This is a genomic window from Intestinimonas sp. HCP28S3_D6, from assembly GCF_052065695.1.
Classification (GTDB): domain Bacteria; phylum Bacillota; class Clostridia; order Oscillospirales; family Oscillospiraceae; genus Intestinimonas.
In genome coordinates this window covers 1-54,140 of the sequence record NZ_JBQHTM010000002.1, presented here as the reverse complement: position 1 = coordinate 54,140, position 54,140 = coordinate 1, and the positions used below count along the sequence as shown (strand labels likewise).

Annotated in this window: 67 protein-coding genes; 15 read left to right on the top strand and 52 right to left on the bottom strand. The window is 58.9% G+C overall.

From position 1 onward, the window contains the following. Positions 1-221 precede the first annotated feature (221 nt). On the bottom strand, positions 222-1,286 hold the full coding sequence (locus ACTNBK_RS01245) for a sensor histidine kinase (protein WP_441142914.1): 1,065 nt from the start codon (positions 1,284-1,286) through the stop codon (positions 222-224). A 301-nt stretch (positions 1,287-1,587) separates the two neighbouring features. Here ACTNBK_RS01245 and gap point away from each other — a divergent pair, with 301 nt between their 5' ends. The 4 genes from gap (at position 1,588) to ACTNBK_RS01225 (ending at position 4,609) form a co-directional block, all read left to right on the top strand. Further along, positions 1,588-2,601 carry a type I glyceraldehyde-3-phosphate dehydrogenase gene (gap, locus tag ACTNBK_RS01240; protein WP_441142912.1) on the top strand — a complete coding sequence of 338 codons (1,014 nt, stop codon included), beginning with the start codon at positions 1,588-1,590 and terminating at the stop codon, positions 2,599-2,601. A gap of 142 nt (positions 2,602-2,743) precedes the next feature. Continuing rightward, the gene (locus ACTNBK_RS01235) at positions 2,744-3,118 is read left to right on the top strand and encodes a GntR family transcriptional regulator (protein ID WP_294515782.1); all 375 of its coding nucleotides are present in this window, start codon (positions 2,744-2,746) and stop codon (positions 3,116-3,118) included. 1 nt (position 3,119) lies between these two features. Next, positions 3,120-3,977, top strand: coding sequence for an ABC transporter ATP-binding protein (locus ACTNBK_RS01230; RefSeq protein WP_441142910.1), 858 nt, complete (start codon positions 3,120-3,122; stop codon positions 3,975-3,977). After that, entirely contained in the window at positions 3,974-4,609 is a 636-nt protein-coding gene (locus ACTNBK_RS01225; protein ID WP_441142908.1) for an ABC-2 transporter permease, read from the top strand. Before ACTNBK_RS01230 ends, ACTNBK_RS01225 begins: the two co-directional genes overlap by 4 nt. A 45-nt stretch (positions 4,610-4,654) precedes the next feature. On the opposite strand, the gene ACTNBK_RS01220 is transcribed toward ACTNBK_RS01225, so the two are convergent. From ACTNBK_RS01220 to rpsJ, 33 genes are all read right to left on the bottom strand, one after another. Next, positions 4,655-4,924 (bottom strand): DUF3343 domain-containing protein, encoded by a 270-nt coding sequence (locus ACTNBK_RS01220; RefSeq protein WP_441142907.1) that lies wholly within the window; start codon positions 4,922-4,924, stop codon positions 4,655-4,657. An 82-nt stretch (positions 4,925-5,006) separates the two neighbouring features. Next, positions 5,007-5,348 carry a 50S ribosomal protein L17 gene (gene rplQ, locus ACTNBK_RS01215; protein ID WP_130848316.1) on the bottom strand — a complete coding sequence of 114 codons (342 nt, stop codon included), beginning with the start codon at positions 5,346-5,348 and terminating at the stop codon, positions 5,007-5,009. 156 nt (positions 5,349-5,504) lie between these two features. Beyond that, positions 5,505-6,458 carry a DNA-directed RNA polymerase subunit alpha gene (locus ACTNBK_RS01210; RefSeq protein WP_130848317.1) on the bottom strand — a complete coding sequence of 318 codons (954 nt, stop codon included), beginning with the start codon at positions 6,456-6,458 and terminating at the stop codon, positions 5,505-5,507. Between the two features lie 120 nt (positions 6,459-6,578). Further along, complete coding sequence (gene rpsD / locus ACTNBK_RS01205; protein ID WP_130848318.1) at positions 6,579-7,208, bottom strand: 30S ribosomal protein S4; 630 nt, start codon at positions 7,206-7,208, stop codon at positions 6,579-6,581. 21 nt (positions 7,209-7,229) lie between these two features. Then, positions 7,230-7,634, bottom strand: coding sequence for a 30S ribosomal protein S11 (gene rpsK / locus ACTNBK_RS01200; protein ID WP_130848319.1), 405 nt, complete (start codon positions 7,632-7,634; stop codon positions 7,230-7,232). A 15-nt stretch (positions 7,635-7,649) separates the two neighbouring features. Further along, complete coding sequence (rpsM, locus tag ACTNBK_RS01195; protein WP_130848320.1) at positions 7,650-8,018, bottom strand: 30S ribosomal protein S13; 369 nt, start codon at positions 8,016-8,018, stop codon at positions 7,650-7,652. Positions 8,019-8,036: 18 nt separating this feature from the next. After that, complete coding sequence (gene rpmJ, locus ACTNBK_RS01190; RefSeq protein WP_006573428.1) at positions 8,037-8,150, bottom strand: 50S ribosomal protein L36; 114 nt, start codon at positions 8,148-8,150, stop codon at positions 8,037-8,039. Positions 8,151-8,344: 194 nt separating this feature from the next. Beyond that, positions 8,345-8,563: a translation initiation factor IF-1 gene (infA, locus tag ACTNBK_RS01185; RefSeq protein ID WP_033116889.1), complete on the bottom strand. Its 219-nt coding sequence runs from the start codon at positions 8,561-8,563 to the stop codon at positions 8,345-8,347. Positions 8,564-8,565: 2 nt separating this feature from the next. Next, complete coding sequence (locus ACTNBK_RS01180; RefSeq protein WP_441142902.1) at positions 8,566-8,844, bottom strand: KOW domain-containing RNA-binding protein; 279 nt, start codon at positions 8,842-8,844, stop codon at positions 8,566-8,568. Next, positions 8,844-9,602, bottom strand: coding sequence for a type I methionyl aminopeptidase (map, locus tag ACTNBK_RS01175; RefSeq protein ID WP_441142900.1), 759 nt, complete (start codon positions 9,600-9,602; stop codon positions 8,844-8,846). The genes ACTNBK_RS01180 and map overlap by 1 nt, the downstream gene beginning before the upstream one ends. A 2-nt stretch (positions 9,603-9,604) precedes the next feature. After that, complete coding sequence (locus tag ACTNBK_RS01170) at positions 9,605-10,246, bottom strand: adenylate kinase (protein ID WP_441142898.1); 642 nt, start codon at positions 10,244-10,246, stop codon at positions 9,605-9,607. A 14-nt stretch (positions 10,247-10,260) separates the two neighbouring features. Continuing rightward, positions 10,261-11,586: a preprotein translocase subunit SecY gene (gene secY, locus ACTNBK_RS01165; RefSeq protein ID WP_441142896.1), complete on the bottom strand. Its 1,326-nt coding sequence runs from the start codon at positions 11,584-11,586 to the stop codon at positions 10,261-10,263. 1 nt (position 11,587) lies between these two features. Continuing rightward, positions 11,588-12,028 carry a 50S ribosomal protein L15 gene (gene rplO / locus ACTNBK_RS01160; protein ID WP_130848324.1) on the bottom strand — a complete coding sequence of 147 codons (441 nt, stop codon included), beginning with the start codon at positions 12,026-12,028 and terminating at the stop codon, positions 11,588-11,590. A gap of 13 nt (positions 12,029-12,041) precedes the next feature. Then, entirely contained in the window at positions 12,042-12,224 is a 183-nt protein-coding gene (rpmD, locus tag ACTNBK_RS01155) for a 50S ribosomal protein L30 (protein WP_033116895.1), read from the bottom strand. A gap of 12 nt (positions 12,225-12,236) precedes the next feature. Then, a complete protein-coding gene (rpsE, locus tag ACTNBK_RS01150; RefSeq protein WP_130848325.1) occupies positions 12,237-12,737 on the bottom strand; it encodes a 30S ribosomal protein S5 in 501 nt (166 codons plus the stop codon). Between the two features lie 18 nt (positions 12,738-12,755). Continuing rightward, the gene (gene rplR / locus ACTNBK_RS01145) at positions 12,756-13,115 is read right to left on the bottom strand and encodes a 50S ribosomal protein L18 (RefSeq protein WP_130848326.1); all 360 of its coding nucleotides are present in this window, start codon (positions 13,113-13,115) and stop codon (positions 12,756-12,758) included. A 14-nt stretch (positions 13,116-13,129) separates the two neighbouring features. Next, positions 13,130-13,678, bottom strand: coding sequence for a 50S ribosomal protein L6 (gene rplF, locus ACTNBK_RS01140; protein WP_441142893.1), 549 nt, complete (start codon positions 13,676-13,678; stop codon positions 13,130-13,132). A gap of 16 nt (positions 13,679-13,694) precedes the next feature. After that, positions 13,695-14,093 carry a 30S ribosomal protein S8 gene (gene rpsH / locus ACTNBK_RS01135; RefSeq protein WP_130848328.1) on the bottom strand — a complete coding sequence of 133 codons (399 nt, stop codon included), beginning with the start codon at positions 14,091-14,093 and terminating at the stop codon, positions 13,695-13,697. 323 nt (positions 14,094-14,416) lie between these two features. Beyond that, positions 14,417-14,602: a type Z 30S ribosomal protein S14 gene (locus tag ACTNBK_RS01130; protein WP_033116900.1), complete on the bottom strand. Its 186-nt coding sequence runs from the start codon at positions 14,600-14,602 to the stop codon at positions 14,417-14,419. Between the two features lie 15 nt (positions 14,603-14,617). Then, complete coding sequence (rplE, locus tag ACTNBK_RS01125) at positions 14,618-15,175, bottom strand: 50S ribosomal protein L5 (protein WP_294512049.1); 558 nt, start codon at positions 15,173-15,175, stop codon at positions 14,618-14,620. A gap of 19 nt (positions 15,176-15,194) precedes the next feature. Then, positions 15,195-15,509, bottom strand: coding sequence for a 50S ribosomal protein L24 (rplX, locus tag ACTNBK_RS01120; protein ID WP_243425237.1), 315 nt, complete (start codon positions 15,507-15,509; stop codon positions 15,195-15,197). Between the two features lie 16 nt (positions 15,510-15,525). Next, complete coding sequence (gene rplN, locus ACTNBK_RS01115) at positions 15,526-15,894, bottom strand: 50S ribosomal protein L14 (RefSeq protein WP_130848331.1); 369 nt, start codon at positions 15,892-15,894, stop codon at positions 15,526-15,528. A gap of 12 nt (positions 15,895-15,906) precedes the next feature. Beyond that, complete coding sequence (gene rpsQ, locus ACTNBK_RS01110) at positions 15,907-16,167, bottom strand: 30S ribosomal protein S17 (protein ID WP_130848332.1); 261 nt, start codon at positions 16,165-16,167, stop codon at positions 15,907-15,909. A gap of 17 nt (positions 16,168-16,184) precedes the next feature. Next, positions 16,185-16,382: a 50S ribosomal protein L29 gene (rpmC, locus tag ACTNBK_RS01105; RefSeq protein WP_294512041.1), complete on the bottom strand. Its 198-nt coding sequence runs from the start codon at positions 16,380-16,382 to the stop codon at positions 16,185-16,187. A gap of 2 nt (positions 16,383-16,384) precedes the next feature. Then, positions 16,385-16,819, bottom strand: coding sequence for a 50S ribosomal protein L16 (gene rplP, locus ACTNBK_RS01100; RefSeq protein ID WP_294512038.1), 435 nt, complete (start codon positions 16,817-16,819; stop codon positions 16,385-16,387). Then, a complete protein-coding gene (gene rpsC, locus ACTNBK_RS01095) occupies positions 16,819-17,688 on the bottom strand; it encodes a 30S ribosomal protein S3 (RefSeq protein WP_294512036.1) in 870 nt (289 codons plus the stop codon). The genes rplP and rpsC overlap by 1 nt, the downstream gene beginning before the upstream one ends. An 18-nt stretch (positions 17,689-17,706) precedes the next feature. Continuing rightward, complete coding sequence (rplV, locus tag ACTNBK_RS01090; RefSeq protein WP_130848335.1) at positions 17,707-18,039, bottom strand: 50S ribosomal protein L22; 333 nt, start codon at positions 18,037-18,039, stop codon at positions 17,707-17,709. A 16-nt stretch (positions 18,040-18,055) separates the two neighbouring features. Further along, positions 18,056-18,328, bottom strand: a complete 273-nt coding sequence (gene rpsS, locus ACTNBK_RS01085; protein ID WP_130848336.1) for a 30S ribosomal protein S19 — start codon at positions 18,326-18,328, stop codon at positions 18,056-18,058. A 14-nt stretch (positions 18,329-18,342) separates the two neighbouring features. Next, positions 18,343-19,179: a 50S ribosomal protein L2 gene (rplB, locus tag ACTNBK_RS01080; protein WP_294512029.1), complete on the bottom strand. Its 837-nt coding sequence runs from the start codon at positions 19,177-19,179 to the stop codon at positions 18,343-18,345. A gap of 14 nt (positions 19,180-19,193) precedes the next feature. Beyond that, entirely contained in the window at positions 19,194-19,484 is a 291-nt protein-coding gene (gene rplW, locus ACTNBK_RS01075) for a 50S ribosomal protein L23 (protein ID WP_204739344.1), read from the bottom strand. After that, a complete protein-coding gene (gene rplD, locus ACTNBK_RS01070) occupies positions 19,484-20,104 on the bottom strand; it encodes a 50S ribosomal protein L4 (protein ID WP_130848339.1) in 621 nt (206 codons plus the stop codon). Before rplD ends, rplW begins: the two co-directional genes overlap by 1 nt. Before the next feature lie 17 nt (positions 20,105-20,121). Then, a complete protein-coding gene (gene rplC, locus ACTNBK_RS01065; protein ID WP_441142887.1) occupies positions 20,122-20,847 on the bottom strand; it encodes a 50S ribosomal protein L3 in 726 nt (241 codons plus the stop codon). A 137-nt stretch (positions 20,848-20,984) separates the two neighbouring features. Next, positions 20,985-21,299: a 30S ribosomal protein S10 gene (gene rpsJ, locus ACTNBK_RS01060; protein ID WP_033116914.1), complete on the bottom strand. Its 315-nt coding sequence runs from the start codon at positions 21,297-21,299 to the stop codon at positions 20,985-20,987. Positions 21,300-21,868: 569 nt separating this feature from the next. On the opposite strand from rpsJ, the gene ACTNBK_RS01055 reads away from it, so the two are divergent. From ACTNBK_RS01055 to ACTNBK_RS01005, 11 genes are all read left to right on the top strand, one after another. After that, a complete protein-coding gene (locus tag ACTNBK_RS01055; RefSeq protein WP_441142884.1) occupies positions 21,869-22,330 on the top strand; it encodes a MarR family winged helix-turn-helix transcriptional regulator in 462 nt (153 codons plus the stop codon). Between the two features lies 1 nt (position 22,331). Continuing rightward, entirely contained in the window at positions 22,332-23,405 is a 1,074-nt protein-coding gene (locus ACTNBK_RS01050) for a putative glycoside hydrolase (protein WP_441142882.1), read from the top strand. 320 nt (positions 23,406-23,725) lie between these two features. Then, positions 23,726-24,049, top strand: a complete 324-nt coding sequence (locus tag ACTNBK_RS01045) for a hypothetical protein (RefSeq protein ID WP_441142880.1) — start codon at positions 23,726-23,728, stop codon at positions 24,047-24,049. Further along, the gene (locus ACTNBK_RS01040) at positions 24,040-25,995 is read left to right on the top strand and encodes a V-type ATP synthase subunit I (protein ID WP_441142878.1); all 1,956 of its coding nucleotides are present in this window, start codon (positions 24,040-24,042) and stop codon (positions 25,993-25,995) included. Before ACTNBK_RS01045 ends, ACTNBK_RS01040 begins: the two co-directional genes overlap by 10 nt. Position 25,996: 1 nt before the next feature. Beyond that, on the top strand, positions 25,997-26,485 hold the full coding sequence (locus ACTNBK_RS01035; protein ID WP_441142877.1) for a V-type ATP synthase subunit K: 489 nt from the start codon (positions 25,997-25,999) through the stop codon (positions 26,483-26,485). A 43-nt stretch (positions 26,486-26,528) separates the two neighbouring features. Further along, a complete protein-coding gene (locus tag ACTNBK_RS01030; protein WP_441142875.1) occupies positions 26,529-27,146 on the top strand; it encodes a V-type ATP synthase subunit E in 618 nt (205 codons plus the stop codon). Between the two features lie 33 nt (positions 27,147-27,179). Continuing rightward, a complete protein-coding gene (locus tag ACTNBK_RS01025) occupies positions 27,180-28,181 on the top strand; it encodes a V-type ATPase subunit (RefSeq protein ID WP_441142874.1) in 1,002 nt (333 codons plus the stop codon). After that, positions 28,174-28,500, top strand: coding sequence for a V-type ATP synthase subunit F (locus ACTNBK_RS01020; RefSeq protein ID WP_441142872.1), 327 nt, complete (start codon positions 28,174-28,176; stop codon positions 28,498-28,500). The genes ACTNBK_RS01025 and ACTNBK_RS01020 overlap by 8 nt, the downstream gene beginning before the upstream one ends. A gap of 38 nt (positions 28,501-28,538) precedes the next feature. Continuing rightward, the gene (locus tag ACTNBK_RS01015) at positions 28,539-30,314 is read left to right on the top strand and encodes a V-type ATP synthase subunit A (RefSeq protein WP_441142870.1); all 1,776 of its coding nucleotides are present in this window, start codon (positions 28,539-28,541) and stop codon (positions 30,312-30,314) included. Next, complete coding sequence (locus ACTNBK_RS01010; RefSeq protein WP_441142868.1) at positions 30,311-31,693, top strand: V-type ATP synthase subunit B; 1,383 nt, start codon at positions 30,311-30,313, stop codon at positions 31,691-31,693. Before ACTNBK_RS01015 ends, ACTNBK_RS01010 begins: the two co-directional genes overlap by 4 nt. Positions 31,694-31,696: 3 nt before the next feature. Next, entirely contained in the window at positions 31,697-32,398 is a 702-nt protein-coding gene (locus ACTNBK_RS01005) for a V-type ATP synthase subunit D (protein ID WP_441142866.1), read from the top strand. Between the two features lie 68 nt (positions 32,399-32,466). Here the strand turns inward: ACTNBK_RS01005 and ACTNBK_RS01000 are convergent, their stop codons facing one another. The 18 genes from ACTNBK_RS01000 to ACTNBK_RS00915 form a co-directional block, all read right to left on the bottom strand. Then, positions 32,467-32,943: a DUF4358 domain-containing protein gene (locus tag ACTNBK_RS01000; protein WP_441142864.1), complete on the bottom strand. Its 477-nt coding sequence runs from the start codon at positions 32,941-32,943 to the stop codon at positions 32,467-32,469. Beyond that, positions 32,940-33,929 (bottom strand): GDSL-type esterase/lipase family protein, encoded by a 990-nt coding sequence (locus tag ACTNBK_RS00995; protein WP_441142862.1) that lies wholly within the window; start codon positions 33,927-33,929, stop codon positions 32,940-32,942. The genes ACTNBK_RS01000 and ACTNBK_RS00995 overlap by 4 nt, the downstream gene beginning before the upstream one ends. 16 nt (positions 33,930-33,945) lie before the next feature. Then, a complete protein-coding gene (locus ACTNBK_RS00990; protein ID WP_441142860.1) occupies positions 33,946-34,653 on the bottom strand; it encodes a YjjG family noncanonical pyrimidine nucleotidase in 708 nt (235 codons plus the stop codon). Next, on the bottom strand, positions 34,650-35,114 hold the full coding sequence (locus tag ACTNBK_RS00985) for a threonine/serine exporter family protein (protein WP_441142858.1): 465 nt from the start codon (positions 35,112-35,114) through the stop codon (positions 34,650-34,652). Before ACTNBK_RS00985 ends, ACTNBK_RS00990 begins: the two co-directional genes overlap by 4 nt. Continuing rightward, entirely contained in the window at positions 35,114-35,884 is a 771-nt protein-coding gene (locus tag ACTNBK_RS00980) for a threonine/serine exporter family protein (RefSeq protein ID WP_441142856.1), read from the bottom strand. Before ACTNBK_RS00980 ends, ACTNBK_RS00985 begins: the two co-directional genes overlap by 1 nt. Positions 35,885-35,944: 60 nt before the next feature. After that, positions 35,945-36,310, bottom strand: a complete 366-nt coding sequence (locus ACTNBK_RS00975; RefSeq protein ID WP_294511977.1) for a DUF3783 domain-containing protein — start codon at positions 36,308-36,310, stop codon at positions 35,945-35,947. Between the two features lie 173 nt (positions 36,311-36,483). After that, positions 36,484-36,924, bottom strand: a complete 441-nt coding sequence (gene nifU / locus ACTNBK_RS00970; protein ID WP_441142854.1) for a Fe-S cluster assembly scaffold protein NifU — start codon at positions 36,922-36,924, stop codon at positions 36,484-36,486. A gap of 14 nt (positions 36,925-36,938) precedes the next feature. After that, positions 36,939-38,132 carry a cysteine desulfurase family protein gene (locus ACTNBK_RS00965; RefSeq protein WP_441142852.1) on the bottom strand — a complete coding sequence of 398 codons (1,194 nt, stop codon included), beginning with the start codon at positions 38,130-38,132 and terminating at the stop codon, positions 36,939-36,941. Positions 38,133-38,271: 139 nt separating this feature from the next. Next, positions 38,272-39,597, bottom strand: a complete 1,326-nt coding sequence (locus tag ACTNBK_RS00960) for an MATE family efflux transporter (RefSeq protein WP_441142850.1) — start codon at positions 39,595-39,597, stop codon at positions 38,272-38,274. A gap of 206 nt (positions 39,598-39,803) precedes the next feature. Further along, a complete protein-coding gene (locus ACTNBK_RS00955) occupies positions 39,804-41,036 on the bottom strand; it encodes an MFS transporter (protein WP_441142848.1) in 1,233 nt (410 codons plus the stop codon). A gap of 96 nt (positions 41,037-41,132) precedes the next feature. Next, a complete protein-coding gene (locus ACTNBK_RS00950) occupies positions 41,133-42,023 on the bottom strand; it encodes an AraC family transcriptional regulator (RefSeq protein ID WP_441142846.1) in 891 nt (296 codons plus the stop codon). Between the two features lie 401 nt (positions 42,024-42,424). After that, positions 42,425-43,777: an SEC-C metal-binding domain-containing protein gene (locus tag ACTNBK_RS00945; protein ID WP_031476611.1), complete on the bottom strand. Its 1,353-nt coding sequence runs from the start codon at positions 43,775-43,777 to the stop codon at positions 42,425-42,427. 86 nt (positions 43,778-43,863) lie between these two features. Then, positions 43,864-44,322 (bottom strand): hypothetical protein, encoded by a 459-nt coding sequence (locus ACTNBK_RS00940; RefSeq protein ID WP_015519168.1) that lies wholly within the window; start codon positions 44,320-44,322, stop codon positions 43,864-43,866. A 23-nt stretch (positions 44,323-44,345) separates the two neighbouring features. After that, positions 44,346-47,378 (bottom strand): DUF4268 domain-containing protein, encoded by a 3,033-nt coding sequence (locus tag ACTNBK_RS00935; protein WP_257271436.1) that lies wholly within the window; start codon positions 47,376-47,378, stop codon positions 44,346-44,348. Between the two features lie 39 nt (positions 47,379-47,417). Beyond that, positions 47,418-48,335 carry a winged helix-turn-helix domain-containing protein gene (locus ACTNBK_RS00930; protein ID WP_441142843.1) on the bottom strand — a complete coding sequence of 306 codons (918 nt, stop codon included), beginning with the start codon at positions 48,333-48,335 and terminating at the stop codon, positions 47,418-47,420. Between the two features lie 20 nt (positions 48,336-48,355). Further along, complete coding sequence (locus ACTNBK_RS00925; protein ID WP_441142841.1) at positions 48,356-50,272, bottom strand: hypothetical protein; 1,917 nt, start codon at positions 50,270-50,272, stop codon at positions 48,356-48,358. A 131-nt stretch (positions 50,273-50,403) separates the two neighbouring features. Further along, positions 50,404-51,645, bottom strand: coding sequence for a restriction endonuclease subunit S (locus ACTNBK_RS00920; RefSeq protein ID WP_441142839.1), 1,242 nt, complete (start codon positions 51,643-51,645; stop codon positions 50,404-50,406). Beyond that, positions 51,639-53,936: an N-6 DNA methylase gene (locus tag ACTNBK_RS00915; protein ID WP_441142837.1), complete on the bottom strand. Its 2,298-nt coding sequence runs from the start codon at positions 53,934-53,936 to the stop codon at positions 51,639-51,641. Before ACTNBK_RS00915 ends, ACTNBK_RS00920 begins: the two co-directional genes overlap by 7 nt. Positions 53,937-54,140 lie beyond the last annotated feature (204 nt).

Below are 54,140 nucleotides of genomic sequence, written 5' to 3'. Positions count from 1 at the left end.
CCCCTCTCTGGACTCTCCCCCTTGAAACGGCCAACACAGGGGGGCTGCGGCCCCCCTATTGGATGTACCCCCCGGGGCTGTTCTATCGCCGCGCTGCTTGCACCGGCGGCTTATTCCGTAACGCCGCCGGTGCCCGGGGGCTGGGGACCACCGGCCGTCTGCCGCAGCGCCGCCGCAAAAGCAAACGGGCGGGGATTGGCCCCGCCCGTTTAGACGCTGTGCTATTGCAGATCCTCAAAATTGTAGAGCTCCGGCGGCAGCACGTCGGAGAGCTCCACCAACACCGGCAGGAAGCCGCCGCTGTAATCCACCTTTGGGGTGCGAAGCCTCTCTCCCTGCTCCGGTTTGCGGATGGGCAGGGAGACCACGCACCGGGTGACGCCCTCCCGGCTCTCAGCCAGCACGGTACCCCCGTGGAGGACCGCCGTCCGGCGGACCACCTCCAGACCCAGACCGAGCCCCTGCCTGGGGTCCGTGGGGACGACCGCCAGATCCCCGCCGAACATCCGGGCCACGTCCTGCTCCCCCAGGGCCCGGCCGGTATTCCACACCGTCACCACCGCCCGGTGGCCCCGGACGGACAGCTTCAGCCCCAGCTTTCCCTTCCGGCCCGCCGCCTTCATGGCGTTGGACACCAGACACAGCAGCATCCGCCGCAGCAGCCTGTCGTCGCCCACGGTGATCAGACCGGAGGTCTCCAGGGACCAGGTGAAGTCATACCCGCCCATGCGGCAGACACTCTTCACCTCCTCCGCCGTCTCCCGGCACAGTCCGGCCAGATCCATCCCTCCAGGCTGCCAATGTTCCGCCTCTCCACCGGCGAGCGACAGGTGATCGGCCAGCCGGATGATGCGGTAGAGGCCCTGATTGGCCGCCGCCAGATACCGTTTTACCTTTTCCTCATCCGGGACCTCTTCGGTGGGGTCCAGCCGCTGGAGGGCGGCGGACAGGGTGGCGGTCTCCCGCCGGAGCTGGAGGGAAAGCCGCTCCAGTCCGGGCTGACTGGCACTCCCCTCTCTGGACCGCAGCACCACCAGCGTGCCCCCGCCCACCGCCTGCAGGGAGGCGGTACAGGGCCAGCCGTCCACCTCACCGGCCGCCGCCGCCGGCGGACAGGCCTCTTCCAGAAGGGATTTCAGTCCCCCGGGGACCTCATCTCCCGGCCGTAGCCCGGGAAACCGCCCCGCCGCCGCCCGGTTGCAATAGGCCACCTTGCCCTCCCGCAGCAGCAGCACCGGCTCCGGAAAGCCGTCAAAGAGCGTTTGGTTCCAATCCTCGCCGCTCAAATCGCCCCATACCTCCTCGCCGGACACCACGGTCCGCCCTTATTTCCGCCCGCCCGGCACGCTTCATTTGCTTAGTCTGCGCCGGTCATGGGAAAGGTACGTTTTTTTCAGTGTACCAAATTCTGGGCCTCCCTACAAGGCGAAATGTCGAATTTTGTCGAAAAAAATTTGCCGTTTTTTCTTACAAACGAAAGTGAATGAAATTTCTTTAAAAATACCTCTTGATAAAATTCGTCAGCTGCATTATAATGGACCCGCAAAGAAGGGACCCGTCAATATTTTATAAGGAGAGAATGCAGCTATGAGCATCAAAATCGGCATCAATGGCTTCGGCAGAATCGGCCGCCTGGTGTTCCGCGCCGGCCTGACCCGCCCCGACGTGGAGTTCGTGGGTATCAACGACCCCGGCATGACCCCCGACTATATGGCCTATATGCTCCGCTACGACACCATCCACGGCCGCTTCAACGGCACCATCGAGTACGATGAGAACTCCATCACCGTCAACGGCCACAAGGTCATGGTGTACGCCAAGATGAACCCCTCCGAGATTCCCTGGGGCGAGATCGGCGCTGAGTACGTGGTGGAGTCCACCGGCCTGTTCCTGACCAAGGAGAAGGCTCAGGGCCACATCGACGCCGGCGCCAAGAAGGTCGTCATGTCCGCCCCCTCCAAGGACGACACCCCCATGTTCGTCTGCGGCGTGAACCTGGACAAGTACACCTCCGACATGACCTTCGTGTCCAACGCCTCCTGCACCACCAACTGCCTGGCCCCCATCGCCAAGGTCCTCAACGACAAGTTCGGCATCACCGACGGCCTGATGACCACTGTCCACTCCGTCACCGCCACCCAGAAGACCGTTGACGGCCCCTCCAAGAAGGACTGGCGCGGCGGCCGTGCGGCTACCTACAACATCATCCCCTCCTCCACCGGCGCCGCCAAGGCCGTGGGCAAGGTCATCCCCGAGCTCAACGGCAAGCTGACCGGCATGTCCATGCGTGTCCCCACTCTGGACGTCTCCGTGGTCGACCTGACCGTCAACCTGGCCAAGCCCGCCAAGTACGACGAGATCTGCGCCGCCATGAAGGAGGCCTCCGAGGGTGAGCTGGCCGGCGTGCTGGGCTACACCGACGAGGACGTGGTCTCCTCCGACTTCATCAGCGATCCCCACACCTCCATCTTCGACGCCAAGGCCGGCATCGCCCTCACCGATACCTTCGTGAAGGTCGTGTCCTGGTACGACAACGAGTGGGGTTACTCCAACAAGGTGGTCGACCTCATCACCTATATGTACGGCGTGGACCACAAGTAATTTCCCTTTCTCCTATTACGTTGCCCAAAGACCGGACCCATCTGGGTCCGGTCTTTTTTTCTTTTTCCCCTTGACAAATTGGCGCCACTGTGTCTATACTGTATATGCTGAATATATACAGTATACCATCTCGAGGTGAACCATGGACATCATCATCAGCAACAGTGCCGGCGTGCCCATCTACGAGCAGATCACCCAGCAGATGAAGGGCCTCATTCTGCGGGGAGAGCTGAAGGAGGGGGAGGCCCTCCCCTCCATGCGGCTGCTGGCCAAGGAACTGCGTATCTCGGTCATCACCACCAAGCGGGCCTACGAGGAGCTGGAGCGTGAGGGCTTCCTCACCACGGTGCCCGGCAAGGGCTGCTTCGTGGCCCCCAGGGATCTGGAACTGGTCCGTGAGGACTGCCTCCGCCGGGTGGAGGAGCACCTCTCCCAGGCTGTGGACATCGCCAAGGGCGGCGGTATCTCCCTGGAGGAACTCACCGGGGCGCTGAACATTCTATATGGAGACGAGTGATATGGCCAATCTCATCGAAGTACAGGGCCTGTGCAAAAACTACGGCGACTTTTGCCTGGACCACGTAGATCTGACCCTGCCCGGCGGCACCATTCTCGGCCTCATCGGCGAAAACGGCGCCGGCAAGACCACCACCATCAAGGCCATTCTGGGGCTCATTCACCGGGACAGCGGGTCGGTGCAGGTGCTGGGCCGGGAGGTGACTGAGGGCAGCGACTTCCGGGAGGACATCGGCATCGTCCTGGACGAGAGCGCCTTCCACGACCCGCTGAAGGCGCCCCAGGTAGGAAAGATCCTGGCCGGGACCTACCGGAACTGGGACGCCCCCCTCTTTGACGCCTACCTGGACCGGTTCCAGCTGCCCCGGAACAAGAAGATCAAGGAATTCTCCAAAGGCATGAAGATGAAGCTCGCCATCGCCTCCGCCCTGGCCCACCACCCCCGGCTCCTCATCCTGGATGAGGCCACCGCCGGGCTGGACCCGGTGGTCCGCAACGAGCTTCTGGACGAGTTCCTCGCCTTCATCCAGGACGAGGACCACGCCATTCTCCTCTCCAGCCACATCACCAGCGACCTGGAGAAGGCGGCGGACTATGTGACCTACCTCCATAGGGGCCGGGCGGTCCTCCAGGGGGCCAAGGATGAGCTGCTGGACCGCTACGGGCGGCTGGTATGTTCCCGCGCCGACCTGGCGGCGGTGGACCCCGCCCTGCTGGAGGGCACCCGGGTGAGCCAGTTCGGCTGCGAAGCCCTGGTGAAGGACCGGCAGGCCTTCCGGCGGCGGTATCCGGAGCTGACGGTGGACCCGGTGACCCTGGAGGACATCATGGTATTTACGGTAAGGGGGGACGAGGCATGACAGGCCTTGTGAAAAAAGACCTCTATCTCTCACTCAGCATGTTTAAAAGCTATGTGGCGGTGGCGGCCGTCTTTGCCGCCCTCACCGCCTTCGGCATCTACGACATCTCCTTCTTCGTCACCTATGTATCGATCATGTGCATCATGATCCCGGTAAACCTCTTCGCCTACGACGAGCAGGCCCGGTGGGACAAATACGCTGCCGCTCTCCCCTCCGGCCGGGCAGGAGTGGTGAAGGCCCGCTATCTCTTCACCGTTCTGGTCTGTGCCGGCTCCCTGGTATTTTCCCTCCTCCTCCAACTGATCGTAGCTCTGGTCTCCGGCGCACAGGGCCAGGAACGGGTGGACCTCCTCCTCAGCGGCCTCCTCCCCACCGCCTACGGCTGCTTCATGAACGCCATCCTCCTCCCCCTCCTCTTCAAGTTTGGCTCCCAGAAGGCGCGGCTCTACCTGATCCTGGTCCTGGGGGTTGGGGTGGGCGTCATCTTCGGCGGACTCACCGGCCTCAAGGAGATGGGCCTCTCCCTCTCTGCGCTGCGCCTCCCCCTCTTTGTGCTGCCGGTGGTGGGCCTGCTGGCGCTAATCCCCTCCTATCTTCTCTCCAAACGGATCTTTTTCCACAAAGACCTCTGAGTATGTGTAAAATGGGCGCCGCGACTTTCGTCGCGGCGCCCATTTCTATCGAAGCAGCTGCCATTCTGTCCCCACCTGGCGGTAGAGTCGGTCGGCCCGGTCCACCGACGGCGGCTCTCCGTCCCAGTCGAACTGCACACAGGTTCCACAGGCTGTGGAAAGTTCCCGGGGCACCGGCATGAGACGGGTGGAACGGGCACCGGCGCTGTGGAGCACACGGCTGGCCAAAATACTGTCAAATTGTGAGGAAAAGGTGGCCAGATAGGTCATGACGAGCCCTTCTTTCCCCTCCCCCAGGGAGGTGTGTGGAAGCATGGAAGAAAGCCCCTTACGTATCTCCGGTGCACCAGAGATACGTAAGGGGCTTTTCTGGTTCAGCGTGGGGTGATCTTACCGATTACACCAGCTGCACGATGGCCATCTCGGCGGCATCGCCCCGACGGGGGCCGATCTTCACAACGCGGGTGTAACCGCCGTTGCGGGAGGCGTACTTGGGGCCGATCTCGTCAAAGAGCTTCTTGGCCACATCCTCCTTGGTGATGAAGGCCAGAGCCTGACGATAGGTGGCCAGGTTGTTGTGCTTGGCCAGGGTAATCATCTTCTCGGCCACAGGAGCCACTTCCTTGGCGCGGGCGTAGGTGGTCTTGATCTGGCCGTTCTCCAGCAGATAGGTCACCATGGCGCGGAGCATAGCCTTACGCTGGTCAGAACGCTTACCAAGCTTACGATATCCGGACATTGTGATACACTCCTCAATCGGCGTTTCGCACAGCGAACGCCCTTCTCTGTAAATTCGTCCTGAGGGCGCGTGCCCTCGGGAGGACGTGGGACCGGGGATAACCCCGGGTCCGGGAGGGGACGTTACATGCCCCCCGGACCGCCCTCCGGTACAGCCTTAATTGTTGCTGTCGTCGCTGGCCAGGGACAGACCCATCATGGCCAGCTTGTTGATGACCTCTTCCAGGCTCTTGCGGCCCAGGTTGCGCACCTTCATCATCTCGTCCTCGGTCTTGGAGATGAGGTCCTCCACCGTGTTGATGTTGGCGCGCTTGAGGCAGTTGAAGGACCGGACCGACAGGTCCAGCTCCTCGATGGTCAGCTCCAGGACCTTGTCCCGCTGGGCCTCCGCCTTCTCCACCACCGTGGACTTGTTGCCCATGGTCTCAGAGAGATCGGTGAAGAGCATGAAGTGGTCCACCAGGATCCGGGCGCCCAGACTCACCGCGTCCCGGGCGGTGATGGTGCCGTTGGTCCACACCTCCAGGGTCAGCTTGTCGAAGTCGGTGAGGTCGCCCACACGGGTGTTCTCCACCGTGTAGTTCACCTTCTTCACAGGCGTGTAGATCGAGTCCACCGGGATGAGTCCGATGACCGTCTGGGCCGGCTTGTTCCGGTCGGCGGGGACGTAGCCACGGCCGTGGGACAGCGTCAGCTCCATGTTGAGGGAGGCGTCGGGGCCCAGGGTGGCAATGTGGTGGTCGGGATTGAGGACCTCCACCTCGCCGTCAGCCTTGATGTCACCGGCGGTGACCTCGCCTTCGCCGTTGGCCTCGATATAGACGGTCTTCACGCCCTCGGAGTGCAGCTTGGCAATGATGCCCTTCACGTTGAGGACGATCTCAGTCACATCTTCCTTGACGCCGGGGATGGTGCAGAACTCGTGCTGGACACCGGCGATCTTGATGGAGGTCACCGCGGTGCCAGGCAGAGAGGACAGCAGGATCCGGCGCAGGGAGTTACCCAGAGTGGTGCCATAGCCGCGCTCCAGCGGCTCCACCACATACTTGCCATAGGAGCCGTCGCCAGGGTTTTCCACGCATTCGATGCGCGGCTTTTCGATTTCTACCATGAAACAGTTACCCTCCTTGTTGCGGCGGCAGAGCGGGCAGGCTCTGCCGTATCGTCGTTAGGTTCATTGGGACGCGGGGGCGATGCCCCCGCTCTCCCACAGTCGAGGGTATCAAATCGATTACTTAGAATACAGCTCGACGATCAGGTGCTCCTCGATGGGCAGGTCGATGTCCTCCCGGGCGGGAGTGCCGACGACCTTGGCCACCAGGGTGTTCTGGTCGAAATCAAGCCACTTGGGGGCGGGGCGGGAGCCGTTGGCCTCCAGGGAAGCCTTGAACTTATCCAGGCTGCGGCTGGAATCCTTCAGAGCGATGACCTCGCCGGGCTTCACCAGGTAAGAGGGGATATCGACCTTCTTGCCATTGATGGTGAAGTGGCCGTGACGGACCAGCTGACGGGCCTCGGGACGGCTCATGGCGAAGCCCAGACGATAGATGACGTTGTCCAGGCGGGACTCCAGGATGGCCAGCAGGTTCTCACCGGTGACACCCTTCTTGGAGGAAGCCATCTCGTAGTACTTGGCGAACTGGCTCTCCAGCACGCCGTAGTAGCGGCGGGCCTTCTGCTTCTCGCGCAGCTGCATGCCGTACTCGCTCATCTTCTTGTTCCGCGCGTTGCCGTGCTGGCCGGGCGCGAAGGGGCGGCGCTCCATGGCGCACTTGTCGGTGTAGCAGCGGTCACCCTTCAGGAAGAGCTTCTGGCCCTCCCGGCGGCACATGCGGCAGACCGCTCCGGTATATCTTGCCATATTGTAATTCCCTCCTCTAAATCAGACGCGGCGGCGCTTGGGCGGCCGGCAGCCGTTGTGGGGAACGGGGGTCACGTCCTTGATGAGGGTGACTTCCAGGCCCACGGCCTGCAGGGCGCGGATGGCGGCCTCACGGCCGGCGCCGGGGCCCTTCACGTACACCTCCACGGTCTTCAGGCCGTGCTCCATGGCCGCCTTGGCAGCGGTCTCAGCGGCGGTCTGAGCGGCGAAGGGGGTGGACTTACGGGAGCCGCGGAAGCCAAGGCCGCCGGAGGAGGCCCAGCTCAGGGCGTTGCCGCCCATGTCGGTCACGGTGACCATGGTGTTGTTGAAGGAGGAGCGGATGTGCACCTGGCCCTTCTCGATATTCTTACGCTCGCGGCGCTTACGCACCACTTTCTTGCCGTTCTTAGCAGCAGTAGCCATGTGTATCTTCCCTCCTTACTTCTTCTTATTGGCGACGGTACGCTTGGGACCCTTGCGGGTACGGGCGTTGGTCTTGCTGCGCTGGCCGCGGACGGGCAGGCCCTTGCGGTGCCGCATGCCGCGGTAGCAGCCGATCTCGGTCAGGCGCTTGATGTCCATGGCGACATCGCGGCGGAGGTCGCCCTCCACGGTGTAGCCGTTGGCGATCACTTCACGCAGCTTGGCCTCGTCGTCCTCGGTGAGATCCTTCACGCGGGTGTCGGGGTTGATCCCGGCCTCCTTCAGGATCTTGTTGGCGCTGGTGCGCCCAATGCCGAAGATGTAAGTGAGACCGATCTCCACTCTCTTGTCCTTCGGCAGGTCAATGCCGGCAATACGTGCCATATTTCTTCAGCGCCTCCTTTAACCTTGTCTCTGCTTGTGCTTGGGGTTTTCGCAAATAACCATGACTTTGCCCTTGCGCTTAATGATCTTGCACTTCTCGCACATGGGCTTCACGGACGGTCTGACTTTCATTGTTGAAACCTCCTATGAATGCCTGATGGCCCCGGCGGGGGCGGGGGCAAGGCCCCTCGGCCGCCGGTCGTTTACGTCGTGGCAGGGCGGAGCCGCCTGAGGCGGGCCCACCCGTCCTGCTCCTCCGGTCTGGGAAGCGTGCGCTTCCGGGGGCGGAGGCCACCCATTCAGCCGCGGCACAGGCCGCGGACGGATTACTTGCTTCTCCAGGTGATCCGGCCCCGGGTCAGGTCGTACGGAGACATCTGCACCGTGACCTTGTCGCCGGGAAGGATCCGGATGAAGTTCATGCGGAGCTTTCCGGAAATATGGGCCAGGATGATGTGCCCATTTCCGATGTCCACATGGAAGGTCGTGTTGGGCAGGGATTCGGTGACGATCCCCTCCAGCTCGATCATATCGCTTTTTGCCAAGCTTAGTTCCCTCCTTGGTGGCGGAAGGCCCCAAGGGCCCTCCTGAGCTCACTGTCGGACACCGTGAGTCCGTCCTCCAGCTTCCGGATGGCCGGATGCCGGAACGTACCCCGGCACACCATGTCCACATGTCCTGTCTTCTTCCGCTTGGGAGAGGACGCCTTCCGGCGTTTCCCGTCGGCCAGGAGGAAGTAGTCCCCCTCCTGTCCCAGGACGCACAACAGTGTATCCTTATCCCGGCCCGCTGTGGAACGGACGATCCAGCCTCTGCATGCCTGCATCAGAGATCTCCGCCCAAGGGGGTCAGGAGCTCGGGCTCCCCCTCGGTGATGAGGATGGTGTTTTCATAGTGGGCGGCCAGAGAGCCATCCACCGTTACGGTGGTCCAGCCGTCCTTCAGGACCCGGACCTCCCAGCTTCCGGCGTTGACCATGGGCTCCACAGCCAGCACCATGCCCGGCAGCAGCCGGGCGCCGTGTCCGGCGGGGCCGAAGTTGGGCACCTCCGGAGGCTCGTGGAGCTTGGCGCCCACGCCATGGCCCACAAAGCTGCGGACCACGGAGTAACCGTTTTTCTCCACATACTGCTGTACCGCGTGGGAGATGTCGCTCACCCGGTGGCCCGGGGTGGCCATCTTGATGCCCTCAAAGAAGCTCTGGCGGGTCACGTCGATGAGCCGCCGGGCCTCCGGGGAGATCTTGCCGCAGGCGAACGTGCCGCAGCAGTCCCCGTGGAAGCCGTCCAGATAGGCACCCACATCCACACTGACGATATCGCCCTCCACCAGCTTCCGGTGGTCCGGAATGCCGTGGATGACCACTTCGTTGATGGAGATACAGGCGGAGCCGGGGTAGCCGCTGTAATTGAGGAAGGAGGGCTCAGCGCCATGGGAGCGGATGAAGTCCCGCACCGCATGGTCGATCTCCAGTGTGGAGACCCCCGGCTTGACCATGGAACCGGCCAGCGCACGGGCCTGGGACGTCAGGGCCCCGGCCCGGTGCATGAGCTCGATCTCACGATCGGATTTGATGGAGATCATGTTCAATGGGACGCCTCCAGGACCTGCTTGATGGCCCGGGTGGTATCCTCGATGGTGCCCAGGTTGCCGGGCACCACATTGAGCTTGCCGCGCTCCTGATAGAAGTGCTTCAGGGGCTCGGTCTCGTCGTGGTAGACCACCAGGCGGGCCCGGACGGTCTCGGGCTTGTCGTCGTCCCGCTCCACCAGCTCGCCGCCGCACAGGTCACAGACGCCGGCAGTCTTGGGGGGCTTGGACTCCACATGGAAGGGGGTGCCGCACTTGGCGCAGACACGACGGCCGTCCATGCGCTTGACAATGGCCTCATCGGAGATCTCCAGGGAAATGACGTGGTCAAACTGGATGCCGTGGGCTTCCAGGGCCTCAGCCTGGGCGATGGTGCGGGGCACGCCGTCCAGAATGAAACCATTGGCGCAGTCGGCCTCAGCCAGGCGCTCCTGGATGATGCCGATGATGACCTCATCGGGCACCAGCTTACCGGCATCCATATAGCTCTTGGCCTTCAGGCCGATGGGGGTGCCGGCCTTGACGGCGGCACGGAGGATGTTGCCGGTAGAGATGGTGGGGATGTTCAGGTCGCGGGAAAGGATCTCGGCCTGGGTGCCCTTACCGGCGCCCGGAGGCCCTAACAGGATCAGCTTCATACCCACTTACCCCCTTACTCCAGGAAGCCCTTATAGTGACGCATGAGCATCTGGGCCTCCAGAGACTTCATGGTCTCCAGCGCCACGCTGACCACGATGATGATAGAGGTACCGCCGATGGCCAGGTTCCGCACACCGATCAGGTTCTGGGTCACGATGGGGGCGATGGCGATGATGGACAGGTAGATGGCGCCGAACAGGGTGATCTTGCCCAGCACCTTGCTGATGAAGTCGGCGGTGGGCTTGCCGGGACGGAAGCCGGGGATGAAGCCGCCGTTCTTCTTCAGGTTGTTGGCCACCTCAATGGGGTTGAACTGCATGGTGGAGTAGAAATAGCTGAAGCCCAGGATCAGCAGGAAGTAGATGACGGAGTAGAGGACACCGGTGGTGTCAAAGACCCGCATCAGACCGCCGCCGAAACCTTCGCTCTCGGTGGTCCAGCCGGCGAACATGCCGATGGTGGCAGGCAGGGAGGCAATGGACTGAGCGAAGATGATGGGCATGACGCCGGACATGTTCACCTTCATGGGGATGTGGCTGGACTGGCCGCCATACATCTTCCGGCCCACCATCCGCTTGGCGTACTGCACAGGCAGACGGCGCTCAGCGTTGGAGATGAAGACGATGAGGATCACGATGGCCAGCATACCGATGAGGATGAGGATGGCGCCCCACCAGGGGAGCACGAAGGTGCCCTCGGCGGGAGACTCGGCAAAGGAGGCCTGCACGCCGTACCACATGGTCATGACCATGCGGGGCACGCGGGACACGATGCCGGCGAAGAGGATGATGGAGATGCCGTTGCCGATGCCGAACTCGGTGATCTGCTCACCCAGCCACATGACAAAGGCGGAACCGGCGGTAAAGCTGAAGACGATCACGATGCCGGCCCAGATCCCGTTCATGCCGCCCAGCGCCAGCAGGTTGTTGGTGCGGATGAGGGTGTAGTAGCCAAAGCCCTGCAGCAGGGCGATGCCCACGGTGGTATACCGGGTGATGGCCGCAATCTTCTTCCGGCCCTCCTCGCCGCCCTCCTTCTGGAGACGCTCCAGAGCGGGGATGGCGACGGTGAGCAGCTGGATGATAATGGAGCTGTTGATATAGGGCTGCACACCTAGGGCAAACACCGTGGCGGTGGCGAAGGCGCCGCCGCTCATGGCGTTAATCATGCCGAAGATGGTGCCGCTCATGCTGTTGAGGTAGTTGCCCAGCAGTTCCTTATCCACAAAGGGAACAGGGACCGCAGTGCCCAGCCGGAAGATGAGCAGGGCGAAGATGGTGAACATGATCTTCTTCCGCAGCTCAGGAATCTTCCAGGCGTTACGGATGGTCTGGATCACTTCAGACCACCTCGTACTTTCCACCTGCCGCCACGATCTTCTCCTTGGCGGAGGCGGAGAAAGCGTTGGCCCGGACGGTCAGCTTCTTCTCGAGGCTGCCGTTGCCCAGGATCTTCACGCCGTACTCACACTTGGAGAGGATACCCATCTCCAGAAGATCGCAGACGTTGACGGTGGCCCCATCTTCAAATTTGTTCAGGCTGGAGACGTTGACGATCTCCAGGGGCTTGGCGAAGATGTTGTTGAAGCCCCGCTTGGGGATGCGGCGGACCAGAGGCATCTGGCCGCCCTCGAAGCCGGCGCGGACACCGCCGCCGGAACGGGCCCACTGGCCCTTGTGGCCGCGGCCGGCGGTCTTGCCGTTGCCGGAGCCATGACCGCGGCCCTTACGGAAGGCGCTCTTGACAGAGCCGGGCGCGGGGGAGAGTTCATGCAGATTCATTTCGCGCACCTCCTCACTGTTCCTCGGTGACCTGGAGCAGGTAACCGATATGGGCGATCTTGCCGCGGGTAGCCTCGTTGTCGGGCTGCACGGTGGTGTCGCCGATCTTGCGCAGGCCCAGAGCCTCGGCAGTCGCCTTGTGCTTGGCGATGCGGCCGTTCAGGCTCTTGACCAGCTTGATGTTCAGCTTAGCCATTTCTAGCCCTCCTTAACCTACGATCTCGTCCACGCTCTTGCCGCGGACACGGGCGACCTCCTCGGGACCACGGAGAGCCTTCAGGCCCTCGAAGGTGGCGGAGACCACGTTCTGCTGATTGTTGGAGCGCAGGCACTTGGCACGGATGTCCTTGATGCCGGCGGCTTCCATGACGGCACGGACAGGGCCGCCAGCGATGATGCCGGTACCGGGGCCAGCGGGCTTCAGAAGCACGCGGCCGGCGCCGAACTCACCAATGACCTCGTGGGGAATGGTGGTGCCGGACAGGCTCACATTGATCATGTTCTTCTTGGCGTCCTCGATGCCCTTGCGGATGGCCTCGGGCACCTCAGCGGCCTTGCCCAGGCCGAAGCCCACGCGGCCCTTCTCGTCGCCCACGACCATGAGAGCGGCGAACTTGAAGATACGGCCGCCCTTAACGGTCTTGCTGACGCGGTTCAGAGAAACGAGCTTCTCGGTGAACTCGCTGGGTTCTCTTTCAAATCTAGCCATGTTCGTTCTCTCCTCCCCTTAAAATTCCAGGCCGCCCTCACGGGCGCCCTCGGCCAGGGCCTGGACCCGGCCGTGGTAGACGTAACCGCCACGGTCGAAGACCACGGTGGTGATACCGGCGGCCTTGGCGCGCTCGGCCACCAGCTGACCCACCATCTTGGCGGCGTCGGTCTTGGTGCCGTCGCAGTTGAAGCTCTTCTCCAGGGAGGAAGCGGAGACCAGGGTCTTACCGGCCACATCATCGATGATCTGGGCGTAGATGTTGGTCTCGCTGCGGAACACGTTCAGGCGGGGTCTCTCGGGCGTGCCGGAGATTTTTCCGCGCACTCTCTTGTGGCGCTTAAGCCGCTGAGCGTTGGTATTGGGTCTGTTGATCATTTAGGCACACCTCCTTATTTCTTCTTGACGCCGGTCTTGCCTTCCTTGCGGCGGATGACCTCGTCAGTGTATTTGATACCCTTGCCCTTATAAGGCTCGGGGGGTCTTTTCTCTCTGACCTCGGCGGCAAACTGGCCCACCTTCTGCTTGTCGGCACCAGAGATGACAATCTTGTTGGGGTTGGGCACGTCGATGGAGATACCCTCGGGCTCCTCCATGGTGACCTGATGGGAGAAGCCCAGGTTCATGACCAGCTTCTTCCCCTCCTTGGCCACACGGTAACCAACACCGTTGACGTCCAGCTCCTTCTTGAAGCCGTCGGTCACACCCACCACCATGTTGTGGAGCAGGCTGCGGGTCAGGCCGTGCAGGGCACGGTTCTCCTTGGCGTCGTTGGGACGGGTCACGTGGAGCTCGCTGCCCTCCTGGCTGATGGTCATGGCGGGGCTGAGCTGCTGGGTGAGGGAGCCCTTGGGGCCCTTCACAGTGACCAGATTGTCGCTGCCGATGGTGATTTCCACGCCGGCGGGAACAGAGATAGGCGCTCTTCCGATTCTAGACATTTCTCTCTCTCCCTCCTTACCACACGAAGGCCAGGACTTCACCGCCGACATGCTGCGCGCGGGCAGCCTTGTCGGTCATGACGCCCTTGGACGTGGACACGATGGCGATACCCAGTCCGCGGAGGACACGGGGGAGCTCGTCGGCTCCGGCGTACACCCGCAGGCCGGGCTTGGAAACACGGCGAAGGCCGGTGATGACCTTTTCCTTGTTAGCGTTGTACTTCAGGGTGATGCGGATCACGCCCTGAGTGCCGTCGTCGATCAGCTGGAAGTTCTTGATATAGCCTTCATCCAGCAGGATCTGGGCGATGGACTTCTTCATGTTGGACGCGGGCACGTCCACGGTGTCATGCTTGGCGTTGTTCGCGTTGCGGATGCGGGTGAGCATATCCGCAATGGGGTCCGTGATATGCATGAGACTTTACCTCCTTATAGAGTTACAGGCCGCAGCCTGTTTCGGCGGAAGGTATCGGAGCTAGGTGGGCTCCGACCTGTTGACCACCGGCTGGGGATTTATTCAAAAGCCGTGGTGGGGGCGGCACAAGGCCGCCCCTCTGACAGCTTTTGGACCTTTGGAACGCTCCGTCGGGAGCAGCTTGGTGAAGCTCGTTTCGTCAGGCAGGCGGAACGAGATTTACCAAGAGGCCAGCCTCGCAGGGAAGCGGCTTCCAGGCAAGCAGCGGGACCGAAGGCGTACTTTGTGTACGTCGAGGGAGCGCTGCGCGGCATGGGAGTCGATTACCAAGAGGCCTTCTTCACGCCGGGAATCTGGCCCTTGTAAGCCAGCTCGCGGAAGCAGATACGGCAGATGCCGTAGTCACGCAGGTAAGCGTGGGGACGGCCGCAGATCTTGCACCGGTTGTAGCGCCGGGTGGAGAACTTGGGCTCACGCTGCTGCTTGAGGATCATAGATTTCTTAGCCATTTGTCATTCTCCTCCTTACGCCTGGGCGAAGGGAGCGCCGATCTGGGTCAGCAGCTCCTTAGCCTCTTCGTCGGTCTGAGCGGTGGTGCAGAACACGATGTCCAGGCCGCGGATCTTGTCGATCTTGTCATACTCGATCTCGGGGAAAATGAGCTGCTCCTTCAGGCCCAGGGCGTAGTTGCCGCGGCCGTCGAAGGCGTTGGGGTTGATGCCCCGGAAGTCACGCACACGGGGCAGAGCCACGTTGAAGAGACGATCCAGGAACTCCCACATACGGTCGCCGCGGAGGGTAACCTTGGCGCCGATGGGCATGCCCTCACGGAGCTTGAAGTTGGCCACGGACTTCTTGGCCTTGGTGATGATGGCCTTCTGGCCGGTGATCTTGGTCAGGTCGCCCACGACGGCCTCCAGGACCTTGGAGTTGTCCCGGGCCTCGCCGCAGCCACAGTTGACCACGATCTTGTCCAGCTTGGGGATCTGCATGGTGGACTTGTAGCCGAACTTCTGCATGAGAGCAGGAGCGACCTCGGCCAGGTACTTCGCCTTCAGGTTAGGCACTTTCTTATCAGCCATTGTCTATTCTCCTCCTCTCTCAGATCTCGGCGCCGCACTTCTTGCAGATGCGGACCTTCTTGCCGCCCTCGACCTTGTGGCCGATGCGGGTGGGCTTGTTGCACTTGGGGCAGACCTTCTGCACCTTGCAGGCATAGATGGGGGCTTCCTTCTTCAGGATGCCGCCCTCCTCGCCCTGCTTGCGGGGCTTGGTGTGACGGGAGACCACGTTGACCTTCTCCACGATCACCTTGCTCTCCTTGGGCATGACGGCCAGGACCTTGCCCTGCTTGCCCTTGTCCTTGCCGGAGAGCACGACCACCAGGTCGTCCTTCTTGATGCTCATCTTGTTCATGTTCTCTCCTACCCCCTTACAGCACTTCGGGAGCCAGGGACAGGATCTTCATGTAATCCTTGTCGCGCAGCTCGCGGGCCACGGGCCCAAAGATACGGGTACCGCGGGGATTCTTGTCGTCCTTGATGAGAACGGCGGCGTTGTCGTCGAAACGGACATAGCTGCCGTCGGCGCGGCGGACGCCCCGGGAGGAGCGGACGATAACGGCCTTGACAACCTCGCCCTTCTTCACGGTGCCGCCGGGCTGAGCCTTGCGGACGGAGGCCACGATCACATCGCCGATGTTGCCGAACTTGCGCTTGGAGCCGCCCAGCACACGGATGGTCTTGATCTCCTTGGCGCCGGTATTATCGGCGACCTTCAGATAGCTTTCCTGCTGAATCATAACGGCACCTCCTTACTTCGCTTTCTCGATGATCTCGACCACGCGCCAGCGCTTGTCCTTGGACAGGGGGCGGGTCTCCATCACCTTGACGCGGTCACCCACGCCACAGGAATTCATCTCGTCATGGGCCTTGAGCTTGTAGGTCCGCTTGACGATCTTCTTATACAGAGGGTGGGCCACACGGTCGGCGATGGCCACAACCACGGTCTTATCCATCTTATCAGAGACAACCAGGCCGACTCTGGTCTTGCGGGAAGAAGTTCTGTTTTCCATCTTCTATTTCCTCCTTCTTATCGGCCTGCGAGCTGCTGCTCACGGATCACGGTCTTGATTCGGGCAATGTCTTTCTTGACCTCCGCGATGCGGATGGGGTTGTCGAGCTGATTGGTGGCGTGCTGCAGCCGGAGCTGGAACAGGTCCTTCTTCAGGTCCAGCAGCTTGGCGTCCAGCTCAGCAGCGGACATCTTGCGTACCTCAGTTGCCTTCATCATTATTCACCACCATTCTCGGTCTCGGCGGTCTGCTTCGCCACGATCTTGCACTTGACAGGCAGCTTGTGGGAGGCCAGACGCAGGGCCTCGCGGGCGACCTCCTCGGAGACGCCGGCGATCTCAAACATGACACGGCCGGGCTTGACCACGGCCACCCAGTACTCGGGGGAGCCCTTACCGGAACCCATGCGGGTCTCAGCGGGCTTCTCGGTGATGGGCTTATCGGGGAAGATCTTGATCCAGACCTTACCGCCACGCTTGGTGTAACGGGTCATGGCGATACGGGCGGCCTCGATCTGGTTGGAGGTGATCCAGGCGGGCTCGGTGGCCTGGAGGCCAAACTCACCGTAAGTGACGGTGTTGCCACGGGTGGCCTTGCCCTTCATGCGGCCGCGGTGGACGCGGCGGTATTTCACTCTCTTAGGCAGCAGCATTAGTTGGCGCCTCCTTCCTTAGGTGCAGCGGGAGCGGCGGGACGGGCGCCGCCCTGAGGACGGGCCCCACCCTGGGGACGGTTGAAGCCGCCCTGACGGGGGCCGCGGTCGCCGTTTCTCCGGTCACCGCCAAAGCCGGGCTTGCGATCGCCGAACTTGCGGTCGTCGCGGCGGCGGGGACGGTCGGGGCGCTCCTTAAAGTTCTTGGTGTCCAGGGTGCGGGGGGTGGTCCGCAGGGCCTGGGAGAGGACCTCGCCCTTGTAGATCCAGCACTTCACACCGATGCGGCCGTAAGTGGTAGCGGCCTCGGCAAAGCCGTAATCGATGTCAGCGCGGAGGGTCTGCAGGGGAATGGTGCCATCGTGATAGTGCTCGGTGCGGGCAATCTCGGCGCCGTTCAGACGGCCGGAGCACTGCACCTTGATGCCCAGGGCGCCCATACGCATGGCGCGGCCCATGGCGTTCTTCATGGCGCGGCGGAAAGCGATACGCTTCTCCAGCTGCTGGGCGATGTTCTCAGCCACCAGCTGGGCATCCATATCGGGGTTCTTGACCTCAACGATGTTGAGGGCCACGCTCTTGCCGATCATCTTCTCGACCTCGAGGCGGATGCGCTCGATCTCAGTGCCGCCCTTGCCGATGACCACGCCGGGGCGGGCGCAGTGCAGGTAGATGCGCACCTTGGCGTTGTCCCGCTCGATCTCGATCTTGGGGATGCCGGCGGAATACAGGGTCTTCTTCAGGTAGTTGCGGATCTTGTTGTCCTCGACCAGCAGGTCGCCCACCTTCTCATTGCGGGCATACCAGCGGGAGTCCCAATCCTTGATAACACCCACGCGCAGGCCGTGGGGATTCACTTTCTGTCCCATAGATTCTGCCTCCTCCCTTTAGCGCTCTTCCACAGCGATGGTGACGTGAGAAGTGCGCTTGTTGATCCGGTAGCCGCGGCCCTGAGCCCGGGGCATCATGCGCTTGATGATGGGGCCGGGGGTGGCGAAGGTCTCGGAGACATACAGCTTCTCGGGGTCCATCCCGTGGTTGTTCTCGGCGTTGGCCGCGGCGCTCTTGAGGAGCTTGAGCATGGGCTCAGAGGCGGCCTTGGGGGTATTCATCAGGATCGCGGTGGCCTGGGCCACGCTCTTCCCACGGATCAGGTCGCAGACGATCTGCACCTTGCGGGGAGAGATCCGGACATATCTCAGATGTGCTTTGGCTTCCATACTATCTCTCTCCTCCTTACTTGCCGGACTTGGCGCCCGCGTGACCCTTAAAGGTGCGGGTGGGGGCGAACTCGCCCAGCTTGTGGCCGACCATATCCTCGGTCACATAGACGGGCACGTGCTTGCGGCCGTCGTGGACGGCGAAAGTGTGACCGACGAAGGCGGGGAAGATGGTGGAGGCACGGCTCCAGGTCTTCAGGACCTTCTTGTCCCCGGTCTTGTTCATCTCATCGACCCGCTTGAGCAGCTCGGGGGCGCAAAACGGGCCTTTCTTAATGCTTCTGGACATGTTTCACAGCCTCCTTACTTCGCGTTGCGGTGCTTGACGATGAACTTCTCAGTACGGTTCTTCGTCTTGCGGGTCTTGTAGCCCATGGCCGGCTTGCCCCAGGGGGTAACAGGGCCGGGACGACCGACGGGGCTCTTGCCCTCGCCGCCGCCGTGGGGGTGGTCATTGGGGTTCATGACGGAGCCGCGGACGGTGGGCCGCCAGCCCATGTGGCGCTTACGGCCGGCCTTACCGATCTGGATGTTGGCGTGGTCGGTGTTGCCCACCTGACCGATGCAGGCCTTGCACTCCTCACGGATATAGCGGACCTCGCCGGAGGGCAGACGGACCTGAGCCATGCCGTTCTCCTTGGCCATCAGCTGGGCGGCCACACCGGCGGAGCGCACCAGCTGGGCACCCTTGCCGGGGTAGAGCTCGATGTTGTGGATGAGCTCGCCCACGGGGATGTTGGCAATGGGCAGGCAGTTGCCGGGCAGGATGTCGGCCTCGGGGCCGGACACGATCTTGTGGCCGGGCTTCAGGCCCACGGGAGCCAGGATATAGGCCTTCTCGCCGTCGGTGTACTGGATGAGGGCGATGTTGGCGGAGCGGTTGGGGTCGTACTCCAGGCGGATCACGGTGGCCTCGACGCCGTCCTTCTGGCGCTTGAAGTCGATGATGCGGTACTTGCGCTTGTTACCGCCGCCGCGGTGGCGGACAGTGATGCGGCCGTAGCTGTTGCGGCCGGCGTTCTTCTTCAGGTTCTCAATCAGGCTGCGCTCGGGCTTGGCCTTCTTGTCGATGCCCTCGAAGGCCGACACGGTCATGTGGCGGCGGGAGGGCGTCGTGGGCTTATAAGTCTTGATTGCCATTCCTCTTCTCCTCCTTACGCCTCAAAGAACTCGATGGCCTTGGAGTCGGCGGTCAGAGTGACCATGGCCTTCTTCCAGGAGGCGCGGCGGCCAGCAGGGTAACGGCCCAGGCGCTTCTCCTTGCCATACATGTTGATGGTGTTGACCTTGGCCACCTTCACGCCGAAAATCTCCTCCACCGCCTTGGCGATCTCGATCTTGTTGGCGTCCTTGGCGACCTCAAAGGTGTAGCGCTTGTCCTCGGTCATCGACATGGACTTCTCGGTGATGATGGGGCGCTTGATGATGTCATAAGCCTTAGTCATTACGCGAACACCTCCTCGATGACGGCCAGCGCAGCCTTGTCCACGATGAGCTGCTTGGCATTCAGGATGTCATAGACGTTGATGAGCTTGGCGGTGGTGGCGGACACGCCGGGGATGTTCCGGGCGGACTTGACCACGTTCATGTCCACCTCAGGGGTGACCAGCACGGCCTTGCCGGCGTTCACGGCGTTGAGGAAGCTCTGGACGGTCTTGGTCTTGATCTCGGGGACGGTCAGGCTGTCCACCACGATCACGTTGCCCTCGGCGGCCTTGGCGGAGAGGACGCTCTTCAGAGCCAGGCGGCGCACCTTCTTGTTGAGGGTGTAGCGGTAGGACCGGGGCTTGGGGGCGAACACGATGCCGCCGTGGGTCCACTGGGGAGCCCGGGTGGAACCCTGACGGGCGCGGCCGGTGCCCTTCTGACGGTAGGGCTTGATGCCGCCGCCGGAGACCTCGGCGCGGGTGAGGGCGGACTGGGTACCCTGGCGGCAGTTGGCCAGGTGATTCTTCACAACGGCGTGGACGACGGTCTCGTTGGGCTCGATCCCGAACACAGCTTCGGAGAGCTCCACTTCGCCGATCTGAGCGCCGGTCATGTTAACAACGATTGCCTTAGGCATTTGGTCTCTCTCCTTTCTTACTTGTTACGGGCGGAAGCCTTCTGGGGATTGACGCGGGCGGAGGCCTTCTGCGGGTTGATGCTGGCGTTGGCAGCGGCGCCCTTCTCCTTGACGTTGATCACGGAGTTGCGCACGTACACGATGCCGCCCTTGGGGCCGGGGATGGCGCCGCGGACAGCGATGATGCCCAGCTCATTGTCCACCTTGACCACGTCCAGGTTCAGGACAGTGACCTGCTCGTCGCCCATGTGGCCGGCGCCGATCTTGCCCTTGAAGATCCGGGAGGGATCGGTGGCGGGGCCCATGGAACCGGCGTGACGGTGCACAGGACCGCCGCCGTGGGTGGTGGGGGTGCGGCCGGCGCCATAGCGCTTCACAACGCCGGCGTAGCCCTTACCTTTGCTGACGCCGGTGACGTCCACGCGGTCGCCCTCAGCGAAGGTGTCCACCTTGATCTCGTCGCCCACGTTGAGGGCGGCGGTGTTGGAGAGCTTGAACTCCTTGAGGTACTTCTTCCGGGCGTCGCCAGCCTTCTTCAGGTGGCCCAGCTCGGGCTTGGTGAGCTTCTTCTCGGCAACGTCCTCGTAGCCCAGCTGCACGGCCTCGTAGCCGTCCTTCTCAGCGGTCTTCTTCTGCACCACGGTGCAGGGGCCCGCCTCGATGACGGTAACGGGGATGACGCGGCCGGCTTCATCGAAGATCTGGGTCATGCCCACTTTCTTGCCGATGATCGCCTTTTCCATAGTGTGACTTCCTCCTTGTTAAGGTTATTGGTCGGGAGAGGTGTGCATTGGGCTCACATTGCTCTGCCGACTTGACCCGTCCGCCTCAAAACGCGGCGGACTGCGGTGCAAACAGTGGGATGCGCGGCATGCGTGGATCAGAGTTTGATCTCGATCTCGACGCCGGCGGGGAGCTCCAGAGCCATCAGAGCCTCCACGGTCTTGGGGGAGGGCTTGATGACGTCGATGAGGCGCTTGTGGGTGCGCCGCTCGAACTGCTCACGGGAGTCCTTGTACTTGTGGACGGCGCGCAGGATGGTCACGACCTCCTTCTTGGTGGGAAGGGGCACGGGACCGGACACGGTGGCGCCGGTGCGCTTGGCGGTCTCCACGATCTTCTCAGCGCTCTGGTCGATGAGCTGGTGATCGTAAGCCTTGAGGCGGATGCGGATCATTTCCTTCTGAGCTGCCATGGTTTGTTCCTCCTTGAAAAACATACGAAGTGGTTCTGCTTGCCTTGCCGCTCCGTACGGTGAGAAATCTTTTATACACTCTCTCGTGCGTATCACTCCGAGGCATAAACAAGACCGGCATGCTAAAAGCCGGCCGGTCCCATCCAAGCGCGGCGATATACGCCAAGCGCATGAGATCTCTCAGCCGCCCGATCAACGGACATACTCCGTAGAAGTTACCTCATTTCTGAGCAATCTCCTACATCATCGCAGACTGCGCCCTTAAAGGCGCTTGATTATGATATAACAGATACCCGTCAATGTCAAGCACAAATCACACAAAAATCGCTGTGTTGCCAAGGTTTTTCTGTGCCTCTCCCCAAGGCCAACCGCCGTCCGTCATCTTTCCTCCTTTTTCGCCCGTTCTACTATTATATATATTTAAGGTAGGGGCCTTGTTTTTTACGGGTAAAGAAAGTATAAACATTTCGTTAACCTTTCTCTGGAAGAATTGACGCAGGCGGCGGAAAGAGCTATGCTTTGATGTCGTAAGTATTGATCTGCCCCCCTGTGGAAAGGAGTATCCAGCGATGAACGGTTCCATTGATATCCTGATGACCTATCTGCGGGTGTCGCAGCACATGTCCCGGCTGTTCCGCAGTCATTTTGGCCGTCTTCAGCTGACCTTTCCCCAGGCCTTGGTTCTCAACGTGCTGGGCGAAGAAGGCCCCCTACCTATCAGCGCCCTGGCCGAGCGGACGGGGAGCGCCAACTCCACCGTCTCCGGTATCGTGGACCGGCTGGAGAAGCTGGAGCTGGCCCGGCGGGTCCGCTCCGGGGAGGACCGCCGGGTCATCTATGTGGCGGTCACCGACAAATATCAGTCCCTGCGGGAGCGGGCCGAGGCCAACGTGGGCGGCTATTTTGACTCGGTGCTCTCCACCATGACAGCCGAGGATCGTGACATGGTGGCCCGGGCCCTACTCCGGCTGGACGAGGCCCTGCTGGCAAAGGAGCGCGACGGGGAGCAGTTTGAGGAGGAAGAACTCTGAGATGAGACGGAATCGCTCTTATGGCCGGGGCTGCTATTCTAGCTACCGGGGCCGCTCCGCCCTCAGCACCCCTTTGAAGGTCATCGCCATCCTCCTGGCGGTGGTGCTAGTTCTCTCGGTGGCCGCTCTCTTCTTCCTGGAGCCCTATTGGGTCTACTCCGCCGACGGCGGCCGGCTCCTCCTCCCCTGGGTTCAGGAAAATGAGGAGGATTCCGCTCCCCTGCCTTCCGTCTCTCAGCCCCTGGTGGTCCTCACCCCCGAACCTAAGCCGGAGGAGCTTCTCCACGCCTTGCTGTTGCCCCAGTCGGCCCTCACTGATGGCTCTGTTCAGACCCAGCTGGAGCAGTCTAACGCCACCGCCGCCCTCTTCGACATGAAGGCCGATGACGGCACCCTGGCCTTCGTCTCAGCCTCCCCCCTCGCCATCAGCGCCGGGGTCAACGCCGCCGCCGGCACCAACGAGGCCATCGCCACCCTCAACGCCCAGGAGGACCTCTACACCGTAGCCCGCCTTTCCTGCTTCCGGGACAATACCATGCCCCGCTACCGCAACGACCTGGCCCTCCGCTCCTCCGGCGGAAACTGGCTGGACAGCGACGGCATCCGCTGGCTCTCCCCCGCCTACCAGGAGAACCAGCAGTACATCACCGATCTGTGTCTGGAGCTGGCTGGGCTGGGCTTTGACGAGATTCTGCTGGACTACGCCGCCTTCCCCCTCGCCGGAAACCTGAACGGCATCCGCACCGGCGCCGCCTATGAGCCCGACACCCTGGCCCAGACGATCCAGGCCTTTTATACCCAGGTAGCCGCTGCTCTTGAGGCCGCCTACCCCCAGGTCCGGCTCTCGGTTGTGGCCGACCCCGCCGCCCTCACTGCCGGCGGTGCCAGTCAGAGCGGTCAGGCCCTGACCATGGCCTCCGCAGTAGACCGAGTGTGGGTATGGGGCCTGGGTGAGGACCGGGACGCCTGCGAGGAGCTGCTGGGCCAGGCCGGTCTGGAGGCACCCAAGTCGGATTTGGTGTCCATCGCGGCTCAGGCCGGCCCCGAGGACCGGAGCTGGGCCTTGTGGACCTGAAGTCTGGCAAAAGCCATGCCAATTCCGTTCTGTTGCCTTGTCTGGACCCGAATTTTCTCTTAGCAAAAAAATTTTTTATACCATATTTTTGCTTTTTCAACATAGTTTGTAAATAGTTCCAGTATATTTGTCTATTTGGAGAGCTCGACAGAATTTTATCTTGTGCGAGCTCTCCAAAATTTTTTCTTATGGTACTACCAATTTGAAAAGTGGTCCGTGTTTTTGAGTTGATTTTGCCGGTAAAAGCGTGTATGATGATAAGTATTCTGGGGCAGTATTCCAGCAGATGGGATCAACTGCATCTGAAAGGCGGTGATGGAATGTCTTTGGAAGCAGTCCAAAGGGTGACCGAGGCCGAGGAGAAGGCCCGTGCCCGTAGGGCGGAGGCAGCCGAGGCGTGTAAGAAGCTAGTATCCGACGCGGAAGAGGCTGGGAAGGCCAAGCTGGACCAGGCCCGGCGCGCGGCGGAAGCCCAGGCGGCAGAGGTGTTAGCCAAGGCGGAAGCAGCTGCGGCAAAGGACGCGCAGGCCGTGGAGCAGGAGACTAAAAAGTCCTGTGACGCTTTGCGCAAGGCGGCGGCTGGCCGGCTGGACAACGCTGCGGCACTCATTATCAGAAGGGTAGTGGGAGACTCATGTCCATAGTCAAAATGAAACACCTGCGGCTCTTCGCTATGGCCGCAGACCGGGAGGAACTGCTCCGGCAGCTCCAGCACCTGGGCTGCGTGGAGATCCGGGAGCCCGACCAGGAGCTCTCTGATCCGGAGTGGGCCTCCTTTACCCGGGTGGATGACACGGCTCTGGCCGACACCAAGGCCAAGGCCGACCGGCTGAGGGCCGCCCTGGACCTTCTCAACCACTATGCCCCCTCCAAGGGCGGCATGTTCCAGGCCCGCCCCATGGTCACTGAGGCCCAACTCTTCGACGAGTCGGTGCGGCAGGAGGCCATGGAGGCCGCCCAGCGCATCTCCGACCGGGACACCCGTATCGCAGCCATCTACAACGAGCAGAGCAAGCTCACCGCCCAAAAGGCCGCACTGGCCCCCTGGCTGGAGCTGGACACCCCTCTGGACACCCCCTCCACCCGGGAGGTGTCGGTGACCTTCGGCGCCGTCTCCGGCAACGCCGACCGGCACGCCGTGGAGACCGCCCTGGCGGCGGTCACCGAGCTGGCACAGCTCAACTGGGCCGGCCGGGACCGGGAGTTCCAGTATGTGCTGGTGCTGTGCCACCGCTCCGCCGAGGAGGAGGCCATGGGCGTCCTCAAGACCTTCGGCTTTACCCCCGCCTCCCTCCGGGGCTGGACGGGCACCGCCCGGGCCAACACCGACGCTATCGACGCCCAGCTCTCCGCCCTCTCCCAGGAGCTGGAGGAGTGCAAGGCGGCCATCGGCCAGGAGGCCGGTCACAAGGAGGCCCTGAAGCTGACCATCGACCGGCTCACCCAGGACGTGCAGCGGGAGGAGGTCAAGAGCCGTCTCCTCTCCACCGGAGCCACCCTCTTCCTGGAGGGCTGGGTGCCAGCGGATAAGCTGAGCAAGGTGGAGGCCGTGCTCACCCAGCACGCGGCGGCCTGGGAGGCCACCGACCCGGAGCCGGAGGAGTACCCTCAGGTACCCATCCAGCTCAAGAACAACATCCTGACCAAACCCCTCAACATGGTCACCAACATGTACGTCCTCCCCGCCTATGACGGGGTGGACCCCAATCCCCTTATGGCCCCCTTCTTCATCTTCTTCTTCGGCCTCATGATGGCCGATATGGCCTACGGCATCCTGATGATCGCCGGCGGTCTCTTCATGCTCAAGAAGATGCGTCCCAAGGGCACCATGGCGGATATGGCCGGTCTGCTGGTCCTCTGCGGCATCAGTACCTTTATTATGGGCGCCCTGACCGGCGGCTTTTTGGGTGACTTCATCCCCCAGATTGCCAAGATCATCAATCCCGACACCACCTTTACCTCTCTGCCCTATCTCTTCACCCCCCTCACCGACACCCTGGCCATCCTGGTGGGCTCTCTGGCCCTGGGCCTTTTGCAGGTCATCACCGGCATGGTCATCAGCGTGGTGCGGAAGGTGCAGGCCGGCAACTGGGCCGACGCCCTGTGGGACGAGGTGACCTGGTGGGTCATCCTGGCCGGCATCGCCCTGGCGGTGCTGGGCATCGGCAGCGTGGGCGGCTACCCCGTGGTCCTCATCGTGGGTCTGGTGATGCTCCTCTACGGCGGCACCCGGAACGCCAAGGGCCTGGGCAAGATCAGCTCCCTCATCGGCACCGTGTACAACGGCGCCACCGGCTTCTTCAGCGACATCCTCTCCTACGCCCGGCTCATGGCCCTGATGCTGGCCGGCAGCGTCATTGCCCAGGTCTTCAACACCCTGGGCTCGGTGACCGGGAATGTGGTGGGCTTTGTCATCATCTCCCTCATCGGCAACATGCTCAACTTCGCCCTGAACCTGCTGGGCTGCTACGTCCATGACCTGCGGCTCCAGTGTCTGGAGTTCTTCGGGCGGTTCTACAAGGAGGGCGGCAAGCCCTTCCGTCCCCTGTTTATCAACACCAAATATGTAGACATCAAGGAGGAACAATAACATGTTGGCATTTTTTGAGTCGTTTGGCGGAATTGGTCTGGCTTTCCTTGGCGCCGCTCTGGCGGTTGGCCTGTGCTGCGTGGGCTCCGCCAAGGGCACCGGCATGGTGGGCGAAGCGGCCACCGGCCTTCTGAGTGAGAATCCCGAGCACTTCTCCAAGTGCCTGATCCTGCAGGTCCTCCCCGGCACCCAGGGTCTGTACGGCCTGGTCATCTGGTTCTTCGCCCTCTTCACCATGGGCGCCTTCTCCGGCGGCATCGTGGACCTCTCCGTCACCAACGGTCTGACCATCTTCGTCTCCTGTATCCCCATGGCCATCGGCGGCTGGCTGTCCGCCATCTATCAGGGCCGCGTGGCCGCCTCCGCCATCAACGTGGTTGCCAAGAAGCCCGACGACTGGGCCAAGGGCATCATCCTCTGCGGTATCGTTGAGTTCTACGCCATCCTGTCTCTGCTGGCCTCCGTGCTGCTGCTGATGAACGCCCTGTAAGGGTGCGCCTCCGCAACGAGACAGGAAGGAAAGGCGGTAACCTATGAACGGAATCGAAAAAATCACCGGTCAGATCAACGCCGACGTCCAGAAGGAGATCGACGCCGCCCTGGACCAGGCCCGCGCCCAGGCCCAGGAGATCGAGGCCCGGTATGAGTCCCAGGCCCAGACCCAGGCGGAGGCCATCCGCCGCAAGGGCGAGCAGGACGCCGCCCTCCGTCAGGAGCGGCTGGTGGACGTGGCCAAGCTGGAGGCCCGGAAGACCATCCTGGCCGCCAAGCAGGACATGGTGGGGCAGGCCTTTGACCTGGCCCTGAAGAAGCTGCTGGAGCTCCCCGACCAGGAGTACATCGCCCTGCTGGCCAAGCTGGCCGTGGCCGCCTCCCGCACCGGGCACGAGCAGGTCATCTTCTCTCAAAAAGACCGTTCCCGCTACGGGAAGCAGGCTGTGACCATGGCCAACGACATGCTGGCCAAGAAGGCCGGTCCCCGGGCCGACGAGAGCGCCGGCAGGCTCACCCTGGCCGAGGAGTCCCGGCCCATGGCCGGCGGCCTCATCCTACGGGATGGCCGGGTGGAGACCAACTGCTCCTTTGAGGTGCTCATCCACCTCCAGCGGGACGCCCTCTCCGCCGAGGTGGCCAGGGCTCTGTTCGCATGACGGCCCAACGCCACATGGAAAGGAGGGTGTAACGTGGCCAAAAAACTGAAGGAATACGACTACCTCTATATCTCCGCCCGCATCCACGCCATGGAGACCAAGCTCCTGACCCGGGATCGGATGGAGCGGATGCTCTCCGCCCGCAGTGCGGAGGAGGCGGCCAAGGTGCTCGCCGAGTGCGGCTACGGGGACTTCCCGTCCCTCACCCCCGCCGCCATCGAGCAGACCTTGGACGCGGCCCGGCTCTCGCTCTTCGCCGAGCTGCGCCGCGCCGCCCCCGACCCGGCCATCGTGGACGTGTTCTGCATCAAATATGACTATCACAACGCCAAGGTCCTGGTGAAGGCCGAGGCCACCGGCCAGTCCCCCGACGAGCTGCTGCTGGACGCCGGGCGCTATCCCGCTGCCCGCCTCAAGGAGGACTACGTCCAGGGCGACCTGAGCCGGTACAGCGCCACCTTCGCCCAGGCGGTGGCCCAGGCCAAGGAGCTGCTGGCCTCCAGCGGCGACCCCCAGGCCGCCGACCTGCTGCTGGACCAGGCCTACTACACCGAGATGCTCGCCGCCGCCAAAGCTGCCCGCAGCTCCTTCCTGGAGGGGTATGTGCGGCTGTCCATCGACAGCGTGAACCTGCGCTCGGTGGTCCGCGCCGCCCGCATGGGCAAGGGCCCCGACTTTCTGCGCCGGGTGCTTCTGCCCGGGGGCAACGTAAAGACCGACAGCCTCCTGGCCGCCGGCTCCGGCGCCGCCGATCTGGCGGGGGTCTTTGCTCACACCTACCTCACCGCGGCGGCCCAGGAGGGCGCCGAGGCCATGCGTGGTGGCAGCCTCACCCAGTTCGAGCGGCTGTGCGACAACGCCCTCACCACCTACCTCTCCCAGGGCAAGCGGGTGGCCTTCGGGGAGCACCCCCTCATCGGCTACCTCTACGCCAAGGAGAGCGAGCTGACCACCATCCGGATCATCCTCACCGGCCGTCTGGCCGGTCTGGACGCCGAGACCATCCGGGAAAGGCTGCGTGAGAGCTATGTCTAACGAGAACTATCACATCGCCGTGCTGGGGGACCAGGACAGCGTGCTGGGCTTCAAGGCCCTGGGGCTGGACGTCTACCCCGCCGAGACGGTGGAGGCCGCCCGTGAGATCCTCCACCGCCTGGCCCGGGAGAACACCGCCATCATCTACCTCACCGAGGAGCTGGCCGCCGGGCTGGAGCACGAGATCGCCCGCTACAAGGACGCCCTCACCCCCGCCATCATCCTCATCCCCGGCAAGTCCGGCTCCCTGGGCATCGGCATGGCCAACGTGAAGAAGTCCGTGGAGCGGGCCGTGGGTGCCGATATTCTCGGCGGGTAAGCCCATCATTGAATTCACCCGAAAGAAGGTCGAAATATTTGAGCGGAAAGATTGTCAAAGTCTCCGGACCGCTGGTGGTGGCCACCGGACTTTCGGACGCCAACATGGCCGACGTGGTCCGCGTGGGCGAGCAGCGCCTCATCGGTGAGATCCTCACCATGAACGGCGACTCGGCCTCCATCCAGGTCTACGAGGAGACCTCCGGCCTGGGTCCCGGCGCGGCGGTGGAGACCACCGGCTCCCCCCTGTCCGTGGAGCTGGGCCCCGGCCTCATCGAAAACATCTACGACGGCATCCAGCGCCCCCTGGAGGGCATCATGAAGATCGCCGGCTCCACCATCACCCGCGGCATCGAAGTCCCCGCCCTGGACCGGGAGAAGAAGTGGGACTTCGTGGCCACCGCCAAGAAGGGCGACAAGGTGGTGGGCGGCGACGTCATCGGCACCGTCCAGGAGACCCCCTCCGTCCTCCACAAGATCATGATCCCCCCCAGAATGAGCGGCACCATCGAGTCCATCAAGTCCGGCTCCTTCACGGTGCTGGACACCGTGGCCGTGCTGGTGGACGACAAGGGGGAGAAGCACGACCTCACCATGGTACAGAAGTGGCCCGTCCGTGTGGGCCGGCCCTACAAGCACAAGTATCCCCCCAAGACCCCCCTGCTCTCCGGTCAGCGCATCGTGGACGCCCTCTTCCCCGTGGCCAAGGGCGGCACCGCCGCCATCCCCGGCCCCTTCGGCTCCGGCAAGACCGTCATGCAGCACCAGCTGGCCAAGTGGTCCGACGTGGACATCGTCATCTACATCGGCTGCGGCGAGCGCGGCAACGAGATGACCGACGTGCTCCGGGAGTTCCCCGAACTGGTGGACCCCCGTACCGGCGAGTCCCTGATGAAGCGGACCGTCCTCATCGCCAACACCTCCGATATGCCCGTGGCCGCCCGTGAGGCCTCCATCTACACCGGCATCACCATCGCCGAGTACTTCCGCGACATGGGTTACGACGTGGCCGTCATCGCCGACTCCACCTCCCGCTGGGCCGAGGCCCTGCGTGAGATGTCCGGCCGTCTGGAGGAGATGCCCGGCGAGGAGGGCTACCCCGCCTACCTGGCCTCCCGTCTGGCCCAGTTCTACGAGCGGGCCGGCTCCGTGGAGTGCATCACCTCCCAGGGCGACCGCCGCGGCTCCCTGACTGCCGTGGGCGCCGTGTCCCCTCCGGGCGGCGACCTCTCCGAGCCCGTCTCCCAGGCCACCATGCGGATCGTCAAGGTGTTCTGGGCCCTGGACTCCTCCCTGGCCTACCGCCGCCACTTCCCCGCCATCAACTGGCTCAACTCCTACTCCCTGTATCTGGACTCCCTGAAGCCCTGGTACGATGAGCACCTGGGCAAGCAGTTCATGATGAACCGCGACAAGGCCATGTCCATCCTCCAGGAGGAGGCCAGCCTCAACGAGATCGTCCAGCTGGTCGGTAAGGACTCCCTGTCCGCCGGCGACCAGCTCACCCTGGAGACCGCTAAGATGCTCCGTGAGGACTTCCTCCAGCAGAACGGCTTCCTGGAGGTGGACTGGTACTCCAACTACGACCGCCAGGACAAGATGCTGGGCATGATCCTGGAGTACGACCAGCGCTGCCGGGCCGCCATCGCCAAGGGCGCCAACGTCACCGAGCTCTTCGCCATCCCCTTCCGGGAGAAGATGGGCCGGGCCAAGACCGTCCCCGACAGCGAGTACGCCGCCGTTTACGCCGACATGGACAAGGAAATGGCCCAGGAGATCGACGCCGTGGCGGCCAAGGGAGGTGAAGACGCATGATCCGTGAATATCGTACCATCCAGGAGATTAACGGCCCTCTGATGCTGGTCAAGCAGGTCCAGGGGGTCACCTACGACGAGCTAGGCGAGATCGAGCTGCCCAACGGTGACCTGCGTCACTGCAAGGTGCTGGAGGTCAACGGCGACAACGCCGTGGTCCAGCTCTTCGAGCCCTCCGCCGGCATCAACCTGAAGGAGTCCAAGATCCGCTTCCTGGGCCACCCCCTGCAGCTGGGCGTCTCCGGCGACATGCTGGGCCGCGTCTTCAACGGCATGGGCCGGCCTATCGACGGCGGCCCCGACATCCTGGCCGAGGAGTTCCGGGACATCAACGGCCTGGCCATGAACCCTGCTGCCCGGGACTACCCCAACGAGTTCATTCAGACCGGTATTTCCACCATTGATGGATTGAATACGCTGGTCCGTGGTCAGAAGCTGCCCATCTTCTCCGGCTCCGGTCTGCCCCACGCCAACCTGGCCGCCCAGATCGCCCGTCAGGCCCGTGTGCTGGGCGACGACGCCGGCAACTTCGCCGTGGTCTTTGCCGCCATCGGCATCACCTTCGAGGAGTCCGATTTCTTCATCCAGGACTTCCGCCGCACCGGCGCCATCGACCGCACCGTCCTCTTCACCAACCTGGCCAACGACCCCGCCGTCGAGCGTATCGCCACCCCCCGTATGGCCCTCACCGCCGCCGAGTACCTGGCCTTTGAGAAGGGCATGCACGTGCTGGTCATCCTCACCGACATCACTAACTACGCCGAGGCCCTCCGTGAGGTGTCGGCGGCCAAGAAGGAGGTCCCGGGCCGCCGCGGCTACCCCGGCTACCTCTACACCGACCTGGCCACCATGTACGAGCGGGCCGGCCGCCGTCTGGGCTGCCCCGGCTCCATCACCATGATCCCCATCCTCACCATGCCCGAGGACGACAAGACCCACCCCATCCCCGACCTCACCGGCTACATCACCGAGGGGCAGATCATCCTCTCCCGTGAGCTCTACCGGAAGGGCGTCAATCCCCCCGTGGACGTGCTGCCCTCCCTGAGCCGTCTGAAGGATAAGGGCATCGGCGTGGGCAAGACCCGTGAGGACCACGCCGGCACCATGAACCAGCTCTTCGCCGCCTACGCCACCGGTAAGGAGAACAAGGAGCTCATGAGCATCCTGGGCGAGGCCGCCCTCTCCCCCACCGACCTGCTGTACGCCAAGTTCGCCGACGAGTTTGAAAAGCGCTATGTCTCCCAGGGCAGCGATGAGAACCGCTCCATCGAGGAGACCCTGAACCTGGGCTGGGAGCTTCTCTCTATCCTGCCCACGTCGGAGCTGAAGCGGATCAAGCCGGAGCATATCGAGAAATACCTCCCGAAAAAGGAGGGATAAGGTATGCCCGCCATCAATGTGAACCCGACCCGACAGGAACTGACCCGGCTCAAAACCCGACTCAAGACCTCTATCCGGGGCCATAAGCTGCTCAAGGATAAGCGTGACGAGCTCATGAAGCAGTTTCTGGATGTGGTGCGGGAGAACCGCGCCCTCCGGAAGAAGGTGGAGGACGCCCTCATGGCGGCCCATGGCTCCTTTACCGTGGCCAGTGCCCTCATGTCCACCGAGATGCTCAAGCAGTCCCTCATGTACCCCAAGCAGTCTGTGGAGCTCACCATGGACTTTCAGAATATCATGTCCGTGAACGTGCCCCAGTATCACTTCAAGACCCGCACCGCCGACGCCGGAGACGTGTATCCCTACGGCTTTGCCGCCACCTCCGGCGCCCTGGACGACGCGGTGGACGCCCTCTCCGGCGTCTTTCAGGACATGCTGCGCCTGGCGGAGATGGAAAAGACCTCCCAGCTCCTGGCCGAGGAGATCGAAAAGACCCGCCGCCGCGTCAACGCTCTGGAGTACGTCAAGATCCCCCAGATGCAGGAGGCCATCAAGTATATCTCCATGAAGCTGGATGAGAACGAGCGCTCCAACACCATCCGCCTCATGAAGGTGAAGGACATGCTCCTCAAGGAGTCCATCGAGGAGAAGCGGGAGGCCGACCAGGCCGCCATGAAGTCCTTCGAGGCCCAGGAGGAGCTGTAAGGCCCCTTCCCCATTTGGATATAAAAAATACCCTGCCGGTACCGGCAGGGTATTTTTTATGGACTTTTTTACTTCGTGCTGCCGTCGCCGTCCAGGACGGCGCTGACGGCGTCGTAGTCGGCGGCCACCACCAGCACCACGGTGTTGCCCGCCTGGCGGACCACGGCGTTCTTCAGCTTGGGCAGGTCCTCGGGCTTGTACTGGACCTCGGTCTCGGTCTCGGTCTGGGCTGCCACATGGGCCTCCACCGCCGTCTTGGCCGCCTCGGCGGCCTTCTCGTCGGCCATGGTCAGCACGGCCAGCTCCTCATAGCCCCCCTCCAGGGAGGTGTAGACCACCGCCGCCGTGGGCGCGTCCTCCAGCCCCAGGTAGGCCGACACCATGTCGGCGTCCAGCTGGGAGAGCTCCTGGGTGAAGGCCCCCGAGTCCAACAGGGCCTTGGACGTGGTCTCCGGGTCGTAGCCCGCCGGGGCGGGGTCTTTTCCGCCGCAGGCGGCCAGGACGACCAGGGCCAGAGCCGTCAAAAGAATGGTCAGCTTTTTCATTCAGACATCTCCTCTGTCTCCGCCACCGGCTGTCCCGCGGCGTACTCCGCCGGGTCCACGGTGTGGGTCTTTAAGTAGGCGTACCACTTCTCATACCAGCTTCGGGTGAAGTGGATACCGTCGGTGGTCCCCTCCGGGGGCAAAATTCCGGCGTCGTTCACCAGGGCGGAGGCCACATCCACATAGACCACACCCTTGTCGGCGCACACCTGCCGGAGGAGGGTATTATACCGGGCCACGTTGTCGTTGTTGAGCCAGGAGGCCGGGTTGGTCTTGTGGGCCTTCTCCGGCTCCAGAGGCACCAGGGACTGGATGTAGATGACGGCCTCCGGCTGCCGGGCCCGGATCTCGTCCACCGTCCGGGAAAAGGCCTCGGTGAAGGCGCCATCGTCCCCATAGCCCAGCTCATTGATGCCAAACATGAGGTAAACCTTGGCGTACTGCTTCCCGTCCAGCCACTCCAGCACCAGCTTCTTGTCCCCCACGCCGTTGAGGGGCACGGCCCGCTGGTCCACCCGGTCATTGCCCACCACGTGGAAGATCATGAGGGACTTATAGGCCAGAAAGTCCGCCCCCCGGATACCGCTGTATAGCCGCAGGCCGTCGGTACGTGAGTCCCCGATAAAGACGGCGTCGGAGAACCAGTCGTCCTCCACCGGTTCCGTCTCCGGCGCGGGCTGGGTGAAGTCAAAGGCGGGCACCGGTGTAGGTGTTGGCGTAGGAGTGGGCTCCGGCGGGACGGGGGCAGCCGTCTCCACGGTGACTGGCCCAGAGGCCTCCGGCGGCATCACCGCCCGGGTCCCAGCCGGTGGGGCCTGGGTCTCCGCCGCCGGGGCGGAGGACTGGGCCAGCGCCCCCAGGGATACCGCCCCCACAAGAACCACGCAGGCCAACAGGGCGCTCAGGGCCAGCCGCCGCCGGTGGCCCACCTCCCGGTCTCGCTTCTTGGACTTGGGAGCGCCGGGCGCTCCCCCAGTTTTCTGCATGCCTAGGATCTCCTCTCTATGTATTCCGAGGTGTGAAACAGATGATACGCCCCACCTCCTCCAGGGAGCGGGCGGTATAGGTTGGGTTCAGCTCCGCCGGAGCAGTGCCGCCTCCGGGGGCAAACCAGATGACGTCCAGGCCGGCACACAGGGCCCCCTTTACATCGGAGCCCAAGCCGTCCCCCACCATGACGCAGCGGCTCTGGTCCTCCGCCCCCATGGCGGAGAGGGCCGCGCGGAAAAAGGCCGGCTCCGGCTTCCGGGTCCCCATCTCCCCCGAGATGAAGAGCCGCTCCAGGTAGGGGGCCAGGGGGGAGCCCGCCAGCCGGGCATACTGGACCCGGGCCACCCCGTTGGTGGCCAGGGCCAGGCGGCAGCCCGCCTCCCGCAGAGTGCGGCACAGTGCCTCCGCCCCCGGGAGAAGGAAGGAGCACTCTCCCAGGTGGTCCAAGTACCGGCGGTTCATCTCCGCCGGGTCGGCGGACCGGCCCAGGCGCTCCCCCAGCAGGCGGAACCGCTCCACTGTGAGGAGGTCCTCCTCTGCCTCCCCCCGGTCGAAGGCCGACCACAGGGCGTGGTTGATCTCCAGATAGGCCCGTTTGGTCCCCTCCTCACGGGGCCAGCCGAACTCCGCCAGCACGGCGTCCAGGGCCTGGGCCTCAGCGGCGTCGAAGTCAAAGAGGGTGTTGTCGGCGTCCAGCAGGACGATGTCATAGCGTCTCAAGGCTGCTCTCCCCTTTCCGTCCGCCGCCGGTGCTGGAGCATGCTGTACATCCGCACCAGGGAGGAGACCACCAGCACTCCCACCGCCAGGGACCCGGCGATGCTCAGGGTGTGGAGGCCGGTGTTGAGGAAGTCCTGGGTGTTGCCCCGGAGGGCGGCGTCCATCATGTTGTAGATGCCGGCGCCGGGCACCAGGGGGATGAATGCGATGAGCAGATAGCCGGTGGCGGGGCACTTGCGCACCCGGGCCATGACCTCGGCGTAGGCCGAGAGAAAGACCGCCGCCCAGAAATACTGGATGACGTCGTTGTTCCCCATGATGGGCCCGGTGAGGAGGTAGACCAGCCAGGCCAGGGCACCCCCCAGGGAGCAGAGCACCGCCCCCAGGCCGTTGATGCGGAAGAGGACGCAGAAGCCCAGGCAGGCCAGAAAGGCGTAGAGGCAGGGCAGGAACAGCTCCATCACAGCACCCCCCAGACCGCGCTCACCAGGCTGAGGGCCACGCCGGTGCCCAGGGCGATGCCGGCGCCGGTGAGCAGGGCCTCGGCCAGCTTGACCAGGCCGGACATCATATCCCCGGCCATGATGTCCCGCATGAAGTTGGTGATGACCAGCCCGGGCGCCTGGGCCATGATGGCGCCGGTGATGATGAGGTCGATGTGCTCCCCCACCCCCAGGTCGGTGAGACCGGCGGCCAGCAGACCGCAGAAAAAGCCGCCCACCATGGCCTTGAAGAAGAGGTTGGTGCCCAGCCGGGCCAGGAAGGGGACCACCAGTCCCACGGCCAGGCCGCAGACACCGCCGCAGAAGGCGTCCCGGGCGGTGCCGCCGAAGAAGAGGCAGAAGGCCGAGGTGAGGAGCACATAGGCCGCCAGCTCCACCGCCATGGGGGTGCGGTGGACCTCTCGGATCACGCCGTCCAGCTCCCCGGCCGCCCGGTCCAGGTCGGGAGGACAGGCACACAGCCGCCGGCACAGATCGTTGAGGGCCTCCATCCGGCCGATGTCGGTGCCGTGGCCGGGCACCCGGCGCATCTGTGTAATAGGCTTCTGGCCCGGCGCCGTCAGGCTGACGATGACGCAGTTGGGGATGACAAAGACCTCTCCCGTCTCCACCCCGTAGGCGGTGAGCAGGTAGTGGACCGACTCCTCCACCCGGTAGATCTCCGCACCGCTGAGCAGGAGGTGATAGCCCAGATCGCTGCTCAGGGTCAGCAGTTTATCATAATCCAAGGCCGTCGGCTCCTCTCTGCCGCCCTTATTTCTCAGACGGCGCGGCATGTCAAAAAGTTTTCAGCGTCCGCCCATGGCACGGTGCTCCGCTGAGAGCTCCCGGGCAAGGCGGGCAAAGGGCCAGCCGGCGTTGGTGCCGGTGAGGATGGCCTTCAGGGAGGTGGGGGCGCCGTCGGCCTTCAGAGCCTCCAGCACCTGGTCCAGGGTCTCCCGGTCCACCTCGCAGAACACCAGCACCCGGTCCTCCGGCGGCTTCTCCTTTTCCGGCCGCTCCGGGAAGCCCTGGTAACCCGCCAGAAAGCCTACAGTCTGGCCCACCCGGTCCCGGGGCACCGGGATCACCGTCAGGCCGAACCGGCCGCACACCCGGGCGATGGCGCCGGGACCCATCATCACAAGGGGTTCATAGTACAAAACAGCGGCCATGGTCCGCCCTCCTTTTTCCCGTTCTCCGCCCCGCTGAGGGGGGATGTCGTACCTTTCAGTATAGCAGATACCAGGGTGCCTTGTCACCAGTGATTTTCCCCCTTTCCATGCAAAAAACCACGGGCCCGTCCCCTTTTTGGAGAACAGGACCCGTGGTTTGCGTGAAGCGATGTTCAGTGCCCGTGGCAGCAGCCGTGGTCGCAGCTGTCGCAGGCGGGGAAAATGCTCTTGTCGTAGTCCGCGCCGGTCTTTTCATAGTAGTCCTGGATGGCCTTCTTGATGGCCTCCTCGGCCAGCACGGAGCAGTGGAGCTTGTGGGCGGGCAGGCCGTCCAGAGCCTGAGCCACCGCCTTGTTGGTGAGGGTCAGGGCCTCGCTGAGGGGCTTGCCCTTGATCATCTCGGTGGCCATGGAGCTGGAGGCGATGGCCGAACCGCAGCCGAAGGTCTCGAACTTCACGTCCTCGATGACATCGTCCTTGATCTTCAGGTAGATCTTCATGATGTCGCCGCACTTGGCGTTGCCCACCTCGCCCACGCCGTCGGCGTCCTCGATGACGCCCACGTTCCGGGGGTTGCGGAAGTGGTCCATAACGGTCTCGCTATAAAGTGCCATATCTTACACCTCTCTTACTGGATGACAAAATTCTGTTTTCCGCTCTGGAGATCCCGCCACACCGGGGAGATACCGCGGAGGTACTCCACCACCTCGGTGACCGAGCGGATGATGTGGTCCACCTCTTCCTGGGTATTCTCGTGGGAGAGGGTGAGCCGAAGGGAGCCGTGGGCGATCTCGTGGGGCCGGCCCAGGGCCAGCAGCACGTGGCTGGGGTCCAGGGAGCCGGAGGTGCAGGCCGAGCCGGAGGAGGCCTCCACCCCCTTGTCGTCCAGCAGCAGCAGGAGGGATTCGCCCTCGATGCCCTCGAAGCAGAAGCTTACATTGCCGGGGAGGCGCTGCGTCCGGTGGCCGTTGAGGAGGCTATGGGGGATCTGCCCCAGGCCCTCCATGAGCTTGTCCCGCAGGGCGGTCACATGCGCGGCCCGCTCGTCCATCCCGGCCAGGGCCTCCTCAAAAGCCGCCGCCATACCCATGATGGCGGGCAAATTCTCGGTGCCCGCCCGCTTGCCCCGCTCCTGGGCGCCGCCGTAGATGAGGTTCTGGAGGGGGATGCCCTTCCGGGCGTAGAGGACACCTACCCCCTTGGGGCCGTGGAACTTGTGGGCGGAGAGGGAGAGCAGGTCGATATGCTCCTTCTCCACGTCGATAGACAGGTGTCCCGCCGCCTGGACGGCGTCGGTGTGGAAGAGGACCCCTTTCTCCCGGCAGACCGCCCCGATCTCAGCGATGGGCTCCACGGTGCCCACCTCGTTGTTGGCATACATCACCGTCACCAGGCAGGTGTCGGGGCGGATGGCCGCCGCCACCTCCTCCGCCGTAATGAGGCCGTCCCCGTGGACGTCCAGCAGGGTGACGGCAAAGCCCTCCCGCTCCAGGGCCTCCAGGGTGTGGAGGACGGCGTGGTGCTCAAAGGCGGTGGAGACGATGTGCCTCTTCCCCTTCTTCGCCCCCAGCCAGGCGGCGGTGCGGATGGCCTGGTTGTCGGCCTCGCTGCCGCCGGAGGTGAAGGTGATCTCCCGGGGATCGCAGCCCAGCCCCTTGGCCATGACGGCCCGGGCCGACTCCAGGGCCTCCTTGGCAGCCTGTCCGGTGCTGTGGAGGCTGGAGGGATTTCCGTAAATGCCGTCCAGATAGGGCAGCATGCCCCGGATGGCCGCCTGACTCATCTTGGTGGTGGCGGCGTTGTCGGCATAGATGTGACGCATGGTATTCGCTTCCTTTCTCCGCCCAAACCGGAGCGGACAATGCAGAAGAGGTTGCCCTCTTTAATTCCTAGTGTTTTCCTGTGCATTATCCTAGCACCTATTTCCTAGTATGTCAATAGGTTTTTATGGTTTTTATGACTCAGGCATAGAGACCATCCGGGGCGTCCACCGTGCGGCGGCGGCGCTGGATCAAAAGCCCCAGCAGGGCGGTGGACAGCTCCACCGCGGGGAAGGCCAGCCAGATGCCGGTGACACCGAAGCACCAGGCGAAGAGGCAGGCGGTGAGGGTGATGCCCACACAGCCCCGGAAGGTGGAGAGGGCGCAGGCAGTCCCGGCCCGTCCGGTGGCGCTGAGGAAGGCCGCCGTCAGGTAGTTATAGCCCACGCAGAGGAAACCCACAAAGTAGAGCCGCAGGCCCTCCTCCGCCAGACTCTGGAGTAGAGGGTCTCCCTCGCTGTTGAACCAGGAGACCAGGGTGGGGGCGGCCAGCAGGGCGGCAGCCAGAACGGCCAGCCCCACCCCGCCGGAGAGGACCAGTCCCCGGCGCAGGAGGGCGGCCGTCTCCGCCCGGTCCCCTCGCCCGTAGGCCCGGCTGAGCAGAGGCTGGATGCCCTGGGCCATACCCGTAAAGACGGAGAGCACCACCAGAGCCAGGTTGGCCACGATGCCGTAGGCGGCCACGCCGGTGCTGCCGGCGGTCCGCAGGAGCAGCAGATTGAATACCACCAGCACCACGCCGGAGGAACACTCGTTGACGAAGGCGGAGAGGCCGGGCCCGGCGTTCCGGCCCAGCTCCCGGAGGCTGAGGCCGTCCCCGGTCAGGTGGAACCGGGCCCGGCCGGTGGCCAGATGGAGGGAGGAGACGGCCAGGCCGATGACGGGGGAGAGCCCGGTGGCCAGGGCGGCGCCGAAGATGCCCATGTCCAGGGGGTAGACGAAGAGGTAGTCCAGGGCGATGTTGGCCAGGCTCCCCGCCAGCATGGCACACATGGCCAGCCTGGGGTTGCCGTCGTTGCGGAGGAAGGCCATAAGAAGGTGGTTCAGGATAAAGCAGGGGGCAAAGCAGAGGACGGTCTTCAGATAGGCGGTGCACATGGGGAGGAGGTCCCCTTCCGCCCCCAGGGCCCGGGCGATGGTCTCCGGGCAGAAAAGGCCGGCGCAGAGGAAGCACAGCCCGGCGGCCAGGGCGCTGAGGAAGGCAGCGGTAAAGACTCGGTCTGCCCCCTTCCCGTCTCCCTGGGCGCGGAAAATGGTGTATCGGGTGGCGCCGCCGATGCCGAAGAGCATGCCCAGGCCATTGATGAGGCCGAACACGGCGATGGAGATGTTTAGGGCCGCCAGGCCGTCGGCCCCCAGCCGGTTGGACACGAAGAAGGTGTCCGCCAGGATGGTCCCCGATGAACCCAGCATCCCAAGGATGCTCAAGGAGAGATAGCTTGCAAATTCCTTTTTTCTCACGTCCATGACTGCCTCCTGACCGCATGGCTGCCGGAGGAAAACAAAAAAGGTGCCTGAACGCATTCCTTCTAAGATCTACGGAATGCGTTCAAGCACCTTAAAAGTATCCATCCGATGACAAATACACATGCTCATATCAAATTTGCAGTGTGAGTGTACCACAGGACCCGGGGAAAGTCAAGTGGCGGGTTCTTCCTGCCGGGTGCACAGCGTTAGGACGCGGAGGTCTTGCCGGGCCGTGTGGCCTCGGTGGGCAGGGCCGTCCCACCGGCCTTTCCTTTCAGGATCAGCAGACCAATCACCAGTACCACGGGGAAGGCCGCGGCCACCAGCAGACCCGCTTTCAGATCGCCCCCCGCCAGCTCGGCAAAGCTGCCCACCAGGGCGGGGCTCACGGTAGCGCCCAGATCCCCGGCCAGGGCCAGGAAGGCAAACATGGCGGTGCCGCCCCTGGGGCACTTCTGGGACGAGATGCTGATGGAGCCGGGCCACATGATGCCCACCGCCAGGCCGCAGAGGGCGCAGCCCGCCAGGCCCAGCACCGGGGAGGCGGACAGGGCGGCCAGCAGATAGCAGCCGGCGCACAGCACGCCGCAGAGCAGCATGACCCGGGTCAGGTGGAGCCGCTCGCTGAATTTGCCGTAGAGCATGCGGGAGATGCCCATGAACATGGCGAACAGTCCGGGCCCCGCCAGGTCGCCCACCGCCTTGGAGACGCCCAGGGCGGACTCGGTAAAGGCAGAGGCCCACTGGGCCATGGTGGCCTCGGAGGCGCCGGTGCAGATCATCAGCACGATGATGAGCCAGAACAGGGGCAGCCGGAGGAGCTCGCCGCTGCTCATGCCCTTCCCCTCTTCCATCAGCCGCTCGATGGGGCAGCGGAGGAAGTTCCAGGTGTTGTACAGCGACAGCAGCGCCCAGAGGACCGTCAGGACCTTCCAGTGCTCGATGCCGAAGAGGGCGAAAAAGAGTGTGGAGCCCAGGACGACCCCCACCGCTCCCCAGCAGTAGGAGGAGTGGAGGAGGCTCATCATGCCGTCCTTGTGCTCAAAGGGGCAGGCCTCCACAATGGGGCTCACCAAAACCTCGATCAGGCCGCTGCCGACGGCATAGAGCACCACCGAAATGAGAAGGCCCGCGAAGGGGACGGGGACCAGCTCCGGCAGGAAGGCCATGGACACGAGGCCCACCGCCGACAGCACCTGGGACACCACCACACAGGTGCGGTATCCGATCCTGTCGGCGAATCGGGTGGCCGCAAGGTCGATGAGCAGCTGGGCGAGATAAAACACCATGGGGATCATGGCGATCTTTTCCAGAGTGATCCCGTAGGTGCTCCGGAAGGTCAAAAACAAAAGCGGGGCGAAGTTTGCGGATATGGCCTGTGTCACGAAGCCCAGATAGCAGGCTGTCAGTGTTTTCTTATAGTTCTTCTGTCTTGCCATGACGATCTCCTTCCGGGTGAAACCCGTCATTTTTCGTATCGCAGTATATCATCATGTCATGGCAATTCAAAGGCACAGGAGCGTCAAAAGCAAGCACTATTTACCCAAATCGTTGTTCTGGCTGGGCGCATACCCATAGGTCTGCCTGAATTTGCGGCTGAAGTAGTTTGCGGAGTGGAAGCCGCAGGCAAAGCTGATCTCCTGGAGGGTATGGGTTTTCTCGGCCAGCAGCCTGCGGGCGGCCCGGAGCCGGTGCTGGATCAGCGCCTCCACCGGGGAGCACCCCATATAGGTCTGGAAGCAGCGCCCCGCCTCGCTGCGGCTGATATGGGCGGCGTCGGCAATGTCCTGGAGGGTGACGGCCTCCGGATAGTGCTCGTAGATGTAGGTGAGCATCTTCTGGAGGCGGATCTGCCCCTTCATCTGCACCTGTGTGGCCTCGGATTTGGGCAGACGGTCAAAGTGGCAGAACAGATACTCAAAAATGAGGCTGATGTTGCGCTGCACCGCCAGCTCACAGCACGGCGCCGGTTCCCGCAGGCGGCGGCAGATGTCCCCGATGACACGGCTCATCTCCCTGTGGGTGGGGTCGTTGTGCCGGAACACCACGAAGGGCAGCTCGCCGCACCGGGCCACGGGCTGGATATATTTTTGATAAATGGTGCTGTCTTCGGGGGCCACGGCGGCACTGGAAAAGAGGATGATGGGGATGGGATCGGGACGGTACCCGGACAGCTGTCTGACTCTGTGGAGCACATTCCCGTTGACAAATATGCTGTCGCCTGCCTCCAGCGTCACATGCTGCCGCCCCACCTGGTACTCCAGGACATTACTTACAGCGGTGGCGATCTCAAAGTCGGGGTGCCAGTGGACGGGCCCCGCCCAATCGGGCAATTCAGCCAGCTCGTCGTGATAATAGGTGACCGGAAATCCGTTGGCTTTGTGCTCTATCTGTTCCCGCAGCTGATGGTCCAGTATGATCGCCATAAACGGAGCCCTCCTGTATCACTCTCACAATATGATCTATAAAGCAGAATGACGGGCACTCATCTGTCAGAGTACCCGTCATTTTTGGACCTATTACCGCTCTCCCGCACTGTTGAACACCGGGATCTGGCCATCAGGTATTTCTGACCAATCGCACCACCGTCTCCACATGGCTCGATTGCTCCAGATTGATGTCAAGTGTGTAGCCAAATTCGCGTTCGTTCGCGGGAATTTATCAAAGCGTGTTTTTTGCCGTAAAACACACCGTTTTTTACCCTTGTACGTTCTCGGAAACAGGTCAAAGACCTTGCTCCTACCTATAATATGCAAACACACAGATTTGCCAACCGCTTCAAGACTTCGCTCTAAGGGAACAAGTCCGAAATTCCATCGTCTCAACCTTAATTCTTCCCGTGACAGAATTTGTACTTTTTTCCGCTTCCGCATGGACATGGATCATTACGTCCTATCTTCTTTGGCCAGTTTGCTCTTTCCTGAACCATAAGTGGTATTTTGCCATCATACATAAGAGAAAGCTCTCTTAGTCGATACAGGTATTCTGAAACACCCAATAAGGCCTGAAACATGTGCATCGCTTCATTTTCAAATTCGAGAAGGTATTCCGTTTTCTTTACGGTTCTGTCTTTTGGATTTGGAATGTAAGTAATAACCTGACTCACCGCGTCATATTCAACATCATTGTGTCCAATCGCATTTCTCAGTTTTGCATTTACTACAACATCCAAGAAATCGGTATAGACTTCTGTGTTCAAGCAAAAATGATACCTTGATGCCTTTGTGAGCTTTATATAATCCTCTAAAGAAGATACATTCTTTTCCAAAGGATTCATTGAATTCGCGTCAGCCCTGTATTTTATGTTATTAAGAGCGACCGGGATAACAAGCAAATTACCAAGGGCTTCATAAACATCCAAATAGAACTGTTTTACACTATCAAAGCTACTTGTTGTCGAGCCTTCAACTTCGAAATCAAAAGAATCATCTTTGCAATACTGTAAAGCGAGAGCAGGAATGAGGCGCTGGTATATTTTTATAAAATCATCATAGACCTTATATATCAAATCCTGTAGCTCCTCAAGATGATAACCATCATGTGAATTTAAGAAGTCTACTAAGCTCTTCAGCTGAACAGAGTCCAGTTTCATAATTCCTGCACTAAAAGAGAGATTATCCAAGATGTCTTTTTTGAGTGCAGAATAAAACCCATGAACCTCAATCATATGAATAGCTCTCAATACCTCAGACTCATCTCTGCACTGAAAGTATTGTCCGGAGAATTCCTTTTGTATCTCCTGAACAAGGTATTCACTATTATTTCTGAAGAGGTCAATGATTCTTTTATAGCTCTTCCATTTCTTTTCTGTTGCATTAAGCTGTGATACCGCTTTTCCGAACTGCTCATATGAATCATCCGTCTTCATACGATTCATATAGCGGATAAACGGAGTAATGACGACTTCTTCCAACTCCGCTGCTTTGCCTTGTTTCACGGTCGGGAATTCACCAGAGCATTCAACCATGTAATCAGCTTCAGCATCCGGGATTTCATCCGCATTGTCAAAAGAAAACTTTAGCCCCGGTCGGTTTTGTCCTATCTTAACGCTGCCAGATAAGGAAGTACCACATTTACCGCAAGCCACAACAATAGGATGTTCTTCTTGCCATCCAACCTGTAATCGGACTCTGGTAATACTTCCGCAAACCTGACATTTTATAAATGTATTAAAAACCATGCATTTTCTCCATTCATATTATCAAGCATTAAATCGCCTCAACCTTTGACGGCTCCACAAGTGCATGGGATTTCATCGTCGTAGCCCTAATATGCCTCTGCTGGGATCGATGATCCATCTCTGACAATCTTGATTGTTCCATCATCAGAAATTTCTATTACAGAGACATCTTCAAGCAAATGCCCATGTGCTCGAACATAATACTCAGCCAGTGTTTCCTGCTTGCCACGAAACACTGCTTTTTTCATACAAAGCAGCTTCTTTGTCCCAGAAGGCAGAAAGCCAAAGTAAAATACAGCCTCGTCCAAGCCCATCAACTTTGCGCTCGGAACATTCCCGGAATCAGTCCACGTATAACATTTGCATTCAGCCACGATAGACCTGTCAGCATTGGCAAGATCAAACTTGTGCTCCTTTGGCGGTCTGCCGATGGGGATTGCTGCTTCTTGCTCAAAATATGTATTATATTTTTCTTTGAGAATCGTTTGCACAAATTCTTGGAACTTGCGTCCGACGTGCGGATTCTCAGAATTTAAATTTGCCATCAGTGCTCCTCGTCCTGAGTGGACTATTGCCAATCTACCGTTATATACGGCACAATCAAATCGTAGAACTTCTTTGACCATTCTGCATGGAACTTTGCCATCTGCGGCCAGTCATCCTCGTTTTCAATGCTCACGTTATCAAGCTGAATAAATACCTTCGAGGATTTGATATCATCTCCACGGTTCCACTGAAGCTCCGTTCCCAGCTTCGATTCAATCTCGCTTTTATGCTGGTAAAGAGCATCAAACGCAGCTTTATTCTCTGATCTCTCCGCTCTGGCAAATACGACCTCTGAACGGGCAGAGTCAAAATTCGCAACACAGCAGAGGTAGAAACCTCCAATGCCAAAGAATCCGTTTATCCAGTTGTCCGTACTCGGATTCACATTGCTGAAAGAGCCGGGATTACCATGTGCCTCATGGATTTGGGCTAAGGCATACGTCCAGTAGCGTTTTCTAATCTCAAACCTCGTTTCAGAGGAATCACCGCTTATATTGAGACGTTCTCCGGCCATAGATAATGCTGTCGTGATCCGGTCAAAATGGTCGATGATCCAATCAAATATTTTCTGCTGCTCTGCTGGATTGAATACATCAGCCTTCTCCTCAATAACGATGGAACGTGTTGTACCTGTCGATTTTGAGTATTCCCAATTTAGGTTCTCACCAAATTCGGTCTCAATCTGATCTTTCAATTCTTTCAGACGGTTATAGGTATCCACATTATAGGTGTAGATGCCCATCTTGATTCGTTTACCATAGGGAATGGAAAAGAATAAGTGATAGCCGTTCGCGCCTATGTGCACATCGTAATATGTTCGGCCAGCAGCTTTCTGTTTTGCTATATTGCTTGATCTGCCGTGCTCATTAGCATAGTTTACGAATGCTGTCCAGAATTGCAGTTTTTGATCATCTCCGGAGCCTTCTGCACTTTCCTCGGATTCCGGTACGTTTGCCGATACTTCCTCCAACTCCTCCGGGATTTCTCGTCCATCTTTGACGAACGAAATGCCGATCAGCTTTTCCAACTGTTCTTCGTCGAATTGCAGGTTCCAGCGTTCCTGCATGAAAACGAGAAGCTTTTCAGTTCTGCTGTATATCTCAAATGCAGTCCAATCCTGCAGCTTGGATACCTCTATCTCTGAGTGAGATCCATTCTCGTATCCGCGACGTCCTGTGGTTTTGGAATGCTTCTTATCCTCAAAACTGTCATTCTGCAAAGCCGAGTTTACGCTCTGAGACAACGGCAGAAGGTTCCCAAGTGCTCCAGAAAGCATCTTGATTTCCGAATCCTTAAACTGCCGGTACATATTACGCCAGTAATACTTCGTCGGTGTCTGAGGGAGAATATGCTCGATAGACACTTTATCCTTCTCGGACTTTGTAAACATTGACCACGTGCAGAAACGATCTATATTATTTTTCTCTGCCAGCTTAGCCTCATATTCATAAAAGAAGTATCGCAGACTGTTCCAGTCGTAGTAGCCATTCCCTGTAGAAAAATATTTCTCAATTCTGGTGACAAAGTTCTGCGTGGCAAAATCGATATCGTTCGTTGTCCTGTCATATATTTCTTTACAGAGCTCATCAACATCCGTTTCTTTCACATACACCTGACGTGCAGCTCGATAATAATCACTGCTGCCATAGGATGCATTAAAATTACCCAAGCGAAATGCAACAAAGATAAAGCGCTCAACTGCTTCAAAGATTTTAACTCTGCTGTTCGCAGAAATATCCCGCCGACTGATGACCGCAGTAACCAGCGGTCTGAAATGTCCGATGCCGATACGGTTAAGCCTATCGACTCGTTTTTGCTCTTCAGGAGTAAGATTAGCACTTTCAAATGGGAAATAGGTGTCATACCAGTACTTCGCCATATCTTTGAGGCTATTGACATAGTCCTCGATTTCTTTTGGCTGGAGTTTGGATACCTCTATGATTTCCTGTTCTTCTGTTTCAGTAACTTCCGTGTCGTCTGCATCAGTAACATCATCGCTGATAACCGACTCGGCCTCTGTCTCAACCAGAACTGGTGCCTTTTCAAATATGCCCTTTGACGAGAACTTGCTTAGCAGGAATTTAATGTAGTCATCGCCACGTTTACGGGAATACCTGAAGTAGATAATCCAATGCGCACGCAAAAAATCATCATCAGAAAGCGGAACACTCTTATTCCTACCAAGCTGATAGTAGACTTCCTTCCAAGCGTCATTTATCTTCTTACGGAGGGCAGACTTGTCCTTCTCGTCAAATACCTCATCATCATAAAGCGTGGTCAAATAGATCAGTCTGTTTTTCAACAATTCAAGATTCGTCAGCTTCTTACCACGATTGTTCATGGTCTCGAAAGCTACAAACACATCGTAATCATCGTCGATTTCATGGAGATTAAACATCAGGCGCTGTGTGAGTTTTTTATACAGCGTATTTACTGCCTCAAGGCCGCCTTCTCCGGACTCATCATATAGTTTCCTAATGTTCTCTGCAAAAAAGTTCTTTGCAAACTTTAGATTCTTCGTATAGTATGTCTCATTCACTGCGCCGGAATACGGCTCATCGAACACCTTATATTTCATGTATTCTGCGCTGGGATTGTCGACCTCATAGCCAAAAAGGTATGTTGTTACTACTCCGTTTGGCGGTCTTTTTCGGCAGATGTATTTTGAGACAATCTCTTCGACCGTTTCATACCCCAGCGTGATTTCTTTATCAGACTTACCCTTGTTCTCATCTAAGCCACGCACAAATCCCACGATCTCGTTCAAGAGAATGACAAACGTGGTGATGCGCTGCTGGCCATCAACGATATGACAAGGCTTATATCCGTTCTCGACCAGCCACAAGTCCTCGCCCCAGCTGACGGTCTCCTTGCTTTTTAGAGGCTTAAGGGACAGGAGACCTGTATAGTGATAACGGTCAGCCTGAAGATTTACAAGGTCATCCCAAAAATCCACCAACTGTTGCTGCAACCACGCATATCCACGCTGATAGTCCGGTATCCGGAATAATCTATTTTGAAAGAGCAGCGACAATGGCTGCAGCTCATTTGCCATAATGTATTCCCTCCAACTTCCTGCTTTTTCGCAAGCAAATTATTCATCCTGATATTCAGCCAAAGCATCCGTATCGATTGCCTTAATTTCAAACGTTTTCCGCGTTGACACACAGAAGTTATACTCAATCATCAGATTAGCAAGTCTCTCACCATCAATCAGAATAATGTGATGAGTATTTGCGTAATCCTTAGCCTTCTGTGAGAACTTAGCTGTCGTAACGAAAAGTCCATCGCCGTGCTTCCCGGCAATCGCACCAACAAAGCTCTGAATGTCCGGCTGTCCAACAACTCTATCTGGTGCCCATTCCTTAGCCTGCATATAAATCAAAGAGAATCCGAGCTTGTCCTCCATGATGACTCCATCAATTCCATCATCACCGGAAGCGACTGTTGCATGACTTCCGTAAGCCACAGTTCCATAACCCATCTTTGAAAGAAGATCAACAACGAGCTTTTCAAAGGTGTATGGTGAGATTTTCAGAACCTCACTCAACAAATCAGATGCAAGGCTTGCATTAATCTGCTTGTATGCATCTTCAAGCTGGTCATCGGGTGTAAGATCCGTCTGCTTTGAAATCACAGGCACTGTATCATCTCCATTTGTAGGATCAGAGGCGGATGCAAAATCTACAAATGAAGGAAACTGTTCCAGATATTTGGAATCTATTTTCTCCGGATTTTCTTCAACTACCTTCTTTCCAGCTTCTGTAATAACAATAGTAGCGCGGGCAGGACTATCAAGGAGTCCAGCTTTTTTCAGATAAGTCTTCGCCCATCCGACCCTGTTTTTAAACACGGTTTGCCTGCCGCTCGGAAGCATTTCTGCGAGGTCTTCCGCTGATAAATTTAGCTGTTGAGCTAACACGGCAGTAACGTCTTTAATTTTATAGACCTCACCGTCTTTTACTGCTGCCAGTAAAGGCTTCATTAATTCATCGTATTTTGGCACTGCCATGGTTAGTCCTCCTCCTTGACTCACTGAAGATCGGGATCGCTCCCCAGAGGAGTAATTCCGTTTTCTTTGAGCATTTCATTTATTTCATAAATCGAATTCTCAGCACAGGCTCCTAATACGCATTGATAAACGTATCCTTCACCCTTCATTGAATTTAATTTAAAGTCTGTTTTACCGAGAAACATCTCAGCCTCTGGCAAAGGCAGCTTCAGACCTACGCATAATGCAAGAACTGTCTGAACTGAAGTCGGGTACTCTTCATCGTTTCTCAAACGCTGAATGGTTTTTTCTCCCACAAGTGAGCGGTCAGCCAGCTGCTTATTTGAGAGCTTCCTTTCCTTCTGCAGCGCTACCAGCGTCTCAGCAAAGGAACCGGGATATCTACGCATGGCCTCTGACCGGCGCTTTGCGTTCTTGATTTGCTCAAGAAGTGTCTTGTTGTGCGCATTAAGTTCAAAGGAATATTCAACCTGATTTTCAACCGGTGCGGCATTCCGCATAAACTGCGTGTAATACCTTGCCCCTTGATATTTCGATTGATAGCTATATCCCTTCGAGAAGACGACGCAGCACTCATCCATGTGCGAGAGAGCATATTCTGACAGCGTAGCATTCCCAGACTGATCTCTCGCTATGTATTTCTCGTTATTGAGAACGAGGTGACGATCTGCAAAAATAAACTGTCCGCTGTCAATCAGCTTCTTAAACTCACGATCAAAGCAGTACGCCTTAAACAAATCGGCATAGGAAATAGTGAACGTCTGATTCTTATCCAAGGCACCTGCTTCAAATGAATATCCGCGAACATACTGACCATCCACAAATGGATATACGCCCTCGGCTTTGGAATATCCCAGATCCATCAGGCGAACCTTGGCGGCCTGTCTCGACACATCGAACAGCTCCGCAAGTTCATCAATGACATTCTCGTAGGCTGCAATGCTCGCATCATCAGCCCCGCCATAAACTGCAAGGAGCTGATCTGCCTTCAAGCGCGTCGGTTTCGCAGGCATCAAGATTCTCGGAGCGACGCCCTTGGCTTGCCACTCCATCCAGTCTACAGCCTTCCATTTATCTGAATCCATGGAATTAGCGGCTATTTGACATTGAATTGCTTTTCCCAGATTATCATCGGCACCTATCATTTTCATCAGCACGTGGTATGGCTGATGACGATGCCAATGAAAACACTCATGTGCCAGTGTAGTGCGCTTTGTTCCTACAGATCTCTCATAGGAAACACGCGGATCAAGATATACGGTTCCTCGTTTGGCATTGCGAATTGTAATCTTCCGGTGCTTATCGAGAACATTTCCATTATCAAATATGATAGTCCCAAAGTAAGTAAGATCATCTGACAGAGGGATATCTTCGATAACCTGTAGTTTCATATCGCTGGCTATTGTCTCGATTGGAACCCTCATAGGTTTTTCCAACGCTTCAGGACAATACCTTGTTAGGAACTTCTCCGCCTCGTCTTCAAACTGTTCGCGGGAAATAATAGGTACAAGCTCTCCGGACAGGCGGTCATTATCAGATTCCTCTTGCGGCTCGCAATTACCAACAGACATGATTCGGAACCCACTCATATCGATGCCAAGAGTAACCTGACAATGAATCTTCAGCCATTGCTCATTAAAATAACCCTTGCGAGATGCGGACGGCATTTCGACATCGCATGATGCAATTACATCGAAAGCAATCACGCCATCCTCAAGCTGCTCAATATGGATAACATTCTCGATTTCCATATCAATGACCGACAGTCTTTTCGCGTCACCAGAATGCTCCTCTTGAATATAAGCTATGGCCGCATCCCGGATGTCATCATAACGGGATTGGTCGATCAGTTTCTGCAGTGGGCTTTCATCCTGCGCCTCATAGTAGTCCAGTCTGCTGTCGTTGAGTTCTTTACGAACCTCCCGCCAGTTTGGCATATACCTGTCCATGTGCGCGATGAATGTGGCGTCATGTTTTCTTGTAAGATCTCCGGATCTTTAAAGAAGCGGATCACTCTTTCCTGTGTTTTGATTTCGGCATCTCCAATACTCATCCGACAGGCACCTCCTTATATCAATCTGACCTTGCCGGTCAACAGTTCTTCCATCATTCCTTGCTTTATTTTCTGGTATTTTGATAGCTTCTTTTCGAGTCTATGGATATCTGAATCCATGTCAAAAAGGATACCAGCTATGGCTTCTTGTTCTTCCTTCGTTGGTGGTACATATAAATCAAACTTCACAAGGTCTTTCTGATACAAGTGATTAATCGTCGACCCCGCTGAAAGTTGCTGAAGGAAATCCTTAAATACTGACGACTCTAATACGTAAAACATAAAATGTGCTGTATATGCATCCGTTATAGGCTTTACAAGAAATACGCCACTATTTAATGTCGCCGGTCTGGTTAAATCAGCCACATATGCAACTTTCCCAATGGTACCGTCTTTTGTAAGCAGGAGATCGCCGTTTGAAACTTGAATATTGGGATCTTGCTCATACCTGTTGTAGTCCACATAATGACAACCATTCCAGTCAATCTGACCATCCTTAAAATCTGTACCAGTAATCAGGTATGAATAACCTTCATCCAGATATTCCGCAGTGGTCAATCCCTGCCAGCCAATACGCGCTTTAAGTTTGGAATTCTTTGAGAGGTTGATTTTTACCCATTCTCCATCGAACCCATCCAGTCGCTTCTTCCCGGTGACAAGCATTTGCATCGTACCCTGACGTATGTCCTTTTTCTTTCGGATGAGCTTTTGCAACTCCACAATCAACGCATCAATAGATGACAATACCTCGGCGATTTTTTTCTGCTCCAATATCTTTGGACAGGGTAAAACTACTTTAGAGACTTTTTCTTTGTTTAGATTCTGAACACTACTACCCGCCGCCATTGCAACATACTGTCGCATCGTCAAATCCGAGCTAAGAGCGTAATACAAATATTCTCTGTTAAAAAGCCTGTCATATTTTTGAATCACAAGCCATCCATCATGAATGCATCCTTCGATGTTCATGATATATGGGCGACCATAACTCATAGAATTGGAGAGAATAAGATCACCCTTGTAAACCATTCTTGAGCGTGAAACACCCTCTGGTATAATTTTCTCCTCCGTTGATTCTATGAATTTTTCTCCCGCACCAACATCGCCAATTTTTATCCAATTGATACCTTGGTCACTTGTAGTTAAAAATGCTTGAATAGGTCTCGGTGAACCACCTCTAAATATTTGCGCATAATCTCCCAAGGTAATAACATCCCAATCATTGGGAATATCTGTTCTTAAAACCTCGTTTACCATTTAAATCCCATCCTTTCCAGATGAGACTTCACCTTGGCCTCATACTCAGTTGTATTTTTATCAAGCTCCGGAAGCGTATTTTCATACCGCTCTGCAAGCTCAATAATTCTATTCGTCAAGCGATGAGAAATCGCAGCATACAGATCAGCTATACCAGAGAAGATGCTATCGAACCACTTCTTGTTCACCAGCAGATCCAGAATTTCTTCATCTGTCAGGCTGTCATACCTTGCCCTGCACTTCTCATCAAGCGCCTTGTTCAGATCCTTAACAACCTTGTTATAGTCGGACACTTTGCCGCAAAGATCCAAAGCCTGTCTGAGTTGATTTACATCATCCTGCAAGCTTTCCGGCACGCTCTCTACTGTACGAATAATAAATAGGCGCAACATGATAGAAGACTTTGTGACAGTTCCTTTTTCTGTTACAGCGCTTTCGCAAAGCGGGTGTCCCACGAGATATGCCTGAAGGCGCTTCTTCTGCATCGGAAGCTGATCCATCAAAAGTTCCAGCTCTAAGGTTTCCTCCGTCTCTACATGCTGAGTGAGTTCCTCAATCTTGGCTTCTAAGTCCTTAGCCTTGACTTTTCCGTTCTCAGCCACATCGGCAAGAGCAGATTCCTCATCGGCGCTCTCAACCAGATCAGAAAGCAAGGATTCTGTTTCTGCGACAACGTTCTCGGCTTCCTCTATGGCATTCTTCTCCTCACGGAAGAAGGCATCTATCACGATGGCCTTTGGAATCAATCTTCCTTCCCATCCGGTGACTTTCATCTCACCTTTATTCTTGCCCTGCGTGATCTCTTCCTCAATATTGTCCGTCGCTCTTGCATTGGCGTAACCATCCGGTTCACTTATGATAAGCGACACGTCATCGTTCATGACCTCATTCCAATAAGCCAGCAGCACTTGATACACGTCGTATTTATCAATCAGCGTCAGGTGTTCAAATTCAGCAAGGATATCCTCCGCAAGACTAACGATTAACTCTCTCGCGGATACGTCTTCATCAAGGGAAGATAGAGCAGGATATTCCTTGGCCTTCCATGCTGCGAAAGCCTCGTCGAGTTTCTCACCGTATTCTGAGAACTCGGCGTTTTTATATATCGTCTGACGGATATTCTCATGCTCCACATTCAAGCTGTAATACTTTTCGCTAATCGCCGTCAGCAACTCAGCCTTCAGCGAAGGGAACGCATCCCAATATTTAGACAGACTGTCAATATCAACCGCCGGAATACCGCCGTGAATATGCGCATAGATATCCTGAATATCCTCCGGATCTGTGGAGTCAATATAGCGAGTGATGTTCAAGTTATACCCGTTCTTCTTTTCGATTTCATCGTTTGGTACGAAACGCGCATACTTTGGATCTGTAGTTATCTGCTCATTAAACGTCGTAATGATTCTATAGATATCACGTTCACGCAAACGATTCTTGTTGCCGTCCTTAACGTACCCACGGCTGGCATCAATCATAAAGATGCCTTGTCGGTTTGCAGCTCCTTCTTTATCAATCACGAGCACGCAGGCGGCTATGCCGGTGCCGTAAAACAAGTTTGTCGGAAGGCTGATAATGCCCTTGATCCAGTGCTTCTTTATAATTGCTTCTCTAATAGTCGCTTCGGCATTTCCACGGAACAGAACACCATGAGGGAGAATAACCGCAGCCTTGCCATTTGACTTCAATGCCTTAAGGATATGCATGAGCCAAGCATAGTCGCCGTTCTTTTCCGGTGGCGTGTCCCCATAGCCCTCGAAGCGACCATATTCTTTACCGGCAATACCATCGCGCCAATTCTTCATAGAGAAGGGAGGATTTGCCACTATGTAATCGAAACGTTCAAGTATGGAATTATCGGATTTATCAAGATACTGCGGATTTGAGAATGTGTTACCGCTCTTGATGGTAATCTCGGCCTTACGATGCAGGACGGCATTCATCTTCGCCAGACCAGCTGTCGTGCTTTCCTTTTCTTGGCCATATCCCATGATCGGGATAGGAGCTGCATCAATGGCTCGAATTAATAGGCTGCCACTTCCACACGCCGGATCGCATACTGTGGCGCTGGTGTCCGTGCAACGGCTGATTCCCACTACATTGGCGAGGATTCGGGAAACCTCTGCAGGTGTATAGAATTGTCCCTTGCTCTTTCCGCTTTCTGTAGCGAATTTGCGCATCAAATATTCGTAGGCATCTCCGATGATGTCATCACCTTCGGCCTTGTTCCGGGAGAAGTCAAGTTCCGGGCGCTGGAAGATGGATATAAGATCGGTCAACTTATCAACCATTTCCTTACCGCTTCCAAGCTTCTTCTCATCATTAAAATGAGCAATATCAATAACACCCTTCAGGTCAGTATTCTCGTCAGCAAGGCGTGCTATGGAACCTCTGAATAAAAGCCTTTATCCTGTTTCTACTCAATGTATTAGCCGCCATTTGCGCTTGGTTAAGGTGATTTCAGTGCAAAATAGCCATTATTTATCTGCTTTTCT

Coding starts and splice junctions, on each gene's coding strand:
- gap (WP_441142912.1), top strand. CDS start 1,588: ATGAGCATCAAAATCGGCATCAATGGCTTCGGCAGAATCGGCCGCCTG.
- ACTNBK_RS01235 (WP_294515782.1), top strand. CDS start 2,744: ATGGACATCATCATCAGCAACAGTGCCGGCGTGCCCATCTACGAGCAG.
- ACTNBK_RS01230 (WP_441142910.1), top strand. CDS start 3,120: ATGGCCAATCTCATCGAAGTACAGGGCCTGTGCAAAAACTACGGCGAC.
- ACTNBK_RS01225 (WP_441142908.1), top strand. CDS start 3,974: ATGACAGGCCTTGTGAAAAAAGACCTCTATCTCTCACTCAGCATGTTT.
- ACTNBK_RS01220 (WP_441142907.1), bottom strand. CDS start 4,924: ATGCTTCCACACACCTCCCTGGGGGAGGGGAAAGAAGGGCTCGTCATG.
- rplQ (WP_130848316.1), bottom strand. CDS start 5,348: ATGTCCGGATATCGTAAGCTTGGTAAGCGTTCTGACCAGCGTAAGGCT.
- ACTNBK_RS01210 (WP_130848317.1), bottom strand. CDS start 6,458: ATGGTAGAAATCGAAAAGCCGCGCATCGAATGCGTGGAAAACCCTGGC.
- rpsD (WP_130848318.1), bottom strand. CDS start 7,208: ATGGCAAGATATACCGGAGCGGTCTGCCGCATGTGCCGCCGGGAGGGC.
- rpsK (WP_130848319.1), bottom strand. CDS start 7,634: ATGGCTACTGCTGCTAAGAACGGCAAGAAAGTGGTGCGTAAGCGCCGC.
- rpsM (WP_130848320.1), bottom strand. CDS start 8,018: ATGGCACGTATTGCCGGCATTGACCTGCCGAAGGACAAGAGAGTGGAG.
- rpmJ (WP_006573428.1), bottom strand. CDS start 8,150: ATGAAAGTCAGACCGTCCGTGAAGCCCATGTGCGAGAAGTGCAAGATC.
- ACTNBK_RS01180 (WP_441142902.1), bottom strand. CDS start 8,844: ATGCAGGCATGCAGAGGCTGGATCGTCCGTTCCACAGCGGGCCGGGAT.
- map (WP_441142900.1), bottom strand. CDS start 9,602: ATGATCTCCATCAAATCCGATCGTGAGATCGAGCTCATGCACCGGGCC.
- ACTNBK_RS01170 (WP_441142898.1), bottom strand. CDS start 10,246: ATGAAGCTGATCCTGTTAGGGCCTCCGGGCGCCGGTAAGGGCACCCAG.
- rplO (WP_130848324.1), bottom strand. CDS start 12,028: ATGAATCTGCATGAACTCTCCCCCGCGCCCGGCTCTGTCAAGAGCGCC.
- rpmD (WP_033116895.1), bottom strand. CDS start 12,224: ATGGCTAAGCTGAACATCAAGCTGGTCAAGAGCCTGAACGGCCGCATC.
- rpsE (WP_130848325.1), bottom strand. CDS start 12,737: ATGGCTAGATTTGAAAGAGAACCCAGCGAGTTCACCGAGAAGCTCGTT.
- rplR (WP_130848326.1), bottom strand. CDS start 13,115: ATGATCAACAGACCCAATACCAACGCTCAGCGGCTTAAGCGCCACAAG.
- rplF (WP_441142893.1), bottom strand. CDS start 13,678: ATGTCTAGAATCGGAAGAGCGCCTATCTCTGTTCCCGCCGGCGTGGAA.
- rpsH (WP_130848328.1), bottom strand. CDS start 14,093: ATGCATATCACGGACCCCATTGCGGATATGCTCACCCGCATCCGCAAC.
- ACTNBK_RS01130 (WP_033116900.1), bottom strand. CDS start 14,602: ATGGCTAAGAAATCTATGATCCTCAAGCAGCAGCGTGAGCCCAAGTTC.
- rplE (WP_294512049.1), bottom strand. CDS start 15,175: ATGGCTGATAAGAAAGTGCCTAACCTGAAGGCGAAGTACCTGGCCGAG.
- rplX (WP_243425237.1), bottom strand. CDS start 15,509: ATGAACAAGATGAGCATCAAGAAGGACGACCTGGTGGTCGTGCTCTCC.
- rplN (WP_130848331.1), bottom strand. CDS start 15,894: ATGATTCAGCAGGAAAGCTATCTGAAGGTCGCCGATAATACCGGCGCC.
- rpsQ (WP_130848332.1), bottom strand. CDS start 16,167: ATGGAAAACAGAACTTCTTCCCGCAAGACCAGAGTCGGCCTGGTTGTC.
- rpmC (WP_294512041.1), bottom strand. CDS start 16,382: ATGAAGGCAACTGAGGTACGCAAGATGTCCGCTGCTGAGCTGGACGCC.
- rplP (WP_294512038.1), bottom strand. CDS start 16,819: ATGCTGCTGCCTAAGAGAGTGAAATACCGCCGCGTCCACCGCGGCCGC.
- rpsC (WP_294512036.1), bottom strand. CDS start 17,688: ATGGGACAGAAAGTGAATCCCCACGGCCTGCGCGTGGGTGTTATCAAG.
- rplV (WP_130848335.1), bottom strand. CDS start 18,039: ATGGAAGCCAAAGCACATCTGAGATATGTCCGGATCTCTCCCCGCAAG.
- rpsS (WP_130848336.1), bottom strand. CDS start 18,328: ATGTCCAGAAGCATTAAGAAAGGCCCGTTTTGCGCCCCCGAGCTGCTC.
- rplB (WP_294512029.1), bottom strand. CDS start 19,179: ATGGCAATCAAGACTTATAAGCCCACGACGCCCTCCCGCCGCCACATG.
- rplW (WP_204739344.1), bottom strand. CDS start 19,484: ATGACTAAGGCTTATGACATCATCAAGCGCCCCATCATCACCGAGAAG.
- rplD (WP_130848339.1), bottom strand. CDS start 20,104: ATGCCTAAGGCAATCGTTGTTAACATGACCGGCGCTCAGATCGGCGAA.
- rplC (WP_441142887.1), bottom strand. CDS start 20,847: ATGGAAAAGGCGATCATCGGCAAGAAAGTGGGCATGACCCAGATCTTC.
- rpsJ (WP_033116914.1), bottom strand. CDS start 21,299: ATGGCAGCTCAGAAGGAAATGATCCGCATCCGCCTCAAGGCTTACGAT.
- ACTNBK_RS01055 (WP_441142884.1), top strand. CDS start 21,869: ATGAACGGTTCCATTGATATCCTGATGACCTATCTGCGGGTGTCGCAG.
- ACTNBK_RS01050 (WP_441142882.1), top strand. CDS start 22,332: ATGAGACGGAATCGCTCTTATGGCCGGGGCTGCTATTCTAGCTACCGG.
- ACTNBK_RS01045 (WP_441142880.1), top strand. CDS start 23,726: ATGTCTTTGGAAGCAGTCCAAAGGGTGACCGAGGCCGAGGAGAAGGCC.
- ACTNBK_RS01040 (WP_441142878.1), top strand. CDS start 24,040: ATGTCCATAGTCAAAATGAAACACCTGCGGCTCTTCGCTATGGCCGCA.
- ACTNBK_RS01035 (WP_441142877.1), top strand. CDS start 25,997: ATGTTGGCATTTTTTGAGTCGTTTGGCGGAATTGGTCTGGCTTTCCTT.
- ACTNBK_RS01030 (WP_441142875.1), top strand. CDS start 26,529: ATGAACGGAATCGAAAAAATCACCGGTCAGATCAACGCCGACGTCCAG.
- ACTNBK_RS01020 (WP_441142872.1), top strand. CDS start 28,174: ATGTCTAACGAGAACTATCACATCGCCGTGCTGGGGGACCAGGACAGC.
- ACTNBK_RS01010 (WP_441142868.1), top strand. CDS start 30,311: ATGATCCGTGAATATCGTACCATCCAGGAGATTAACGGCCCTCTGATG.
- ACTNBK_RS01005 (WP_441142866.1), top strand. CDS start 31,697: ATGCCCGCCATCAATGTGAACCCGACCCGACAGGAACTGACCCGGCTC.
- ACTNBK_RS01000 (WP_441142864.1), bottom strand. CDS start 32,943: ATGAAAAAGCTGACCATTCTTTTGACGGCTCTGGCCCTGGTCGTCCTG.
- ACTNBK_RS00995 (WP_441142862.1), bottom strand. CDS start 33,929: ATGCAGAAAACTGGGGGAGCGCCCGGCGCTCCCAAGTCCAAGAAGCGA.
- ACTNBK_RS00985 (WP_441142858.1), bottom strand. CDS start 35,114: ATGGAGCTGTTCCTGCCCTGCCTCTACGCCTTTCTGGCCTGCCTGGGC.
- ACTNBK_RS00975 (WP_294511977.1), bottom strand. CDS start 36,310: ATGGCCGCTGTTTTGTACTATGAACCCCTTGTGATGATGGGTCCCGGC.
- nifU (WP_441142854.1), bottom strand. CDS start 36,924: ATGGCACTTTATAGCGAGACCGTTATGGACCACTTCCGCAACCCCCGG.
- ACTNBK_RS00965 (WP_441142852.1), bottom strand. CDS start 38,132: ATGCGTCACATCTATGCCGACAACGCCGCCACCACCAAGATGAGTCAG.
- ACTNBK_RS00960 (WP_441142850.1), bottom strand. CDS start 39,597: ATGGACGTGAGAAAAAAGGAATTTGCAAGCTATCTCTCCTTGAGCATC.
- ACTNBK_RS00955 (WP_441142848.1), bottom strand. CDS start 41,036: ATGGCAAGACAGAAGAACTATAAGAAAACACTGACAGCCTGCTATCTG.
- ACTNBK_RS00950 (WP_441142846.1), bottom strand. CDS start 42,023: ATGGCGATCATACTGGACCATCAGCTGCGGGAACAGATAGAGCACAAA.
- ACTNBK_RS00945 (WP_031476611.1), bottom strand. CDS start 43,777: ATGGTTTTTAATACATTTATAAAATGTCAGGTTTGCGGAAGTATTACC.
- ACTNBK_RS00940 (WP_015519168.1), bottom strand. CDS start 44,322: ATGGCAAATTTAAATTCTGAGAATCCGCACGTCGGACGCAAGTTCCAA.
- ACTNBK_RS00935 (WP_257271436.1), bottom strand. CDS start 47,378: ATGGCAAATGAGCTGCAGCCATTGTCGCTGCTCTTTCAAAATAGATTA.
- ACTNBK_RS00930 (WP_441142843.1), bottom strand. CDS start 48,335: ATGGCAGTGCCAAAATACGATGAATTAATGAAGCCTTTACTGGCAGCA.
- ACTNBK_RS00925 (WP_441142841.1), bottom strand. CDS start 50,272: ATGCCAAACTGGCGGGAGGTTCGTAAAGAACTCAACGACAGCAGACTG.
- ACTNBK_RS00920 (WP_441142839.1), bottom strand. CDS start 51,645: ATGGTAAACGAGGTTTTAAGAACAGATATTCCCAATGATTGGGATGTT.
- ACTNBK_RS00915 (WP_441142837.1), bottom strand. CDS start 53,936: ATGGTTGATAAGTTGACCGATCTTATATCCATCTTCCAGCGCCCGGAA.